Origin of the sequence: Blautia sp. Sow4_E7, from assembly GCF_052116245.1 — a bacterium.
In the GTDB taxonomy this organism is placed as follows: Bacteria; Bacillota; Clostridia; order Lachnospirales; family Lachnospiraceae; genus Blautia_A.
In genome coordinates, this window is record NZ_JBQKLL010000005.1 from 1 (window position 1) to 57,671 (window position 57,671).

Consider the following 57,671-nt stretch of genomic DNA (forward strand, 5'->3'; position numbering starts at 1 on the left):
AAGAAGGTAGATGCTGCCACAGTTGCCTGTGCATTAGTACATCTTAAAGAATTATAGAAAAATGTCCGCCAGAAATTTAAATAAAAGTCTCTGGCGGACAGAAATTCCGTCTGATTCCGGGCAAAAAATACCGGATGGTTTTGGACAAAACCGGTTGTCAGTAACAGCCAATATCTTTCAAAATGCACAAAAAGTAAGGATCATGTAAAACTGATCACACGTCATGTATGGGAAGAATATATGGAAGTGGCAGAAGACATTCGGCACACGATCGGAAACAGACAGATCTACCAGTTAAGAAAAGAAACCATAGAGCGGATCTTCGGTACAGCGAAAGAACAGCATGGATTTCGATATACGCAATATGTAGGAAAGGCACGGATGGAGATGAAAGCCGGGCTTACCTTTGCATGCATGAATCTGAAAAAACTGGCAAAGATTCTGGAAAAACGAGGCTGGAACACAGCCAGATTTTTGTTGATTTTGAAAAAAATAAAAAGAAAAGAAGTTTTAAAAGAAAAATGGTGCTGGGCATAACACCCAACACCAAGTTTGTCTACAGTCTGAAATAGGATTGATCAGCGATAAGAACTGATTAATCCTATTTTTTATTTCTACATAGGCAGACAAGAGCCAGCCCCTCAAACTCGCCCCTCACACCATACCCTCAAACTTGCCCCTCAAGTTTGCCCCTCAATCTAAACCCTCAAAAAGACAGCCCCTCAAAAACTTTGATTACCCAAATTGAATTCTGGTCTCTTTTTTTATATCTTCAAATCTGTAACAGATATGAAAATTAAAATATGCTCATAGAAGGGAGAATTGGAACCAGAGCAGGTTCAGAAAATTCTGGAAGAGAACAAGGCTTCTATCCAGGTTGAAGCTAAAACTGGACGTGAGGGCGTTGATCTGGCGTTTGCAATTGCTGAGTTGGGAGAAGAAATTGGGTTTACGCAAGGATTCAAGTGTGCCTTTCAGCTTTTCATGGAATGTACAAGGAGATAGATTCAAATAATACAAGGTATATAGTGTAAGTAATATCGCTATGTAGGGCTCTTTAGCGATAGAACAAGTGAAGAATCCTAAAATTTGCAGAATGAAATTGATTAGGAAGTTGAAAATATAGACAATGATTGATATAATTTTTATATAAAAGAGGAGGTGCGTACTATGTTTGCTATGCAGGAAGCTATCAGACCATCAGCGGATTTACGAAATCATTATAATGAAATATCAAAACAGTGCCGAGAGGGAAAAGAAGCAGTTATTATAACTGTAAATGGAAGAGGCGATACTGTGTCCTTGTCCTATGAAGAGTATAAGAACATGAAATCAAGAATAGAATTGCTTGAAGTCCTTGTTGAAGCAGAAGATGATGTAAAGAATGGTCGTGTTGCGCCGATCAGTGAAACTTTTGATGATTTACGCGCTATGCTGCAGGAGGGCTGAGTTTGAAATACAATATTGTTCGTACTGATACCGCGGATGCTGGTTTGCGAAAGATTGTACTATATATTGCGCAGAATTTCGGCAATGATGTGGCATTGAAAAAGTTAGACGAGATAGAAGAGCGTATACGACAGCTGGGAGAAAATCCAGATCTTGGAATTGATCCAAGATACTTGGTATTAAAGCGTCAGGGTTATAAGGTGTTGATTCTTGAAAAAGACCTTGTATTTTATAAAGTAAATGAAGCCCGAAAGGAAGTTATTATATATGCTGTTGTAGACCAGAGGCAGGATTATTTGAACATTATTCGAGGATTGTAAGGGGGATAAGTATATGGATTATAAAAAACTATCAAATGATAATAAATTTCATAAATGGCTTGCTTACTTGCCACAGGAAGCTTAAATTGCTAGATATGGAAAGAATCAGTTATTTATTATAACATCAGCGTGGAAGATTATAGATGTGTATAATGCTTTTGTCGATGCAAAGCGGTCATTTCGTTCAGCGGGATATGCAGACTATGGAGATTTATGTGGAGATGATGAAACGAGTAGGAATTATACGAAATGTCATTTTTTAATGTCTGCAATTATGGAATATAACACATGTTTGGACTTATGCTATCAAGTGATATGGGCATACATATATCCGACTCCCTTAGAATATTTTCGAGAGGAAAGTTATAAGGCATTATTGAAGAAATGTGATATTTTAAATTGACCTATAATTGACCTAAGATTGACCTATCACGTTTTAAAACCGCCGAAAATGCAGTAAAAATCAGTAAGAAAAATATGGAGAAAATCACCTGTCAGAGCCGCGAAAAAAGAATTTTAGAAAAATTTTAAAGTCCCGCAAAGCCAGTAAATACGCGGCTTCCGGAAATTTCATAATACGAAAAAAGCACCTCATCTGAGGTGCTCCACTTAGCAGGGCTACAAGGATTCGAACCTTGAAATGACGGAGTCAGAGTCCGTTGCCTTACCATTTGGCGATAGCCCTATATGTCTTAGCAAGTTGTTTTCTCGCTTGCGACATGTTGTATTATATATCAACACCTATAGAAAAGTCAACCCCCTTTTTTCAAATTTTTTAAAAAAATTTATTCAATTCGCGCAAAGCCTTGATTTTACGGGAAAAAATTAAGATTTAGGTTCGCTTTTCCCTGTGCATTGTAAAGAAAATATGATATAATCCCACCATAAATATAAATCCGCCTGCCTGGCAGGCCTCATTAATAAGGAGAATAAACATGAGAGCAAATAACCTGACTCTGCTCACGGATCTCTATGAACTTACCATGATGCAGGGGTATTTTAAGAACCCAACTGACCAGACTGTCGTATTCGACATGTTTTACCGTGATAACCCATGCGGGGGCGGTTTTGCAATCTGTGCCGGACTGGAGCAGGTCATTGAATATATTGAGAATCTGAGATTTACAGACGCAGACATTGAATATCTGCGCGGACTTTCCATTTTTGAAGAAGATTTCCTGGAATATCTTCGTTCCTTCCACTTTACCGGTGATATTTATGCCATCCCGGAAGGAACAGTTATTTTCCCAAGAGAGCCAATGGTGAAAGTAGTAGCACCGATCATGGAGGCTCAGCTTGTGGAGACTGCGATTTTGAATATTATGAACCATCAGAGCCTGATCGCAACCAAGGCTGCCCGTGTCTGCTATGCAGCTAAGGGTGACGGAATCATGGAATTTGGCCTTCGCCGTGCCCAGGGACCGGATGCTGGAATTTTCGGTGCCCGTGCTGCTGTGATCGGCGGATGTATTGGAACTTCCTGCGTGCTTACTGGACAGATGTTTGATGTGCCAGTACTTGGAACCCACGCACATTCCTGGATCATGAGCTTCCCGGATGAGTACACCGCATTTAAGACCTACGCAAGAATGTATCCAGACGCCTGCATTCTTCTGGTAGACACCTACGACGTGCTGAAATCCGGCGTTCCGAACGCAATCCGTGTATTTGAGGAAATGCGTGAGGAAGGCATTGAACTGAAAAAATATGGTATCCGTATCGACAGCGGTGACCTTGCTTACCTTTCCAAAGAGGCGTACAAGATGTTATCTGCAGCTGGTTTTGACGATGCGACCATTTCCGCGTCCAGTGACCTTGATGAGTATCTGATCGAGAGCCTGAAAGCACAGGATGCCAAGATCAATTCCTGGGGCGTTGGAACACGTCTGATCACATCCAACGATAACCCGGCATTTGGCGGCGTGTATAAGCTGGCAGCAGTAAAGGATCAGCAGACAGGTGAGTTCATTCCGAAGATCAAGCTTTCCGAGAACACAGCCAAGGTAACGAACCCTGGAAACAAGACCGTATATCGTATTTACAGCAAGTCCACAGGCAAGATTAAAGCGGATCTGATCTGTCTTGCAGATGAGAAACTGAACCCGGATGAGACGATGGTAGTATTTGACCCGGTTGACACCTGGAAGAAGACCAAGATCCTGGGTGGTACCTATGAAGTTCGAGAGCTTCTGGTTCCGGTTATTACAGAGGGAAAACGTGTTTATACCTCTCCATCTGTTATGGAGCTTCGTGCAATCTGCCAGCAGGAGCAGGGCACTCTCTGGGATGAGTCCAGACGATTCTCCAATCCGCAGAAGGTTTACGTGGATCTTTCCCCGAAGCTTTATCAGGTGAAGAAAGAGCTGATCGAGGAGATGAGCCGTAAGGATCTGGAGTTTGAGGAAGAATAAATTAGTAAGAACAACAAAATATAAATAAAACGGCTTACCCTCTAGCGTTTTGTTAGAGGGTAGTGCTGTTTTAGGAGAAAATTATGAACTACGTTTTTGAACTTGCGAAAAAAGAGGAAATTCCCGAGATTTTCTCTCTATTGGCTATCAGAACACAGATGATGCGGTAAGAAACGGCAATGACGCAATGCTTGCAAGAATATTCTGTACACTACCGTAAACAGCGGCAACTACACCGTCCCGGATCCAGACGCAGGCAAAATGTCCAACATGACAAATTTGTTCCTGGAGATCGACATTACAAGTGGTATTGTACTGGTGGCTGTGATGGCAATCGTGCTGGTAAGATTCTTTAAGAAGAGAAAGAAGAATGTGGCTGAAGAGGCGTAATTAAATAAGAGTCAGATATGAACAGATGATAAAGTGACAAGGGCTCCGCCTGATGTGAAAATATCACATTAGGTAGGAGCCTTTTGGTGTTAAAAATTTCGAAATTGCTGTTGTATTGGAAGAATTCTCCTTATCGAACGCATTTGTGTTTACTTTCCTTCTAGTCTAAAGCTGTCATTAAGTTCGTTATCGTTTAAGAAATAATCCATACCCAGAGGAATATCATGGTTACAAACGTGTGCATATTCCACTGCGAAAATCCCGTACGGATATTCCCTCTCTTTTTTTGAATAGCCTATAGAAGTAATTTTCATCTGGAATACCAACTATCGCTCCAATTTTGTTCGCGGGAAGATCGGTTTCTCTCAGAAGCATTTTAGCATTGGTCAGTCGGAGCTGGATGATGTATTCATTCGGTGAAAACCCGACATATTTTTGAAAAAGCCTGCAAAGATGATACTTGCTTATATTTGAAAACTCTGCCATAAAATCTAAGGTCAGAGGCTGCATATAGTGTCGGTCTATATATGAAAGCAGATAGCGCAAGTTTCGGGAAGATTCTTTATCTGCTCCATATAATTATCGGAATGAAGGAGAATCATCATTAATATATGATCCAGTTGATGAGATATCTGGATCTCTCTGTATGGTAGTACAGATTCATGAAGGCTGAGAAGTTTTTCTAATTCTGCATGAAAGGTTTCGGGTGCAATATGAAAATCATATTTTCTGGCAGAAATATACTGTGAATAGATGTATGCGGCAGGCTTCCCCGAAAAATGTATTTCAACAGGCTTCCACGGTCCGGCTACAGAGCGGTATTCGTGAGGTTCCCGGCAATCAATTAGAAAACCGTCCCCTGCGTTTGAAATATAGGTTTGTCCTTTGTATTTCAGTTCTCCTGTACCTGCATAGGTGTATTTTAGCAGATAGGATTCCATGTCTGATCGTTTCGTAAAATATCTCTTTAATTCATAATACGTAAAACTCTGTATAAAACTTAAATTATTGCGTGCATATTCGGACAGTGGCCTGTTGGGAGTAGTCCAGCTCACGCCCTCTAAATGATAGGATGCATTAGCAATATAGGAATTTAGTGCTCGCATTTCAAGGCCTGATTCAGAAGTTTTTGATTCGTTCAGAAAGTTTTCGAGAAGCTGGAGTGGAAATTCTGTTTTGGGAAGTTGGAATTTTTCAAACATGAAATTTAAGATCTTAAAAGTTACTGTTCACAGGTAATATTCCGAGAGGTGTTTTTTGTGAGCAAAGCTCACAGAAAATCCGAGAATAGCGGCGCGAAATCATGCAGAGCATGATTTCTGTGCATCGTGAAGCGTGTTGCTGTGAATGGAATGAACAGTAACTCTTGAAAGAAAAGGAGGGTGAGTATGTTACAAGTTGTGGATTTAAGATGCGAGCAACTGAAAAATCCGGTGGGAATCAGAAGCCAGAAGCCTGAATTTTCATGGAAGCTTAAATCTGACAGGAAAAACATCATGCAGAAAAAGTATCAGATTACAGTTTATCAGGGAGGAAAGGTCTTCTGGCAAAGCGGTATCATATCATCTGCCTGTTCAGTTGGTATTGGGTATTCTGGTCAGAAACTATCTCCATTGACGAAATACGAGTGGAAGATAGAGGTATGGGATAATCAGGGCGATTGTGCCGCCGGCAGTGCAGCGTTTGTTACGTCAAGGTATTCATTGCCATGGAAAGCTTCGTGGGTGGAGCCTGAACAGCATGCAACTTTCGCAAAGGACGAAGATGGTTGCGTGAAAAGCGCAATGGGAATCCGGTCGGAGACGCGGGGGATTGATGATTACGCAGGATTCCAGCCGGTGCAGTATCTTAGGATACCGTTCATTTTGAGAAAGAAAGCGTATCGGATCCTTATTTGTGCTACATCACATGGAGTCTATGAACTGAAAATAAATGGCATAGCGCCGGATAACCGGAAGTATGCGCCAGAATTGGGGATGCCTGCCAATATGGTGATAGAACCGCTTTTCTGTTAGAGGGAAAGATTGAATATGAGGATGGTACGGAAGAATACATTCTTTCGGATCGAGCAATGTCTTCCACGGGGCCACTTCTGGTGTCAGATCTTTTTGTAGGGGAAAAATACGATGCACGAAAGGGATTGAAGGGGTGGGAACTATCGGGATTTGATGACAGCTCGTGGAAACGGGTGAGACGGAAGGATTACGGATATTCCAATCTCTTTGCTCAAATAGGTGAACCAGTGCGGGAAGTCAGTGTGTTTGAACCGTCGCGGATAAAAATATCCTCGGACGGGGATGTCATAATTGATGTCGGGCAGAATCTTGCAGGCTATCTTTCTTTTCAGGTGGAAGCGACGGAAGGCGAGGTCATACGGCTTGAGTACACAGAAGTTCTTGACGAGAATGGTCGTTTCTGCCGGAACATCATGGGGGCAAACAAGGATCAAACAGATGTATATATCGCGAAAAACGGAAGGCAGAGTTATTGTTCTTCTTTTACATACCACGGTTTCAGGTACGTGCGCCTGAGTGGATGGCCTGGGATTCCAGAGGTAGAGGATTTTAAAGTTCATGTTGTCGCAACAGACATGGAAAATACAGGTATTTTTATCACATCTAATGAAAAGCTTAACCGTCTTCAGCAGAATATCCGATGGAGCCAGATTTCCAATACGGTTTCTATCACGACAGACTGCCCACAGCGGGAAAAAGCAGGATGGACAGGAGATGTGATTGTATCTGCCCCATGGACGCTGTACCAGGCGTTTGCGAATAAGAGCATTCTGGAAGAAAATTACAAGGCAATGAAACACTGGATGAAGTATGTACAGTATTGCGCTGAAAATGAGTTCCCAGAAGAGTACGAAACATTTGATGAAGACAGAAAAAAACGCCAGAAGTATCTATGGAATACAGGATTCCATTATGGAGACTGGCTAGTCCCGAGTAGCGTGCTTAATACGGACAATGATATGGCGATGATCAATTCTGCGTACCGGACAAAAGGGATTGTCGCGCCTGCTTACTATGCATGTTTTATAATTGTAAGGGCGAAGAAACCATGACGGAAAAAATTGGCATGGCAGTTTCAAAGGACATGCGGCATTGGGAAAGGCTGGGGGAAACCCCTGTGATTGATAATTCGGATCTTCCAGGTAATTTTATTTCGGGAGATCCGCAGATATACCGGATGGGAAATTTATGGGTTATGAATTACTTTATTGCGTCAGTCTTGAACAGTGAGTATACAGAATTTACCGCATACGATACCTTTGCAGTTTCTAAAGATTTGATTAATTGGAGAAAATGGAATAAAACACCTTTGGTCAAACCCTCAGAGGAATGGGATGATATGTTTGCTCATAAGCCCTTTGTGATTAAAGAAGCTGGAATTGTCTATCATTTTTACTGCGCATGCAATCAAAAGGGCGAACGTTTTATTGCACTTGCAACATCAAAGGATCTAAGTTAATTTGGGAATGATTTGAAAGGCACCTTTTGGGATGGATTTCGGACTGTAGAAAAAGTGGTTTTAAGAGAACAGCTCTTAAGACCACTTTTTTGCTTAAAGCGTAATTATTGGAAAATGAGGTATTATTTTCGATTGACAGTCATATAATAATAGAATAAAATACTTGTACAAGATAATGTACAAAATGTTGTTCAACTATGAAAGGCTGGTGAAATTATGTTGGCAGTAAATTATTCTACAATTAGAAATAATTTTAAAGACTATTGTGATCAGGCGACAGATAACCATGAAACAGTTATTGTCACCCGTAAAGGGGAGAAGAATGTTGTACTTATGAGCCTGGAAAAATACAACCAGCTTGAAAAAGCTGCACGAAATGCAGAGTATCTTGCCATGGTTGATAGAGGCATTGCACAATTATCAGCAGGAAAAGGACAGGAACATGAATTGATCGAGGTGGATGAATGAAAAAATTATGGGCTGACAGAGCATGGGATGATTATCTTTACTGGCAAACACAAGATAAAAAGACTTTGAAGCGCATAAATGAATTAATTAACTCCATTGAGAGAGAAGGACTGTCTGAGGGAATTGGGAAACCAGAGCCTTTGCGTCATAGAAAGGCATGGAGCAGACGGATTGATGACATGAATAGACTGGTTTACAACATAGATGAAAATGGTTTTCTGTGGATTATTGCCTGTAGGGGGCATTATGAAGAGTGAAAAAATGGAGGCGTGGCGGATATGAAAATAAGTGGCGTATCATTTTGGAATGGTACGCTGCTTTTTTATGTTGAAATTAGCCGAAAAAGTGCACAAAAAAACATAGTGTTTGGGTGGGAAAAATGGTAAACTGTAGAAAAGAAATTTTTTACAGGAGGAACGTATGAGAAAGAAGAAATCCATTGGCCTCTCGGTGGGGATTTGTCTTCTGCTTCTGGGGTTATTCTGCAATCTAAATGTTTTTGCAGCAGTAACGGAAGGGAAAGCAGGGGAGACACTTACCGGAGAATATGCAGTTATTGTAAATACGGATTCTGAAGCGGCACACAATACCGGAACGCTGGTATTTGATGATGGGGCTGATGGAGTTGCGCCGTATGTGGCGGGGGCAAGCGCGGATGGCTTGAGCGGAGTGGGCTCAAGTTCGCTGAGCGGTGTAAATACCGACGCCAGCGCGTCTGCCCAGAGCCTGGCATCTGCAAACTCTGGCAGATCCGCATATTTAGTACAGTCAGGCAGCGGCAACTCCGCAATCGCCTTGCAGTCAGCTGCCACCTACACTATCGGTCAGGAAAAATACATGGGTTCCACCTATTCCCAGAAGACCTATGTGTGCATCGGTGTAGGTGAGCATTGCTACATCTGGATGGAAAAGAATATGAAGTCCTCCTATGACAGTGCGGGAAAAACAGCGCTCATTGCAGCGGATATGGCAAGTGTTTACGATGGACAGCCCTACCGCATTCTGAACCAGCTGGCAGGCGGCGAAATCCCCTGTCTGGATAGTTCCGGCAAGCTTTCCATTCTTCTGGAAAGCCTGAGCAGCGCCAGCGGAATGTACATGTATGAGTCTGACGTGACAGCTATCCATATCAATATTCCGGCTGCAGCGTCCTATGTGACCGGCGAAATGTCCCGCAGAAATGGACTTTTGGTTCACGAAGGCCAGCATGCAGTTCTTGCGCTGAAGACTAATTTTTCCAATTCCGGAAAATATATGTGGCTGAATGAAGGTCTGGCGGTTACCGTAATGGATTACCTCTGGGGTGGTATAGACAGTAGTGGATGGTTAAGTGGAATTGCCGAGAGCACAGCAATCCGCGGCGGTTCCTCCCTGATCTATCAGACTTACCGGGATGACACCGCAAGAGACTACGGTCTGCCTTATCTGTTCGTTCGTTACGTGATCGACAGAATGGCAGGCGGCTATGATCCAATGACAGTGCTTCCCAAATTTTACCAGGTAAATGCTTCCGGCTTGAACAGCCAGGAATATCTGGAAAAAGTTACAGGTATATCGTTTAAAACCCTTCTCACTGATTTTTATACAGCAGTGGCAGCTGGGGAAAGTTCTGGGGTTTACAGCTTCTATGGAGACAGACTGGCTGCACAGAAAGCTGCAACTTACCCTGTTTTTGCAGGGGACAGCGGAACCAATTATTCTCTGGCGCCTACTGCGGCAATCGTAATAAAGCTGAAAGATGGCAAATTTACGGTCCCTTCTAATGGCGATTCCAACATTGTTTACCGCGTGATCGGAACCAGAAATCCATCTGTGGCGCCAGCCGGAGGAAACGGAACAGCGGAGGATCCTTACGAGATCGATTCCCTGGAGGATCTGAACATGATCTCAGATCATGCCGGGGCATATTATCGTCTTATCGCGGATATTCAGACTAATGGAAAAATAAATCTTTCTGTAAATTATTTCGGCGGTGTTTTAGACGGAAACGGACATACTATTAGTGGGTTGAAAAAGCCTCTCACAGTTCAAAATGCAGGAACCATTAAGAATCTGCGTATTGTAGCAGAATTTGATGACGACAGCCAGAATGCACAGGGTGTTTTTGCCCAGTATAATATAGGAAAAATCCAGGAATGTACAGTTTTCGGAACTGTGACTGGACATATGGGCGGCCAGGGACTTCAGGAATTTCCAAAATTCGGAGGTTTTGCAGGCGAGAACTCTGGCACTATCAGCGGATGCTCTTCCAAGCTGACCATCAATCTTGCCATGCCAGCAATGAAAAGCTGGGTAGGCGGCATTGCCGGTCTGAATAAAGGGGTTATTGAGAAATGTATCAGCAGTGGAAAGATAACTGTTATGCAGACCGATAGTGCCCAGCAGCCAGTGTATGTGGGGGGAATTGCAGGCGGAACGGAGCGGACGACGCTTGGAAACAGTAGCATAAGGGTTTGCGTTCATACAGGCACGCTGCAGGTGAAGGGAGAGAATACGGTGGTTGGCCAGATCTGCGGAGGGATGACCTCTGCAGTGGTCACAGACTGCTATGGAAAAGACTCCCAGGGAAAACTGATTGGCTCTGCCACAGCGACAGATTCGAATGGAAAGCTTTTAACGGAGGCTCAGCTGAAGGATTCTGCTTCTTATACGAACTGGAAGTTTGGAACTGAGTGGAAGATTTCAGAAGAGGGAATTCCGTCCAGAATGGAAGCGGCAGATATTACTTCCATTTCTGCAGCTTTATACAGTTATTCTTATTGTATTGGAGAGCGCCCGTATAGCTGGGGCATGGTCTATGTGAATGGTCAGTCGGGCGGAATTGATATTACAGATGACATGATCAGCGGTTTTGACAATACCACAGCAGGTACCAAGACCATTTATATTACATATAAGGGAAAAACCACCAGCTGTTCCATAACGATCACAGAACCGGACAGCAGCAAGATATCCAGGGTTCAGATTTCCAGAGTGCCGAAAACTAGTTATATGGAAGGGGAGTTGTTTGATCCGTCAGGAATGAGCCTGTATGTTACCTATTCCACATATATGGGAGCTTGGGTTTACAGTGATTTCACTTATGATAAAACAGGGCCGCTGACAACAGAGGATACAGTGGTAACTTTTGATTATCATGGGTTCAAAGTGCAGCAGAAAATTACGGTTACAGCTAAGAAACCAAGCAAGCTTACGGTTTTCACAGCGCCGAATAAGATTGATTACAGTGTGGGTGATATGCTAGACCTGACAGGGCTGAAATTCCGGCTGACATACAGCAATGGAAGCCAGTCACCAGTATTTACAGCGGCTCAGCTGGATGCTTATGGTGTAAAAATAGCTCTTGGAAATAATGGAAAAGTGACACCGGTCACAGCTGGAAAAGTGCTCACTGCTGACGATAACGGACAGACACTTTTATTCTATGCAACGGATAATCTGCCTGGAACTTACGGGACTGTGACGGCTGTTTCGGAGATAATCACCGTGAATACACCGCTTAGCATTTCGGGAGTGGAGCTGTGTCTGACTGCTGGAAAAGCAGAGATGCAGTATATTGATTCAGGAGTGATTGAGGGCGGAAGCGGCCAGTATACCACTACTGTGATCAGTGAAGATTTACCGGAAGGCCTGGAGCGGACACATATGCCGGGATTGTCCTACACATTTTCCTATAGTGGCGTGGTGACGGCACCGACAGGTACGTATGTGTGCAGGTATGAGGTGCAGGATGTGCAGACGAAAGCTGTTTTGCCGATAACGATTACCATCCGTGTGCAGGGTGCTAGTGAGGCGGCTTTTGCAAGCTTTAATCTGTATAAGCTGCAGAATCCGGTTCTGGAAAAGGATGTAATTGGTGAGATTGATAATGTGGCGAGAACGATCACACTCCGTATTCCGAAGGGAACGGATGTGAGCAGGCTGACGCCGAATATTGATTATGGCGCAGGGGCAGGCACCTCTTTGGACTGGGCATTTGCAAATGGAACCTCCCATGATTTTACCAATCCGGTGGAGTATGTGCTGATCGCGCCGGATGGGGTGACGAAGAAGACGTATACCGTTTCCGTGGTATTCTACGACGATAGCCAGGTTGAACCAGAGCCGACAGCGACACCAGCGCCAGTACCGACGAACACGCCAGTGCCGACGAGTACACCGGCACCGACTGCAACACCGATACCAACGAATACGCCAGTGCCAACGAGTACACCGGTACCGACTGCAACACCGATACCAACGAATACGCCAGTACCAACGAGTACACCGGTACCGACTGCGACGCCAACGTCGACACCAACGAACACGCCGGTGCTGACCGCGACACCAACGCCAACGAATACGCCAGTGCCGACCGCGACACCAACGCCGAGTCCGACGAATACGCCAGTACCGACTGCGACGCCAACACCGACGCCGACGAACACACCGGTGCCGACTGCAACACCAACGCCAACGAATACGCCGGTGCCGACCGCGACGCCGACGCCAGTACCGACGAATACGCCGGTGCCGACCGCGACGCCAACGCCGAAGCCAACTAGCACGCCAGTGCCAACTGCAACACCAACTCCTAAGCCAAAGCCGACCAGTACTCCGGTGCCGAAACCGACTAGTACTCCGGCACCGGCCGGGTATAAGGTGGGAACGACGGTGAAACAGCAGAAAACCAACGGCTACTATAAAGTAACCAGCGCACAGACGGTAGAGTATCTAAGGCCAGTAAACAAAAAGGCAGGTACTGTGGTGATCCCGGACAGCGTGAACTTAAATGGTGCAAACTACAAAGTAACCTCTGTCGGCACCAAGGCATTCAAAAACAACAAGTACCTTAAGAAGCTGACTATAGGAAACAACGTAGTCCAGATCAAGAACTACGCCTTCTACAAATGCACCAAGCTCAACACCGTAAAAATCGGCAAAGGAGTCCAGTATATTGGAAAGCAAAGCTTTTATGGATGCAAGAAAATAAGTACGATGCGAATTTACACCTCACGCCTGAAACAGAAAAACATTGGCTCCAACGCATTCAAAGGAACCCCATCCCGAATGAAGGTTTACACTCCGAGGAAGCTGGTAAAGAGCTACAAATCTATATTTATAAAACGGGGAATGAGCAAGAATATAGTAATGAAGAAGTTATAAAGCAAAAAGGCGGTGATACATTTAAAGTGCAGCATCGCCTTTTAAAGCTGTACACGATGAATTAAAATCTGTACTAGCGTAAGATTTTTTTGGTAAAATTCTCCAAAATTCGGAGTTAAAATCTATTAACTAATTAATTGACGAAAAAAGTTATATAACGTATACTGGAAGAGTAGTTGGTGTGTAGGTTATAAGAGGTAAAAAATGAAAAATGAAAATAAAAAATAAAAAAGGATTTACACTAGCAGAACTGCTGATCGTGGTTGCAATTATTGCAGTATTGGTTGCAGTAGCCATTCCTATTTTTACTAGTCAACTGGAAAAGGCACGACAGGCTGTGGACCTGCAGAATGCGAGAGCAATACAGTCTGCGTTGACCAATGCGTATAATACGGGGGAAATTGATTTAGGAAATTGTAAACATGGTGAGGGTGTATGGGTATTAATTTGTCGAGATGAATCATCTAAACCATATGGGTATAATAATGCTTGGAAGTTTACCTATAACAATACTCTATTCTGTGGAGCGGATGCTAATACTATTATTAAAGGACGCAAGGTTACAAAGGTATCGTATGAAAATGAGATAGAGCAGATATTGAAAGAATATGGTATAAATGTAGATTCATTAAAAATAAAAAGCAGTAAAGATTCAAATAGAACGAAAGGTTGGGACTGGATCGTAATACAGATGGTTAATAAGAACGGTATAGCGCAATCTTGTATGTTTAGTGGATTTGCTGGCATTTCATCGGCTTATAATAATGCATATGGTAAAGACAAGGATAATTTGAATAAGATAATTTCTGGTAATAGGTAATACTACATAGAAAATTGTACGATATTAAAAGAAGGGGGACTGCCAGCGCAGTCCCTTTTTTCTTGACATTTCCCGTCCCAATGTGCAAAATGAAATCAGCAAAATACATCCAATTTCAGGAGAATTCTCTGAATTGCTAAAGAGAGTGATAACGGTATGCGGTTAATAAAGCAAAAGTTATCTTAATGATGAAATAAATAGAAAGCTGTGAAAAAAATGAAACGAATCGATTTTGAAAACGGAACCGTAACAAGAAATATTTTTAGTGCCGCTATCCCCATGCTGGTAGCGCAGATCCTTAGTCTTTTGTACAACATTGTGGACCGGATCTACATCGCTAGAATCCCCAATGTGGGAACAACGGCCCTTGGCGCAGTAGGAATCTGCTTCCCGTTGATTATGATCATAACCGCATTTGCCAACCTGTTTGGAAGCGGCGGTGCCCCTCTTTTTTCCATAAACAGAGGTATGAAGGAGAACAAGAAAGCCCAGATGATCATGGATACTTCTTTCACCATGGTATGTGCAGGCGGCGCCCTTTTGATGATAATCGGACTTCTTTTTGCAAGACCTTTACTGGTACTGTTTGGTGCGTCTGAGGATGCTTTGGTCTATGCTTATCCCTACATGATGATCTACCTGATTGGAACTGTTCCATCTATGATCGCCACCGGGATGAACCCGTTTATCAACGCCCAGGGATATGCAACAACCGGCATGCTTTCCGTAGCAATCGGCGCAGTAGCCAATCTGATCCTGGATCCATTGTTTATTTTCGCGTTTGGGCTGGGAATAAAGGGGGCGGCAATTGCAACCGTAATTTCCCAGTGCTTATCCGCTTTATATGTGCTTCTTTTCCTGGAAAAAAGAGCAGAAATGAAAGCCCGTCTTCTGAAAAAAACAGAGTTGAAAAGCTGCGTAGAACACGCCAAAAACATCGTCAGTCTTGGCAGTGCGGGCTTCATTATGCAGCTGACAAACAGCCTTGTAACTATCTGCTGCAACAATGTTCTGGGGGTTACCGGAGGGGATGTTTACATATCTGTAATGACCATTGTGTCCAGTGTCCGTCAGATGGTCGAGACTCCAATTTACGCTATAAATGAGGGAACCTCCCCCATCCTCAGTTACAATTACGGAGCCAGAAGACCGAAGCTTGTGCGTAAGGCAATGGTCACTCTGGCAGTGATGATCCTGGTTTATACAGCAGTGATGTGGAGCGTGATCATCTTTATCCCGGACTACCTGATCGCTGTTTTCAGCTCTGATAAACTCCTGATAAAAGATGCCGTTCCAGCGCTGAAAACCTACTTCGCGGCCTTCATTTTCATGGACCTGCAATACATGGGACAGACCGTTTTCAAGTCCCTGAACAAGAAGAAACAGGCGATTTTCTTCTCCCTTTTGCGTAAGGTTTTCATTGTAGTTCCACTGACGTATCTGTTCCCATATGTGTTTCAAATGGGAACCCACGGCGTATTCCTGGCAGAGCCGGTGTCTAACGTGATCGGCGGAAGCTTATGCTTTGTTACAATGCTGCTGACAATATTGCCAGAACTGAAAAGGATGGAACAATAACAGCAACAAAAAAGCTGCAAATCCCACTTTTCAAATGGGAAAAACAATAGTAAAATAGAAGTTATAAACGGAACGTGAAGAAAGGGTATGTCTGGTGTTGGTGAAATGGTATCTGGGGGGAATCGTGAATTGGGCCAGACCTTGAGTGGAGAACGATGACGATAAAGGTGAAAGTTATGGAAACGGATTCGGTGACAGGAGCGCTGAACCGGACGGGATTTTTTCATAAGGTACGGGAGATTCTGGAGAGTGAACCGGAGCAGGATTTTGCCATTGCTTATTTCAATATTCAGAGATTTAAGACGGTGAATGACCTGTTCGGATATGAGTCTGGAGACGAACTTCTGAAGAGAGCGGCACAGATCCTTGCTGGATGCTTCCTGAATCCGCTGGCTGTGGGAAGGCTGGAAGCTGACCGCTTTGTGGCACTTACGAAGAAAGAGGATATGGATCTGGAGAGACTGCCGGAGCTTTTGCACAGGACCTATACCAAGGGGGAACTGAATCTGGACCTCTATGGAAAGTGCGGTGTTTATTTTATTCCGCGTCATACCAAGCTGAGCGTGTCTGAGATGTGCGACCGGGCCAAGATTGCCAAGTCCAATATTTCCAATCAGTTTGTGCAGCCTTACGCGGTTTTTAACGAGCAGATGCGGGTAGACTATGAGCAGAGGAGTATCGCCCTTTTTCATCTGGACGACGGGATCAAGAATGGGGAAATACAGGTCTACTATCAGCCAATCTATGATGCCTGGACAGGGGGAATCGCGTTGGCAGAGGCCTTGGCCAGATGGTTCAGCGGTGAGTTCGGAAGTATTTCTCCGGCGAAATTTATTCCTACTCTGGAGGAAAGCGGATATATCACCAAGCTGGATTATCATGTTTACCAGACTGTATACAATCTGATCGAGAAGCGCCGGAAAGAGGGCAAAAGGGTTGTAGACATTGGCGTGAACCTTTCCAGGATGGACTTGATGGACAAGCATATTATGGATACAATTCTGGAGGATGTGAAGAATTCGGATCTGCCCAGCGGAAGTATCAGCTATGAGCTTACAGAGTCCGCATATGCCGGTATGTCTGAGGATGGAAACAGCTTTCTGACCAAAATGCATGAAGAGGGGACCAAGCTTCTGGTGGATGATTTTGGAAGCGGGGTGTCTTCTTTTAGTACCATTCGTGATTTTGATTTTGATATTTTGAAGCTGGATATGGGCTTTGTCCAGAAAATAGGATTGAATAGAAAGAATAACAATATTATCATTTCGTTGATCGAGCTGGCGCACCGCCTGGATCTGAAGGTGATCGCCGAGGGCGTGGAGACGAAGGAACAGGCGGATTTCCTGAGAAATTATGGCTGTGATTATTTCCAGGGATACTATTTTGCCAAGCCAATGCCCCAGGAAGAGTTTGAGGCGTTGCTGGATAAACAAAGTTGATAAGGGAAAAAGAAACGAGCGGACTGTTTAGGCAATTATTGAATGGATGGAAAACTCGTTTTTTGTTTTTATAAGGCAGACATGAGGAGACAGAAGATGGTTAAAGTTGATTTAATTACAGGTTTTCTTGGTTCAGGCAAAACGACTTTTATAAAGAAATACGCTGCATGGCTGATGAGCCAGGGACAGAATATTGGAATCCTGGAGAACGATTTCGGGGCGGTGAATGTGGACATGATGTTGCTTCACGACCTGGAGGGCGAGAGCTGCGAGCTGGAAATGGTTTCCGGTGGATGTGATGCAGACTGCCACAGAAGACGTTTCAAGACCAAGCTGATCGCAATGGGAATGTGCGGATATGACCGGGTTCTTATTGAGCCATCGGGAATTTTTGATGTGGATGAGTTTTTCGATGCCCTTTACGAGGAGCCGCTGGATAAGTGGTATCAGATTGGAAATGTGATCACCATTCTGGACGCCAGACTGGAAGAGAAGCTGCAGCCGCAGGCGGAATATCTGCTGGCTTCGGAGGCCGCTGACGCAGGCTGTATTGTCCTTAGCAAGAGCCAGGAGGCTTCTGCGGAGGAGATCAAGGGTACTGTAGAACATCTGAACCGGGCATTGGAGAGTGTGAAGTGCAAACGCCGCTTTACAGAAAAAGAAGTGCTGAATAAGGACTGGGAGCAGTTTACAGACGAAGACTTCCAAAAGATTTTTAACAGCGGATATGTGATGGAAGACTTTGAGAAACAATGCTTCGATGAGAAAGAGGGCTTCCAGTCGCTGTATTTTATGGAGTTGAAAATTTCAGAGGCACAGCTGGAGCGTGCTGCCCATCAGATCCTGGATGATCCGGAGTGCGGGGATGTTTTCCGGATTAAAGGATTTGTGAAATTAGAAGACAGCGCTGCGGAGGCAGGAAACGGAACCCCGGGTGCGGACTCCGTTCCTGCAGTGGCTGCCGCTAATACCTGGCTGGAATTAAACGCCACCCGCAAAGAATTTTCCCTGAAGCCCATTTCCGTAGGCCAGGAAGTGGTGCTTGTGATCGGGGAAAATATGAACGAGGCGCGGATACGGGAGTATCTGGGCGCGGAATGATTTACGTGAGCAACGGGTAAAAGGAAAAACCTCTGGTCGAAGATTGCTCTCCGGTTCAGAGGCTTTTTATATGGTTATTTGTAATATTTCATGACGTCATCTCTAAATTTCTCAAAAAGAGGATAATTTGGTAAACGCCTGTTGCAGCGTCTCCCTTGGGAAGCAAGCCGCAAAATCCAGAATTCCCAATTTCTTGGTTAAAATATCTTTCATAACCTTCCAGGAAATGTCAAAAGTGAGACTGAAATTAAGGACAGTCCCTTCAAGAACAAAATCTGCCTTGGGATCAGCAGGAATATGAGAAGCTGAAATCAGTACTGAAGCAGGAAATTGCAGATATAGAGGCAAGTTTGCAGGATTGAGTAAGAAACGAAGGATAAAACAGCATATATGAAAACCTCTGGCTGGAAGAGATATGGCCTGATAATATACTGCTTCCAGACCAGAGGTTTTTGCTTTTTTAGATCACTTTCCGTCCCTGCACATACTTTCCAACCAGATTCCGGTCATCAGACAGGTAAACCAGGCGTTCCAGGCGGTCGCGGGTGGAGATTTCCTGGGGGTGGCGGATACCTGCGTCGTCCAGGATCATGGCGTCGAACTCATAGCCTTTTTCGAAGCTGCCTACTTTTCCGAAGAAGGAACCGCCGCCGATGGTTGCCATGTAGAAGGCTTCCTCCAGCGTAACCGGAGCCTGTGACTGGTCCATCAGGCGCCAGCGGAGCTTGGAAACCTGGATGGTGTCTGCGATAGCGCGGAACATGGAGAGGGAAAATCCTCCGGCAACGTCGGTGCCAAGTCCTACGTGAAGTCCCAGGTCAAGGTAGCGGCGGATGGGCGCGATTCCGGAAGCGATGTCTGTGTTGGATTCCGGACAGTGGGCGATGTAAACACCCTGGTCCTTGATCGTCTGGATCTCTTCGTCGGTGGAGTGGACGCAGTGAGCCATGATGGTAGGGCAGGCTCCCCCAAACAGCCCAAACATGTCATACGCATCCCCGTAAAACCTGCTAGTCGGGCAGAGCTCCTTCACCCATGCGATTTCCCCGAAATTCTCAGACAGGTGAGACTGAACTGGAATGTGGTATTCCCGCTGGATCTTTCCCAGCTCTGTCATCAGCTCGTCGGTACAGGATGGGGTAAAACGGGGCGTAAGAATGGGATATGTGTGATCGTAGCGCCCCTTGCTCTCTTCCAGCCACTGGCGTGTATCCTGTGCGGAAGCCTGTGCGCTTTCCTCCTGAAGCTCCGGGGCTCCATTGCGGTCCATATTTACCTTTCCAACCATAGTTGCCAGTCCGCTCTCTTCCAGCATGTCCATAAGGAGCTCCGTTGCCGGGCGGTGTAAGGTGGCGAAGATGCAGGCTCTGGTAGTGAAGCTGTGCTTCAGGTCATCTACAAAAATGGAGTATGCCTTTTTCGCGTAGTCCAGGTCTGCGTACCGGGCTTCCTGTGGGAAGGTAATGGTATTCAGCCAGTCAAGCAGCTCCAGGTCCATGCCGGTTCCGCGGTAAGCGTACTGGGGGGCGTGAAGATGCAGGTCGGTAAATCCTGGAATGATCAGACGGTCGCCCATGTCTTCTACAGGAATGCTCTTATATTCCTCTGGAAGCTGGGAAAAAACGCCGGCACAGAGGCCGTTTTCACAGACTACATAAGAATCTTTGTGGAAAACAAGCTCTTTCTGGTTCTTGCTGTAACAGATCGTACCCTTTAAAGCAAACAAATCTTTCTTCATATCAAACCATCCTTTCTGCGAGAGGTGAGAAGAAGCGTAAACCCGGGAAATTGGGGCAGAGAAAGTGCTGCCGGAAAAACCGGGGACAGATTTTCGGGGAATTCAGCAATAAAAAAACCACCCGAAAATGCTACACCTGCACACCTCGTCGTATGCAGCTTATAGACAACTATTAGGGTAGTTGGTAGAAACGTCCAACCGGATTATGGACATATATAAGCGTTTGCTGTTTTGTTTTTATGCCTTTATTGTACATGGTTTAAGGCGTGGAGGCAAGTAAAATCTTACAAAAATTTTCTACATTTTCATATCATTATTGACTGATTTGTTATATAATGAAGTAAAAATCGCGGTTCCCGTCGCGGAGACATTTTCGCGTTGCGCAAATGCAGGGAGTGAAGAAATCAGACGGTAAAAAGAAGTCCGCTTAGGGCGCAATTTACGCGGAGCGATGGAAATAAAAGTAAGCACGAAGGAGATTGACATAACATGAGTTACAGCTTTAAAGGCCGTGTAAGATACAGTGAAATAGGAGAAAATGGCTGCCTGACTTTGCCTGGGATCCAGGATTATTATCAGGATTGCTGCACCTTCCAGTCTGAGGAAATCGGGCAGGGAATGGAAGTGCTGGAAGCGCGTCAGAGAGCCTGGGTGCTGTCCGCCTGGCAGATTGTAGTGAACCGATACCCGAAGATGGGCGAGACCATTGTGGCAACCACTGCCCCATATGGATTTAAGGGCTTTCTGGGAATGCGTAATTTTACCCTGACCACAGAAGCTGGCGGGCTTTTGTCCTATGCCAATAGTATCTGGACAAATATTGACACCAAGACCGGCCTTCCGGCAAGACTCACAGACGAAGATACCAGAGGGTATGTACTGGATGAAAAGCTGGATATGGATTACGCACCCCGCAAGATCGCATTGCCAGTGGGAATGCATGCAGAAGAACCTTTTGCTATCCAGAAGCACCATCTGGACACCCATCATCATGTCAATAATTGTCAGTATATCCGTATGGCAGCAGATTATCTGCCGGAGGGATTTGTGATCTGCCAGATGAGGGCGGAATATAAGAAGCAGGCACTGCTGGGAGATGTTTTTTATCCGGCGGTGAAACAGGAAGAAGGGAAGGTTACAGTGGCGCTTTCTACGGAAGGCGGCGAGCCTTACGCAATTGTAGAGTTTGCGGCTGCGTACAGATTGCAGAAATGATTTTTCAAACAGGCTCTGGCGTTGTATATGGAAGAAAGTTTTTTAGAAAGGTGGTTTACATAAATGAAAATTGGAATTCTTGGAGCTGGTGGTATTGCAGTTCAGATGGCGAAAACGGTAGCTGGAATGAAGGATGTGGAGAATTATGCGGTGGCAGCCAGAAGCCTGGAACGGGCACAGGCTTTTGCCCAGAAGCATGGCATTTCCAAGGCTTATGGTTCTTATGAGGAAATGCTGGCAGACCCGCAGGTGGATCTGGTTTACATTGCAACCCCTCATTCCCATCATTACCTTCATGCAAAGATGTGCCTGGAGGCTGGGAAAAATGTGCTCTGTGAGAAGGCTTTTACGGTAAATGCAGATCAGGCGAGAAAGCTTTTTGCCCTGGCAAAAGAGAAAAACCTTCTGATCACAGAGGCAATCTGGACCAGATATATGCCGTCGCGGAAGATGATAGGCGATATCATTGAAAGCGGTGTGATAGGCGAAGTAACTTCCGTTACTGCCAATCTGAATTATACCATCAGCGAGGTGGAGCGTATCCGCAAGCCGGAGCTGGCAGGTGGCGCACTGTTGGACGTAGGCGTTTATACCATTAATTTTGCCAGCATGGTCCTTGGGGACAAGTTAAAGGATGTGCAGGCAACTGCTATTTTCCGTGATGGTGTGGATATTCTGGATACCATTGCCATGGTTTTCGAGGAAGAGCGGATGGCGACTTTGCAGTGCGGAGCCAGTGAGGTTTCTGACAGAGTGGGAAGCATTTTTGGAACAAAAGGGTATATTCAGGTATTGAATATCAATAATCCGGAGAAGATTACCGTATTCGATCATGAACATAAAGAAGTGGCATCTTACCTGCCGCCAGCGCAGATCACTGGTTATGAGTACGAGGTGGAGGCTTGCGCAAGAGCCATTGCAGCAGGTGAAAAAGAGTGCCCGGAAATGCCTCATGATGAGACAGTGCGGGTGATGGAGATCATGGACGGGATTCGGAAATCCTGGGGGTATGAGATTCCGTTGTATGAGTGATGCGTTGGCCGCCGCGGGCAGCACAAGCCTTGTTTGCAGATGCATTTGAAGCGGGAGCGGTGATGCCCGCGGCTTGCAACTGTATTTGGAGATGATTGGGATGCTGTGGGCGTGCGGACAATAGAAAAATAAATAAGATACAAGTGGAAATACATCCATACAAGTGATATATTGTACTTAATAGTTGCTGTGAAGGTCGTGAGCAGTAGCGTTTAATAGAATGTTCAGGCGGCAGGGCGGTTTCGTCCGCAGGTGCCTGGGCGCGGAATTGATATTTTATATGCATAAAGGAGAAAACAACCATGCTTGAGAAATTAAAAGAAGAAGTTTACAAAGCAAATATGGACCTGCCGAAATACGGTCTGGTTACTTTTACCTGGGGAAATGTAAGCGGAATCGACCGTGAGAAGGGGCTTTTCGTTATCAAACCAAGCGGCGTAGAGTACGATAAGCTGACACCAGAAGATATGGTAGTTGTTGACCTGGAGGGCAACAAAGTAGAGGGAAAATACAACCCTTCCTCTGATACACCTACCCATGTAGTTCTGTACAATTCTTTCCCGAAGATCGGCGGAATCGTACATACCCATTCTTCCTGGGCTACCAGCTGGGCGCAGGCCGGACGTGCAATCCCTTGCTATGGAACCACTCATGCAGATTATATCTATGGTGAAGTTCCCTGTGTCCGAAACCTGAACAAAAGCGAGATCGAGGATGCTTATGAGAAAAATACCGGTATCCTGATCGCGGATTATTTCAAGAAGAGAGATTATGAGGCAGTTCCGGCAGTTCTTTGCAAGAACCATGGTCCTTTCACCTGGGGTAAGGATGCTCATGAAGCAGTACATAATGCAGTAGTTCTGGAAGAGGTTGCGAAGATGGCTTCCCGCTGCGAGCTGATCAACCCGAATGTGAAACCTGCTCCGCAGGAGCTTCAGGATAAGCATTACTATAGAAAACATGGTGCAAATGCTTATTATGGACAGGGAACTATTGAATAAGAAAAAGGGGGCTGCCTTATGGCAGCCCTGGTTTATTTATAATATTCAATTTCTACTGGTTTCACACCTGTAAGTTCCACACTTCTTTCATCGGGCTGACTACAGCCAACAAAAATCTGGAAATGAGTTCCGTCTTCTTTTCGTATTCCATTTTCATCTACAACGGTAAATGCCCTGGAAGAAATAGTAAGACTAATAGTCTGGGTTTCGCCTGCATTTAGAAAAACAGGAGTAAATGCTACAAGTTCTGGATTCCTTACTGCAAGTGGAGAATCGGTATTTTTAATATATATCTGGATCACATCGCGAGTGGCGGTGTGTCCCTGGTTTGTGACTGTGGCTTGAACTGTAACTGATGGCTCGTCATTCGTGCTGACAGCCGCATCCGTTACCGTGACCTTTCCATAAGTCAACCCATATCCAAAGGGGAACTGTGCCTTATTTTCCATATAGCGGTAAGTGCGTCCCTTCATGGCATAATCGGTGAATTCCGGAAGCTCTTCCAAGGTCTCGTAGAAGGTTACTGGCAATTTACCGGACGGGGAAACGTCGCCGAATAAAATCCTGGCAGCTGCTTTTCCGCCCTGGGCGCCTGGATACCAGAGAACCATCACTGCGTCGAAATGCTCAGCAGCATAAGAAAGATCGATATCACTTCCTGCCATGAGACACAGGATCACTGGTTTGCCGGATTCCGCCATGGCTTCCATCAGATCCAGCTGAACCTGAGGCAGCTGCAAAGTCTCCTTATCGCCGGAAGCGTAGCTGTTTCCAGTATCTCCCTCTTCGCCCTCCAGAGTCTCATCAAGTCCCACGCACAGGATCACCACATCACTGTTTGCTGCAACGATCTTCGCCTCAGCAAGCCGGTCCTGGGTAAAAGCAAGGTGCTCAGTGCGGTCGCGGAAAAGATCGCAGCCAACAGAACTAAGGACGCGCACCTCGTTTCCAAGATAATCCTGAAGCCCCTCCTGGATGGTGCAGTAGCGGGAAGCGGTGCCGTGGTAGTTTCCAACCAGAGCCGCCCGGCTGTCTGCGTTTGGTCCTACAATTCCAACTGTTTTGATCTTATCCTTTTGCAAAGGAAGGATTCCGTTGTTTTTCAGAAGTACGAAGCTCTCCTCGGCAGCTTTCTGGGAAAGTGCCAGATGAGCTGGGGATTCCACCTCTGAGTAAGGAATCTTGTCATATTCGGTTTCTTCAAACAATCCCAGCATATATCTGGTGGTAAAAAGGCGGATGGCGGATTCTGTGATGGTATCCTCGGTGATCAGCCCTTTTTCATAAGCTTTCAAAATATGAAGATATGTGTTTCCACAGTTGAGATCACAGCCGTTGTTCAGTGCAAGGGCAGCGGATTCGGCTGGTGTGCTGGTTACCATATGGTGTTCGTGGAAATCTTTGATAGCCCAGCAGTCGGAAACGAAATATCCCTGGAAGCCCCAGTCGCCGCGGAGCTTTTTCTGAAGTGTGGGACTTCCGCAGCAGGGTTCGCCGTTGGTACGGTTGTAGGCACCCATGAAGCCTTCTACATTTGCCTCTTTGGTCAAAGCTTCAAATGCAGGAAGATAAGTTTCCTCCATATCCTTTGGGGAAGCAATGGCGTCAAATTCATGGCGGATCGCCTCTGGTCCGGAGTGAACTGCGAAATGCTTGGCGCAGGCAGCGGCCTTCATAGTCTCGCCGTCGCCCTGGAGTCCTTTTACAAAAGAAACTCCCAACTCTTTGGTAAGGTAAGGATCTTCGCCGTAAGTTTCATGGCCGCGGCCCCAGCGTGGATCACGGAAAATATTTACATTGGGAGACCAAAATGTGAGCCCTTTGTAGATGTCACGGTCTTCTTCTTTGGAATAAGCGTTATATTTAGCGCGGCCTTCTGTGGCTACTGTATCTGCAATTTTTCCAAGAAGTTCGGTGTCAAAGGTAGCGCCAAGTCCGATGGCCTGTGGAAAAACAGTAGCCTGTCCGGCGCGGGCAACTCCGTGGAGCGCCTCATTCCACCAGTTGTAGGCGGGGATTCCCAGACGCTTGATCGCAGGTGCGTCATAGCGCAGCTGGCTTGCTTTTTCTTCTAAAGTCATTTTGCTGACCAGTTCGGTCGCTTTTTTTCGAGCCTCTTCTCTATTCATAGTGTGTCTCCTCCATATCAGCCCTTAACTGCACCTGTGGTAAGACCTTCCACGATCTGGTTACTGAACAGGGAGTAAACAACGACTGTAGGTGCGATTGCGATAATGATCGCGGCAAACATCTGCACATAGTTGGTTGCGTAAGGTCCAACGAAGTAGGTCAGGGTAACGGGCAGTGTCTTTTTCATAGGATCGGAAATAAATACCATGGCAAGAAGCAGCTCGTTCCAGTTGTTGATGAAGGTCATCAGACCGGATACGAAGAAGCCGGTTCTGCAAAGCGGAAGTGCGATCCGGAAAAAGCATCCATAAATTCCGCAGCCGTCAATGGCAGCAGCCTCGAACATTTCTCCTGGCATGGAGCGGAAAAATCCGGTAAGCAGGAAAATGGTCATGGGCAGGGAGAATGTGATATAAGGAATCATCAATCCGCCCTGGGAGTTGGTAAGACCAAGCTTTGCAAATCTTACAAACAGAGGAATCAGAACACAATGTACCGGAACCATCATTCCGATAAGGAAAAAGGTGTGCATGAATTCTGATAATTTCCAGCGCATTCTGGCAATGGCAAAAGCTGCCATAGCGCCGAAGAAAAGGCTGACGATCAGGGTAGCGCCGCAGACAATGACGGAGTTTGCAAGAGCTGTGCCAAGTTTTCCCATCTGCCATGCCTGCTGATAGTTTTCAAAATGGAATACCTCTGGCAGGGAAAATGGTGCTGACATAACACCAGCGTTATCTTTCAGGGATACAGATAACATCCACAGAAGTGGAGCCAGATAAACAACTGCCAGGATCACTAGCAGGATATAAACTACTACGATCACCGGTTTCACCGGCTTTTTCGGAGCTTTTACTTTTACGTTGCTCATTTTCCCACCTCCTTATGACTCGTAAGTTTCTACTTTGATGATTTTCTTTACCAGAAGGGTTACCAGCAGGCAGAGCACCAGTAAAACTACGGAAATGGCACTGGCATAGCCGTACTTGAAGTAGTTAAAGCCTTCTGCGTAAAGTTCAGTTGCAAGGACTTCTGTTCTGTGGTTCGGACCACCCTGAGTCATGTTGTAAACCAGGTCGAAGAACTTCAGGGAACCGATACAGTTCAGGGAAAGGGATGTGATCATCATTGGTTTGATCAGCGGAAGGGTAATGTAGCGGAATGCTTTTACCTTTGACGCACCATCTATATAGGAAGCTTCATAGATATCACGGGAAATTCCGGTGATCTGTGCCATATAAAGCATCATGTTCTGACCAAGGTACTGCCATAAGGCTACAAAAGCGATAACCCACATAGGAAGTACAATAAATCCGGTAGAGTCCATTAACCACAGCGGACCTTCTATTCCGAATTTGGCAAGCAGGTTGTTGATACCAATTCTCGGATTGAAAAGGAAGGACCAGAGAAGTCCAAGTGCTGCGGAGGAAAGTACGCATGGAAGATAATAAATGTTCTTGAAAATGTTGCGGCCTTTCGGGATGTTGGTCAGCATAACAGCAAGTAAAAGACCGAAGATCTGCTGTGTAACTGCTGAAAAGATCATGAAAAAGATGGAGTTTTTCAGGGCAATACGGAATGTGGCGTCACCGAAAAACAGTTTCTTATAGTTTTTTAATCCCACAAATTTAGGGGGTGTAAGTGCTGCGTAATCGCAGAGTGAGTAGTAAACCATCTGTACTGTCGGGATGATCAGGACCAGAAGAAACATGATCAGCGCCGGGGCGATAAATACGAAAATGGCTTTTTTGTCGCGCAGAATTTTATCCATAATATCTCCTTCCGTCGAATGTCTGGTGAGACGAGCCAGCTTAAAAATCTCTGGCGTGTGTCAGTCTTTAGGTAAAAAACTGCCGCGGAACATGCCTTAGTCCGTTCCGCGGCAGCCATGTGCCTGGGGTTATAACTTATTTTTTATAAGGGAGGATTTATTCCCAAACGTTCTCTTCATAGAATGTCTGTACGGTCTGGAATGCTTCTTCAGGTGTCTGGTTTCCAAGGAAGATGTCAACCATTGCGTTATCGAAGCAGTCACCAGCTTCTACAGATGCAAGGGACTCATTGTAGAATCCGAATGTACCAGTTGCCTTTGCCATGACATCCTGAACGTATTTCAGCTGTGCAGGAGCTTTGTCGTAGTCGATTTCAAGGTCTTTGATGATAGGGAACTTGCCGCCGATTTCTGCTGTGTATTTCTGAGCTGTCTCGTCTGTGAACATTTTCATAAGAGCAATAACTGCGTCCTGATGCTCTGTTGTGGAGCTCATAAGAAGGTTATCAGTCTTAACGATCATACGGTTCGGGTCATTTGCACCGTCGATTCCAGGGAACTGGAATACACCACATTTGGACTCGAAATCTGGGTTGTTACCATTGATCTGTGCGATTGCCCAGGAACCCTGAACCAGCATAGCTGCCTCGCCGTTATAGAAAGCTGCTGTAGCCTGGTCGTTGGAATCTCCGGCTGCTGTAGCCTGGAAGTACTGGGACAGTTCTTTTAATTTGTTACCTGCTTCGATGCAGTTCTCATCGGTCCAGTTAGCAGTGTGGTCTGCGATTGCTGCAAGGTCAACGCCCTGACGGTCACACAGATAACCGGCGATCATGGATAAGCACCATGCTGTACCAGCGGAGCAGGAGATTGGTGTGTAGCCGGCATCCTGAAGCTTCTGGCATGCAGCGATCAGTTCATCGTATGTGGTAGGAACTTCAACGCCAGCGCTCTCGAACATCTCTGTGTTGTAGTAAACACAAGCTGCTGCGAAGTTGGTAGGAACTGCCATGATCTTTCCGTCATAGGTCATTCTCTCGAAGATACCATCTGTAAAGGATGCGTACCAATCAGCTTCCTGGTTTTCAAGAATATCTGTAAGATCTGCTGCTGCGCCTGCATTTACATATACGTCCATGTTCGGACCAGGGTTACAGATGTAAACGTCCGGTGTCTGTCCGGCTGCGATCAGCGCATTCAGCTTGCCATCGTACTCTTCCAGGTTGGTGGTGATCGGAGTTACGTGATATTTTCCATCGTACTCTTCGTTGAAACGATCAATGACTTCTTTGTAACCTTTGGAAATAAGATCTTCCGTAGCTTCCAGGTCATCCCAGAACATCCATGTGATTTCTTCAACATCATCAGCATAAACCGGTACAGATGTAACCAGTGTTCCAGCTGCCATTGCTGCAGCCATTAATATTGAAAGTGCTCGTTTCTTGTTCATATTGTGAACCTCCTTTTAAAATTTTGTTGTCTCGTATTTGGTAATTCTTACTATAGCAGAGTTTAGAGATGTTTACTTTCTAATTCTTGTTCTTTAGCTCCTAATTATTGCTATTTAAAATTGTACGAAAACATGTACATGTTAAAATATATAATTTGAAATACAAATAATTATGCAAAATATACAATGAAATAGAAGGGTAGTTTCGAATCAAAATGAAAATATGACGGAGTATTGCTGAAAAAATAAATGTTTGCTATAATATATACATATCAAAAAACACAATTTTTGAGAGTTAAAACGACATATTTCGAAACACAACAAGAGGTGATCGCATGATACATAAACTCAGTGGTATTTACGAAACAGTGGATTTTCGGGAGGATGAACAGATTTGTCTCTATTATAATAATGAATATGAGAACTATCCGCCGCACTGGCATACTTCTTTTGAAGTTTTGATGCCCATCGTGAATGGTTATAGAGCACTGTGCGGTGGAAAGGATTATTATTTGCGGGAAGGAGATATTCTGCTGATCGGTCCCTGTATGATTCATGAGCTTTTTGCACCGGAACAGGGGGAGCGGATTATTTTTCAGCCTTGTCTCAGCCATATTTCCACAAAAGAGCTGAATCTGTTAACGATGATCATTAATCCGGTGACTCTGATCACGCCGGAGGGTTATCCTCAGATTTATGACCGGGTGAAAACACTTATGCTGGAAATCAAGGAAGAATATTTTGGCGGTGCACCTTATCAGGAAACAATCATTATGTCGAAATTTCTGGAGATTCTCGCCTGTGTGGGGAGAGGGCATGTGACTGCGCATACTGCCGGACAGCAGGAAACAGGTGTAAACAGCCGGCAGAAGGAGTATGTGGAGAAATTTATTCTGATCACGGATTATATTAATAATCATTTTACAGAGGATCTGAGTCTGGAAGGGGTGGCGGCCCAGGCGGGTTTCAGTAAATTTCATTTTTCCCGTTTGTTTAAGCAGTATACAGATTCTACCTTTTACAAGTATCTGAATCAGAAGAGGATTGAATTTGCCAAAACTCTTCTTCAGGATCCGGGCGTGAGTGTTACGGAAGTTGCATTTAAGTCAGGGTTTTCCAGCCTTTCGGCATTTCTTCGGATGTTTAAGCTGATGAATAACTGTACGCCTACAGAATTTCGGGAAATGTATAATCCGACAAAGCCGGTGGGGTGGGAGAGTATGAAGGATTGAGAAAATGATAAGGGAAATTCAGCTTGCTTTTTGAATCCTTTGTATTTAGAATAGAAGTGAAATAATCGAGGGCTGAGACAGATTGAGAATATTTGCTGGATGTTTATAACGGGAGGTTACATCAATGATACATGAAAAAATAGAAATCCAATTAAAAGACTCTGAGTTCACAGCAAACTTATTTACCTATTTTCTGGATAATTCTCCGGAGATAGATCCAGAGAGAAGGAGACCAGTTGTATTGATCTGTCCGGGTGGCGGATACGCAATGACATCGGACAGAGAGGCTGAAGCACTGGCTGTTAAGTTTATGGCAATGGGGTATCATGCAGCAATCCTTCGCTACAGCGTTGCATCGGCGCGTTTCCCGGAGGCACTTCTGCAGCTGGCCACAGCAGTTGCAATGCTCCGTGAGAATGCAGATAAATGGAATATTGATACTGAGAAAATTGTTGTTCAAGGCTCCTCTGCCGGTGGACATCTGGCAGCAAGCCTTGGTGTTTTCTGGAACAAACCGTTTGTGGCGGAAGCCCTGGGAATGGACGCTGAGAAATTTCGCCCTAATGGACTTATGCTCAGTTATCCGGTAATTACTTCTGGAGAAAAAGCGCATCAGGGTTCCTTTGAGTGTGTTCTTGGAGAAGACTATGCAGATGAAGAGAAGCGCAGATTTCTGTCACTGGAATTCAATGTAACCAAAGATACTCCACCGACATTCATGTGGCACACTGCCCCGGACGACACCGTTCCGGTAGAAAATTCCCTGCTGTTCTTCCAGGCACTTCATGCGCTGGACATTCCGGCAGAATTACATATCTATCCTGTAGGAGGTCATGGCCTGGGCCTTGCAACTGCTGAAACAGCCTGCCCCAATGGCTACGGCATTCAGGCAGAATGTGAAACCTGGGTACAGCTTGCCGGGGATTGGATGAAACATTTATTTGAAGCGAAAGAAATAATGAAAGCGCCGTGGGAATAAGGCGGTACAGACGAGAGGGAGTGCAGAAATGTATTCCCTTTTTTATCTTAAATATATAGAAGGTGAGAATAATGTTAACAAGAGAAAATCAGCAGGCAATTTGAAGATTTCAAATGTGAAACTCGAAACTGTTTTGAGAATATTGAAGCTAATCTTACCAACGAGAAAGCCAGCGCCTTGAGACGCTGGCCTGGTAACAAGGGCTTATAGCCCTAGAGCAAACCGCCCGTTGGACGGGCGGTCCTGATTCTATAATTCACTCAATATCCAGTTCCGGCGGCTCATCCATAGTGTCGGAAACATATTTCCCGTTCTTCTTACGCTGCCGGACGCATTCAGTAAGCAGATACTCGATCTGGCCGTTGACGGAGCGGAAATCATCCTCCGCCCAGGCGGCAATCTGATCATAAAGCTTTGCAGAAAGCCTGAGCGGAATCTGTTTCTTTGGCCTGGTGTCTGCCATTAGTACAGACTGCCGGAATTAACCACCGGCTGGGCATCGTGATTGCCACACAGTACAACGAGAAGATTAGAAACCATGGCCGCTTTCCGCTCCTCGTCAAGCTCAACCACATTATTCTCATTTAACCGTTCCAGTGCCATTTCAACCATGCCAACAGCACCATCTACGATCATCTTTCTCGCATCAATAATAGCAGAAGCCTGCTGTCTCTGCAGCATAACAGCTGCAATTTCAGGAGCATAAGCCAGATAGGTGATGCGTGCCTCAATAATCTCAAGACCAGCCTCCGCAACCTTCTGCTGAATCTCATCCCGGATACGTACGGCTACAATTTCGCTGGAACCACGCAGGCTGCCCTCATCTGCAACGCCATCCCCTGTTGTATCCACATTCGGAGCCACATCATAAGGATAAATTCTTACAATATTACGAAGGGCACTGTCACACTGCAGGGAAAGATATTCCTTATAGTTATCAACATTAAAAACAGCCTTTGCAGTATCTGTCACACGCCACATAACCGCAATTCCAATTTCTACAGGATTACCCAGACAGTCATTGATCTTCTGACGGTTATTATTCAGCGTCATGATTTTCAGGGAAATCTTCTTACTTACATAAGAGCTATTGGAAGATCCACCAGTGCCTGCCGCAGCTAATGTCAAAACTGATTTGGCAGTATTACCGCCATCCACATCGCCGCTCTGATTTAATTTCGTCTTAGCTGCCGGATTCACTGCTGTACAAAAAGGATTTACCCAATAAAAGCCATCATCCTTCAGTGTGCCCACATAATTACCGAACAAAGTAAGCACCAGGGCCTCCTGGGGTTTCAGTACCTTTAATCCAAGAAATGGAATCCATCCCAAAGATAACCAGATGAATCCGACTGCAGCCATTGGAATACAGTAAAAGATGGAACCGATTACAGCAAGTGCTGTTGCTGCCGCATACAACAAAATGAAGAGAATCATCATTGCCATACCATTCTTCTTACTGCTTAAAACTTTTTCCTGCATAATAAACCTCCTGACTGGTATATGCATTGCTTTACCATAAAGATATGTATGAACTGGTTGATGTATAAATGATATCATTTTAATATCAAAATGTCAATACTGAAGAATCTTTGATGTGTAGAGGAAAATGCTGCGCAAGCCAGGCTCCTATAATACTCCGGAGCATCGTCAGAAAATTCTTGATGCGGCCCGCGAGTCCATCATCCTTCTGAAAAACGAAAAGAACCAGCTCCCTCTTTCCTAGGAAAAGACCAAAAAGGTTCTTGTGATCGGCGACAACGCCAACCGTATTCAGTCCTATGGCGGCATTGCACCGGAAATTCTGGAAAAACAGAATGCATACCGCGCCGGGGCTGTGAAAAAGGCAGCAGAAGGCGGCTACGACACCGTAATCTTCGTAGGCGGACAGAATCACTTTCAGGATCTGGAGGGACATGACCGCCCGGATATGAAACTATGACACCAGACAGGTACCGGTCCTTTTCCCATTTGGTTACGGGCTCTCTTACACTGAATTTGTGTACAGCAATTTGCGTGTGGAAGGCTGATTTAGGTTACTGTTCACTCCGTGACCAGTAACCGCTCCACGATGCACAGAAATCATGCATTCGCATGATTTCGCGCCGCAATTCTCGGGTTTTCTGTGAACTTTGTTCACAAAAAACATCTCGCGGAATATTACCAGTGAACAGTAACGATTTAGGTTACTGTATTAAATTTTCTGTTCTTCCCCTCTTGACTTCTCCCATAAACAAGAGTAATATGAACTACAACGCAATGGCGCGTTAGTGTGATAACGCCGCCATTGCTTTATTTTTACCTCAAAACGAGGAAACACGCTGGAAAAAGCCGGCTGTGATGTGATTAATGAGTTTAACAAAGAGGAGGAAAGAAACATGAAAAAGAGCTATTTATGGAGAAAAATGACAAGTGGTCTTATGGCAGCTGCTGTTACGGTAACCGCAATGCCGGGACTTGGACTTACAATGGTACAGGCAGAAGAGAAAAAAACATTAAAGGTAGCAATGGAGTGCAGCTATGCACCATACAACTGGACACAGCCAGATGATTCCAATGGAGCAGTTCCTATTTCCGGAAGCTCTGATTACGCATATGGCTACGACGTTATGATGGCAAAGAAAATCTGCGACGAGCTGGGCTACGATCTGGAAATCGTGAAACTGGACTGGGATTCCCTGGTACCGGCTGTACAGTCTGGAAAGGTTGACTGTGTTATCGCAGGTCAGTCCATTACCTCCGAGCGCCAGCAGATGGTAGACTTCACAGAGCCATACTACTATGCATCCATCGTCACCCTGGTAAAAAGTGACGGAGACTATGCAGACGCTGCAAGTGTAGCAGACTTAAAAGGCGTAACCTGTACATCCCAGCAGAATACCATCTGGTATGATTCCTGCCTGCCACAGATCGAAGACGCAAACATCCTTCCGGCACAGGAAAGTGCACCGGCTATGCTGGTTGCCCTGGAGTCCGGGAAATGTGATGCCGTTGTAACAGATATGCCTACTGGAATGGCAGCCTGCGTAGCTTACCCGGATTTTAAGCTCCTTGATTTCTCTGGCACAGACGGCGCCTTCGAAGTATCTGACGAAGACATCAATATTGGTATTTCCGTACAGAAAGGCAACACCGAGCTTCTGGATGCCCTGAACGGCGTACTGGACAAAATGACAGAAGATGATTACACCGCAATGATGGACGAGGCAATTTCTGTACAGCCACTTTCTGAGTAAAGGAGATAAAAACTATGCTTCCTGAAACCTTCTGGGGCCGGATCCAGTATCTGCTCCAGCAATACGGTTCCTCCTTTTTATCAGGAGCCGGAAATACAATGATCATAGCCATTGTAGGCACCTTTTTAGGGTGCCTTATTGGCTTTATAGTTGGAATTATCCAAACAATTCCTGTAGACAAAAGAGATTCCACTGTCAAAAAGACACTGGTTGGAATTCTCAAATTTATTATGGCATGTTACGTGGAGTTTTTCCGCGGCACACCTATGATGGTACAGGCCATGTTCATCTATTATGGAAGTGCTTACCTGTTCAACATTAACATGTCTATGTGGTTCGCCGCATTCTTTGTAGTTTCTATCAACACCGGAGCCTACATGGCAGAAACTGTCCGCGGCGGAATCCTTTCTGTTGACGAAGGCCAGACCGAGGCAGCCAAAGCCATTGGAATGACTCACGTACAGACTATGATAAGCGTCATTCTTCCCCAGGCTCTGCGCAACATTATGCCTCAGATCGGCAACAACCTGATCATCAACATCAAAGATACCTGCGTCCTTTCCATCATTGGAATCGTAGAACTTTTCTACACCACAAAAGGCGTTGCCGGAGCTTACTACACCTATTTCGAAGCCTTCACCATCGCTATGGTAATGTACTTCATCCTTACCTTTGCATGCTCCAGACTGCTCCGTCTGCTGGAACACAAGATGGAAGGCCCGCAGAACTACGACCTTGCCACAACGGATACACTGGCTCACACAAGTGGTCTGTATTCCTACCCTAAGAAAAAGGAGGAGAAATGATCATGAGTGAAAAAATCCTTGAAGTGAACCACCTGGGAAAAGCATTCGGCAGCAACCAGATCCTGAGAGACATTGATTTTTCCGTAAGCCCGGGTGATGTAACCTGCATTATCGGCCCCTCCGGATCCGGTAAATCCACCCTGCTCCGTTGTCTGAACATGCTGGAAACTCCGTCCTCCGGAGAAATCAGTTACCACGGAACCGACATTACCAGCAAGAACGTAAACGTTCCGGAATACCGTTCCAAAGTAGGTATGGTGTTCCAGAATTTTAACCTTTTCAATAACATGACAGCTCTGAAAAACTGCACCATCGGCCAGGTCAAGGTTTTGAAAAAGAGCAAAGAAGAGGCTGAGAAAAAAGCCCTGTATTATCTGGAAAAAGTAGGAATGGCGCCATACATTAACGCCAAACCAAAACAGCTTTCCGGAGGCCAGAAACAGCGTGTGGCAATCGCAAGAGCCCTTGCCATGGAACCGGAAATCCTGCTTTTCGACGAGCCAACCTCCGCACTGGATCCCCAGATGGTAGGAGAGGTGCTGGAGGTTATGCGCGACCTTGCACACGAAGGCCTGACCATGATCATCGTCACCCATGAGATGGCATTTGCCCGTGACGTTTCCAAGCGCGTCATTTTCATGGCAAACGGCGTCATTGTAGAAGACAGAACGCCGAAGGAACTGTTTGAAAACCCGCAGGATCCTCTGACAAGGGATTTCTTAAGCCGGTTTAGAAATGCGTAAAATAAAATGCAGAAAATCACAAAAAAGGATTTTCTGCATTTTTTATCTTTACTTCAATAAGTTGATGTTCACAGTGGTGGGGAATGTGTGCTATACTGGATAAATAGAACTTGTTTACAATATATTTGAAATTCGGTATTTAACCATAGAGCCTGCCCGCAAAATTATTTCCGCAATCTGTGTGCCCCACTTTGCGGTATTTTTTCACCTGAATTCGGTTGCCGCAGCACGTTGCACCGCCTTCATCCAGGTAAAATCTCCCACAAATTGAGAAGCACATCTTGCAAAAAAGAGTTTTGGTGGGACACGCTCTTGCAGAATTAAGGAGAATCCATGATCGAAATAGGAAAAAAACAGAAGCTTATTGTGGTAAAGACCGTAGATTTCGGTGTTTACCTTGCAGCGGATAAAAATGCAGGACAGGAAGACAGAGTGCTTCTTCCTGCCAAACAGGTTCCGGAAGGAACCAGAGAAGGCGACACGCTGGACGTATTTATTTATAAAGATTCCAAAGACCGCCTGATCGCCACTACCAGAGAACCCCTTCTCCAGGTAGGCCAGACCGCAGTCCTGAAGGTCCTTCAGGTAACCAGGATTGGCGCATTCCTTGACTGGGGACTTGAGAAAGACCTGCTTCTTCCATACCATGAGCAGACCAGCCACGTGCGGGAAGGCCAGGAATGTCTGGTAGCCCTTTACGTGGATAAGAGCAGCCGCCTCTGTGCTACCATGAAGGTATACCACTACCTTTCCACCAGAACGCCATACGTAGCAGGCGATTCCGTAAAAGGCCGCGTCTATGAGATCAGTGACCGCTTCGGCGTATTTGTAGCCGTTGATGACAAATATTCTGCCCTTATTCCTGCCAGGGAAGCCAATGGCAAATACCGCCCAGGCGAAGTCCTTGACCTCCGGGTTTCCGAGGTGAAAGAAGATGGCAAGATGAACGTCACCGACCGCCAGAAAGCCTACATCCAGATTAATGAAGATGCCGAGAGCGTCCTCAGCGTAATCGAAGAATTCGCCGGCGTCCTCCCCTTCGACGACAAGGCCTCTCCAGAGGTCATCAAACGCGAATTCGGTCTCAGCAAAAATGCGTTTAAACGTGCAGTTGGACATCTTCTCAAAGAAGGCAAGATCGAAATTAAGGACAGACGCATTTATAAAAAATAATTAAACCTGACACCCACTTATTGGAAAATAATAAAACCAGCATACCATATTGGAACCCTAAAATATGGTATGCCGTTTTTTTTCTAAAAATACGAACGGGTGTTTACCAGAAATGCTGTATGTGTTAAACTGTTAGTTGATTATAAATATTATTGTTTTGCTATTTTGCGAAGAAGGAGACCTCACAATGGCATTTACCCACCTCCACGTCCACACGGAATATTCCCTCCTGGACGGTTCCAATAAAATCACAGAATACGTTGCCCGTGTAAAGGAGCTTGGGATGGACAGCGCCGCCATCACAGACCACGGCGTCATGTACGGCGTCATCGACTTTTACCGGGCAGCAAGAACAGCCGGAATCAACCCCATCCTCGGCTGCGAGGTATACGTAGCCCCTGGCTCCCGCTTCGACCGCGAGATCGGCAGCGGCGACGACCGCTACTACCATCTGGTACTCCTGGCAGAGAACAACCAGGGCTACCAGAACCTTATGAAAATCGTATCCAAAAGCTTCAAAGAAGGCTTTTACTATAAACCCCGAGTAGACCTGGACCTTCTCCGCGAATACCATGAAGGCCTGATCGCCCTGAGTGCCTGCCTGGCAGGAGAAGTAGCCCGCTTCCTCACCCGGGGCATGTACCCCGACGCCAAGAAAGCCGCCCTCCGCTACCAGGAAATCTTCGGCAAGGGCAACTTTTTCCTGGAGCTCCAGGACCACGGGATCCCGGAACAGCAGAACGTAAACCAGCAGCTTCTCCGCATGCACCAGGAGACCGGAATCGACCTGGTAGCCACCAACGACATTCACTACACCTATAAAGAAGACGCTGACCCTCACGACATCCTTCTCTGCCTCCAGACAGGCAAGAAGCTCTCCGACACAGACCGTATGCGCTACGAAGGCGGCCAGTACTACGTGAAATCCGAACGGGAAATGGCAGCCCTTTTCCCATATGCATTGGAAGCCCTGGAGAACACCCACAAGATCGCCCAGCGCTGCCACGTAGAAATCGAATTCGGCGTAACCAAGCTGCCTAGATTCGATGTCCCAGAGGGTTACACTTCCTGGGAATACCTGAACAAGCTTTGCTTCGAAGGCCTGGAACGCCTGTACGATCCGGTCACCCCAGAACTTCGGGAGCGCCTGGAATATGAGCTGAACACCATCAAAAATATGGGTTACGTTGACTACTTCCTCATTGTATGGGACTTCATCCACTACGCCCGCAAAAACGGCATTGAAGTAGGTCCCGGACGAGGCTCCGCGGCCGGAAGTATTGTAGCCTACACTCTGGGAATCACCCTGCTTGACCCTATTAAATACGACCTCCTGTTTGAGCGTTTCCTGAATCCGGAACGAGTTTCCATGCCCGATATTGACGTGGACTTTGGCTTCGAGCGCAGACAGGAAGTAATCGACTACGTTGTGCGCAAATACGGCAAAGACTGCGTGGTCCAGATCGTTACCTTCGGTACCCTGGCAGCCCGTGGTGTTATCCGTGACGTAGGCCGTGTCCTTGACATGCCCTACGCCCAGGTGGACTCTATTGCGAAAATGGTTCCTGCCAAGATTCCCAATGTAAAAGTTGTCACTATCGACAAGGCCATGGAAGTAAACCCGGAGCTGAAGAAAGCATATGACGAGCAGCCGGATGTCCATCACCTGATCGACATGGCAAAACGTCTGGAAGGTCTTCCAAGACATACCTCCATGCATGCCGCTGGTGTAGTGATCAGCCAGAAGGATGTTTCCGAATACGTGCCTCTTTCCAGAGCCCAGGACGGAACCATCGTCACCCAGTTCGTCATGACCACGTTGGAAGAGCTTGGACTTCTGAAAATGGATTTCCTTGGTCTTCGAACCCTGACTGTTATCAACAACGCAGTAAAAAATGTAAAGAAAAACTATGGCATATCCCTTGATATGCAGAAAATAGACTACAACGACCAGAAGGTACTGGATTCCCTTGGAACCGGACGTACCGACGGTGTTTTCCAGCTGGAGAGCGGCGGAATGAAGGGCTTCATGAAAGAGCTGAAGCCTCACAGCCTTGAGGACGTGATCGCCGGAATTTCCCTGTACCGCCCAGGCCCCATGGATTTCATCCCCCAGTACATCCGGGGCAAGAACCGCCCGGACACCATCCACTATGATTGCCCACAGCTGGAGCCCATCCTGAAGGCAACCCATGGCTGTATCGTGTATCAGGAGCAGGTTATGCAGATCGTACAGAGCCTTGCTGGATTCACCCTGGGACGAAGCGACCTTCTCCGCCGGGCTATGTCCAAGAAGAAGCTTAGCGTCATGGAGAAAGAACGCCAGGCCTTCGTTTACGGAAATGAAGCGGAAGGGGTTCCAGGTTGTATTAAGAATGGAATTGATGAAAAGATCGCAAATAAGATCTACGATGAAATGATCGATTTTGCACAGTATGCTTTTAATAAATCCCATGCTGCTGCATACGCTTATGTTACCTACCAGACCGCTTTCCTGAAATACTATTATCCGGTAGAATACATGGCCGCCCTGATGACCTCTGTTATTGATAAGCCGGCCAAGGTTGCCGAGTATATTCAGGTCTGCCGTCAGATGAACATCCCTATTCTGCCGCCGGATATCAATAAAGGAGAGTACGGCTTTTCCGTATCAGGAGGCTCCATCCTCTATGCCCTTTCCGCCATTAAGAGTGTAGGACGTCCGGTTATCGAGGCAATCGTGGCAGAGCGAAGGGAACACGGCGAATATCTTTCCATGAAGAACTTTATCGAGCGGAATATTGAAGCTGTGAACAAGCGCGCCATTGAGAACTTTATCAAGGCAGGCGCCCTGGATTGCCTGGAAGGAAATCGCCACCAGAAAATGATCGTTTTTGGTCAGATCGTGGACGACATTTCCCGTAATAAGAAGCAGTCCATGGCCGGACAGCTGAGCCTTTTTGACATTGCCAGCGAGGAGGATAAGAAAGAATTCGAGATCCGTATGCCCAACCTGGAAGAATACGACAAGGAGACCATTCTGGCCTATGAAAAAGAGGTTCTTGGCATTTATCTGAGCGGACATCCCCTTGACCGTTACCGCAGTATCATGGAGAAAATGATCTCTGCCAGAACTATTGATTTCCAGCCTTCAGATGAAGATGACCATGAAGGCGGTGAGCCGGATGAGTCCAAGGTAAGGGATAATCAGAAGGTTATCGTTGGCGGTATGATCACGGAGAAAAATGTAAAATATACCAAGAACAATAAAGTCATGGCGTTCCTCACCCTGGAGGATCTGCTTGGAACTGTAGAGGTTATGGTTTTTCCAAGAGATTACGAGAAGTGGCAGAACATGATAAACGAAGATGCCCGTGTATTTATCCAGGGCCGTGTATCCGCTGAGGACGACAAGGCCAGCAAGCTGATCCTGGAAAAAGTCCGTCCTTTTTCCGATATTCCAAGAGAACTCTGGATCCAGTTTGAGAGCAAGGACGACTACAGCCAGAAGGAAAAAGGACTGCTGGAAGATCTTCGGAAATCCCAGGGAACTGACAGTGTTGTGGTCTACCTGAAGGACGTAAAAGCCATGAAAAAACTGTCCGCAGCATACCATGTGAACCTGCAGGATGACTGGCTTTGCCAGATGATGAAAAAATATGGTGAGAACAATGTTAAAGTAGTGGAAAAAGTCTTGAAAAACCTTTAAAAATGCTATAAACTAATACTGAATATGTGTATAGAAAAACGAGGGCGTTTCCACTAAACGGAGACACAGCTCCCGACGATTCATAAGATGGAGGAGATTATTATGGCAGAAAACAAAGTTAAGACCATTGGTGTCCTGACCAGTGGCGGTGACGCTCCTGGAATGAATGCTGCAATCCGTGCAGTTGTTAGACGTGGACTTTCCAGCGGACTTAAAGTAAAAGGTATTCAGAAAGGTTATAACGGCCTTTTAAATGAAGAGATCATCGACATGACAGCAAGAGATGTATCCGACACCATCGAGCGTGGTGGTACAATTCTTTACACTGCAAGATGTGCTGAGTTCCGTACACCGGAAGGACAGCAGCGTGGTGCAGAGATCTGCCGCAAGCATGGTATTGACGGACTTGTTGTAATCGGTGGAGACGGTTCCTTTGCCGGAGCCCAGAAGCTTGCCAACCTTGGAATCAATACAATCGGTATTCCAGGAACCATCGACCTTGACATTGCATGTACCGAGTACACCATCGGTTTTGATACCGCTGTTAACACAGCTATGGAAGCAATCGATAAGGTTCGTGATACTTCTACTTCCCATGAGAGATGCAGTATCATCGAGGTTATGGGACGTGGTGCCGGCTGGCTTGCACTGTGGTGCGGTATCGCCAACGGAGCTGAGGACGTTCTGATCCCTGAGAAATATGACTATGATGAGCAGAAGCTGATCAATAACATTATTGAGAGCCGTAAGATGGGTAAGAAACACCACATCATCATCAATGCAGAGGGTATCGGTCATTCACAGGCTATGGCAACCCGTATTGAGGCTGCTACAGGAATCGAGACACGTGCTACTATCCTTGGTCACATGCAGCGTGGTGGAAGCCCGACATGTAAAGACCGTGTATATGCATCCATGATGGGTGCTATGGCAGTAGACCTTCTTCTGGAAGGCAAGAAGAGCCGTGTTGTTGGATACCGCCATGGTGATTTCGTTGATTTCGATATCAATGAAGCTCTTGCAATGGAGAAGAGCGTAACTCCATATATGTGGGAAGTTTGCGAGTCCCTTTCTCATAACTATAAGAAATAATAGCAATAAAACGGTTCACTTTGTTTTAGCCGTGTGTCCCGGGGATTATCCCGGTGCGCCGGCGGCAGGTGGACCGTAATTATAAAAGAGTTATTGATTACTGAATTCTCCACAAAAGTGCATTTTGTGATGCCTTCAGTGAATAATAACATAAAGGATGCTTATGTTCATTCAAAACCTGCAATATAAATTGCACAAACTGAATACGGCACAGATTATTACCCTTAGCTTCGCTGGGGTAATTTTTGTAGGAGGACTAATTTTATGGCTGCCCTTCTGTACCGCAGCAGGCCAGACCACTTCGTTCTCAGATGCCATGTTTACAGCCACTACCTGCGTATGCGTAACCGGGCTTGTGACGGTGACTACGGCCACCCACTGGAGTCTGATCGGTAAGCTGGTGATCCTTCTGCTGATACAGATTGGCGGAATTGGCCTGATCGCTCTTGCCAGCATTATTTTTATTTCCCTGAATAAAAAGATCAGTCTGAGAAACCGCCGGATGATCCAAGAGTCCTACAATCTGGAGCAGATGTCCGGTCTGGTAACAGTGGTGAGAAAAGTGGTTCTCTGCGTATTTGCGGCAGAAGGAATCGGAGCGATCGGCTACGCCTTCTGCTTTGTTCCAAGATTTGGACTGGTAAAGGGGCTGGCGCAGGCTGTTTTCACAGCGATTTCAGCCTTCTGCAATGCGGGGATCGACCTTCTTGGAGAGAACAGTCTGGCAGATTATGTAACCAATCCTTTGCTGAATATTACCACTATTGGGCTGATCATTGCTTCCGGACTTGGCTTCACCGTATGGTGGGATCTTGGGAAAAAGATAAAAATGGTTTTTCAAAAGAAGCTTTCTCCTGGCAGATTTTTCAGGACGCTTCGTCTGCAGAGCAAGATCGTGTTGACCACAACCGGGATTTTACTGGCAGGAGGAACTGTTCTGATTCTCCTTTTTGAGTATCATAATCCGGACACTTTGGGAAAACTGTCCTTTGGACAGAAACTGATGGCTGCGGTATTTCAGTCTGTGACCACAAGAACAGCCGGATTTTTTACAATTGATCAGGGCGCGCTGACCAGCGGAAGTGTAATGAGTTGTCTGTTTCTTATGCTGGTGGGAGGTTCTCCTATGGGAACTGCCGGCGGAGTGAAGACGACCACACTTGCGGTGCTTGTACTTTGTATCATCACCAACCTTCGGGGAAAAAAGGATGTAGAGGTTTACGGAAGAAAGATCCGCAGCAGTTATATCCGTTCCGCGCAGGTTGTGGTGGGAATGGCGTTTGGTGTGCTGTTTGTCTCCGTTATGGGGATTTTTGCAGTTATGCCGGAGGCTTCATTTGTGGATGTGCTGTATGAGCTTACTTCTGCAGTTGGAACGGTAGGTCTTTCCAGAGGACTGACTTCCGTTATGAATACACCTGCCAAGTGGATCGTTATTTTTACCATGTATCTTGGAAGAATTGGTCCGCTGACACTGTGCGCAGCAGTTGTTTCACGTGCGCAGAAGCGTACCAAGGATGTGCATCTGGCGGAAGAGAATATTATGATAGGATAAGAAATGTTGTCTGTGGGCGACATTATCCCGCATGAAAGTCCGTTGCTTTCATAGCAGATTTTAAAGGAGATTACAATGAGCGGAAAATCCTTTGCAGTTATCGGACTGGGGCAGTTTGGAATGACCCTGGCAAAAGAACTTGCGAATGCAGATTATGATGTTTTGGCAATTGATGATAAAGACGAGAATATTCAGGAAATTGCAGATATTGTCACTTATGCAGTGCGGGCTGATGTGCGCGAGCCTGGAATCCTGAAATCCCTGGGCGTGCAGAATGTGGATGTTGCAATTATTGCAGTTGCAGAGAATATGGAAGCCAGTATCACAGCGACCATGCAGGTGAAGGATCTGGGAGTTCCGCTTGTTCTGGCAAAGGCTATGAATTCACTTCATGGCCGGATCCTGGAGAAGATTGGTGCTGATCAGGTGATCTATCCGGAGCGTTCCATGGGTGTCCGCGTTGCACGTAATTTTACAGCCAGCGGATTTGAGGACGTGTTTGAGCTGTCTGCAGATTTCAGCATGGCGGAGTTTCGGATTCCGGCAGACTGGGCTGGAAAAAGCCTTTCCGAGACCAGAGCCCGTGAGAAATACCATATCAATGTGGTTGCGGTGAAACAGGGCGATTCAGTGAATGTAAATCTGGATCCCTCTGAAAAGCTGGAAGCGGGATGTATTCTGGTGGCAGTTGGCAGGAATGAGGATTTAAACAAATTCCGGAAACCGCTGTAGCATGGAGGATAATTTATGATAACCAGTGCAAATAATACACAGGTAAAAAATATCATACAGTTAAATCAGAAAGCCAAGGCCCGCAGAGAACAGGGCCTGTTTGTGGCTGAGGGACGGAAGATGTTCGGGGAAGCTCCCAGGGACTGGATCTCCAAGGTTTATGTAACCGAGTCATTAACTGAGGATGAGTCTTTGATGACACAGGTCATGGCACTTCCAGAAGAAAAAAGAGAAATCGTGGCAGACAATGTTTTCCGCCAGATGTGCGACACCAAAACCCCACAGGGAATCCTTACGGTGCTGAAGAAACCAGTATGGACTGTGGAAGACATTTTGAAAGGAGACGCACCTCTGGTAATGGTTCTGGAGGATCTTCAGGATCCTGGAAATGCAGGAACGATTTTCAGAACTGGGGAAGGTGCTGGTGTTTCCGGTATTTTCCTTACCAAAACCTGCGTAGATATCACAAATCCCAAGGTGATCCGTTCCACAATGGGATCTATTTACAGAATGCCTTTCCTATATGTGGAGGATGTGGTATCATTAAAAGCAGAACTGGAGCAAAGAGGTATCCGTACCTTTGCAGCTCACCTGAAAGGAAAGAATTCCTATGATCAGGAGGATTATCAGGGCGGCACAGCGTTCCTTATCGGAAATGAAGGAAACGGCCTGACAGAAGCGGCGGCAGAAGCTGCCGACTGTCTGATCCGGATCCCGATGTGCGGCAAGGTAGAATCCCTGAATGCAGCCATGGCTGCTGGAATTCTCATGTATGAGGCTGCAAGGCAGAGACGGTAGGAAAAAGGGGGAGTCTTATGGAACCTATTATATGGCTGGGAATACTGGCTGTGCTTCTGGTTATTGAAGGGCTTACCACGGCACTCACCACCATCTGGTTTGCCGGAGGCGCGCTTGTTGCCGCTATAGTAGCTGGTGTTGGGATGGGAATCGTGCCGCAGCTTCTTCTGTTTTTCTGTGTTTCACTTGTGCTGCTCCTTTTCACAAGGCCAGCGGCTTTGAAGCTTATGAATAAGGGCACAGAGAAAACAAATGTGGAAGGTCTTCTGGGGAAAAGCGCTGTTGTGATCCAGCAGATCGACAATCTGGCCCAGACTGGCCAGGTGCGTATTAACGACATTGAATGGATGGCCCGGACATCCGAAGACAGCGTAACAATTCCGGTGGGGACTGTAGTGGTGATCGAGGCAGTTCATGGCGTTCGGCTTATTGTGCGTCCACAGTAACGGTTTTGATTCTGCGCAATGTTAATTAAAAATTGTAGCTATTCGGTTTCGATAGGATTACTGAATGGTTATAATAAATTACTGCATAAAAATTTAGCAGTAAAATCAAATAAAAATAGGAGGTACAAATATGGGAAGTATCTTAGTTTTACTGATCGTTATCATTCTGGTGCTGTGGATTCTGGCATCCTGCATCCGCATCGTACCCCAGGCATATGCGATCGTACTTGAGCGTTTAGGCGCTTATCAGGCAACATGGGGAACCGGCGTACACTTCAAACTTCCGTTTGTAGAGCGCGTGGCAAGAAAGGTTAATCTGAAAGAGCAGGTTGTAGATTTCCCACCACAGCCGGTTATCACAAAAGATAACGTAACCATGCAGATCGACACAGTCGTATTTTTCCAGATCACAGATCCGAAGCTTTATGCATACGGTGTTGAGAATCCGATCATGGCTATCGAGAATCTTTCCGCAACTACTCTGCGTAACATCATCGGTGATATGGAGCTGGATGAGACATTGACTTCCCGTGAGGTGATCAACACCAAGATGCGTGCCTCCCTTGATGTGGCAACAGATCCATGGGGAATCAAGGTAAACCGTGTAGAGCTTAAGAACATCATTCCTCCGGCTGCTATCCAGGAAGCTATGGAGAAGCAGATGAAGGCAGAGCGTGAGAGACGTGAGGCCATCCTGATCGCAGAAGGTGAGAAGAAATCCACCATTCTTGTTGCTGAGGGTAAAAAAGAGTCTGCAATTCTTGATGCAGAGGCTGAGAAACAGGCCGCAATTCTTCGTGCAGAGGCTCAGAAAGAGCGTATGATCAAAGAGGCAGAAGGTCAGGCAGAGGCAGTTCTCAAGGTTCAGAAGGCGAATGCAGAAGGTCTTCGCATGATCAAAGAGGCAGGCGCTGACAATGCAGTTCTTACCCTGAAGAGCTTCGAGGCTCTTGCAAAAGTGGCAGACGGCAAGTCTACCAAGATCATCATCCCATCCGAGATCCAGAACCTGGCAGGACTGGCAGCTTCTTTGAAGGAAGTTGTTGTGGATGAGAAGGATAAGAAAGAAGAGTAACGTTCTCGGAACGAAGGAATTACTGAGATGAAAGCTGAACATGGCCGGTCTGGAAAGTGAAAGATTGGAAGACTTGTACCACTGGCTAATGGAAAGCATAAAGTAGAGAAAAATGGTGCCAGGTACTTTGCCTGGCACCAGGAAGATAGAGGAGAATTATTATGAACTTAAAAGGCAGAAATTTTTTGACACTGAAAGACTTTACACCAGAGGAAATTCTGCATCTTCTTGATTTATCCGCTGAGTTAAAAGCAAAGAAAAAAGCAGGCGAGCTTACCGAGTATTACAAGGGCAAAAATATCGCTCTGATCTTCGAGAAGACCAGCACAAGAACACGTTGTTCCTTCGAAGTTGCTGCACATGATCTTGGAATGGGAAGCACATACCTGGATCCGACTGGTTCCCAGATTGGTAAGAAAGAGAGCATTGCGGATACAGCAAGAGTTCTTGGAAGAATGTATGATGGTATTGAGTATCGTGGATTTGGCCAGGAGATCGTAGAAGACCTTGCAAAATACGCAGGTGTTCCGGTTTGGAACGGTCTGACAAACGAGTATCATCCAACCCAGATGCTAGCAGATATGCTTACCATCCGTGAGCATTTCGGATATCTGAAAGGAATTAAGCTGGTATACATGGGCGACGCCCGTTACAACATGGGTAACTCCCTGATGGTAGCCTGCTCCAAGCTTGGCATGCATTTCGTAGCCTGCACCAGCAAGAAATATTTCCCAAATGATGAGTTAGTTGCACAGTGTAAAGAGTACGCAGCCCAGTCCGGCGCAACCATCACTCTTACAGAGGATGTAGAAGCTGGAACTAAGGACGCAGACGTTATTTACACAGATGTATGGGTATCCATGGGCGAGCCGGATGCAGTATGGGAAGAGAGAATCCATGATCTGACACCATATAAGGTAACATCTGCAGTTATGAAGAATGCAGGGGAGAAAGCTATTTTCCTTCACTGCCTGCCAGCATTTCACGATCTTAAGACAAAGATCGGCAAAGAGATGGGCGAGCGCTTCAACCTGACTGACATGGAAGTAACAGACGAAGTATTCGAGTCCCCGGCTTCCAAGGTATTTGACGAGGCTGAGAACCGTATGCATACAATCAAGGCAGTTATGGTTGCTACATTAGGAGAGCCTGAGAATAAATGATTTGGCTATAGAAAGGGTATCTGAAAAATGATTTCAGAGAAAGAATTACGTGAAGGAGCTGCAGCTGGCAGCGTCTATAACGAGAACACAATTGCAGATCAGATACATACAAAATGGGCGGGCAAAACCGTCCATTTTGCAAGAGAAATGGATTCTACCAATTTATGGATCAAGCGTCTGGCGAAAGAAAGCGCTCCTGAGGGAACTCTTGCTCTGGCAGAGTTTCAGTCGGCAGGCAGAGGCCGTCTTGGCCGTTCCTGGGAGGTGCCAGAGGGTACGTCGGTTATGATGAGCATTCTTCTCAGACCGAAATTTGAGCCTCAGTATGCGCCAACCCTTACGCTTGTAATGGGCATGGCAGTGGCAAAGGCCGTAAAGAATCTTGGCTTTGACGTAAGTATTAAATGGCCAAACGATGTGGTGGTTTCCCACAAGAAAATATGCGGAATCCTTACCGAAATGGGTGTCCGCGATGGAAAAATCGACTATGCGGTTATCGGAGTGGGAATTAATGTAAATATCAAAGGGTTTCCAGAGGAGATGGCAGATAAGGCGACCTCTCTTTATCTGGAGGCAGGCAGGGAATTTGACAGAAGTCAGATCCCGGGGCTTGTAATGGAAGCTTTTGAGGGATATTACGAGAAATTTGCAGCAACCTGTGATCTTAGCGGGCTGAAGGATGAATATGAGAGCATCCTTGCCAATTACAATCAGCCGGTGCGTGTGCTGGCGAAAGAGCCTTATGAGGGCATTGCCAGAGGCATTACAGATGGCGGCGAGCTTCTTGTGGAAAAAGAGGATGGAACGGTCACAGCCGTCAGCGCTGGTGAGGTTTCGGTGCGCGGTTTGTATAGTTATGTGTAAAAATAGAAAGGTGGGACTTAATTGTATCAGGAGAATGTAGTACTTTGCGGTGCAAGTGCCTATGAGCAGAAATACTATTTTAATAAAGACTTTGATTCTCTGCCAGATCATGTAAAGAAGGAACTGCAGATCATGTGCGTTCTTTTCACAGAAGAGATTGGCGGAATTTTCACATTGGAATTTGATGATCACGGAAATCTGCAATTTAAAACGGAAGCTACAGAGGCTGACGGATTTTATGATGATATCGGTGGCGCGCTGAAGATCAAGCAGCTGCGTGTGGAGAAAGAAGAACTTCTGGAATCTCTGGAAATGTATTACCGTGTGTTTTTCCTTGGGGAAGATGTGGATAAAGAGAAGACAGAAGAGTAAGCTGTGTGGATAAGCTGATAAACAGGGAAAACAGCAGCTCATCAGATGTGACATTTGAGTGACTATTCGCGGAGCGAGTAATTGTGAAGGGATTGAATAGTTACACATCAAATATGAAAGTAATTAAGGTGATATGAGTAGTAATTTAGATTCTAAGTTGAGATATGAAGTTCCAAAGGAAATGAAGTGGAAAATCGGAAATGTAGAAATTTCAAACCGGTTTGTCCTGGCGCCTATGGCCGGAGTTACTGACCTTGCTTTTCGCAGGCTTTGCAAGGAGCAGGGCGCTGGACTTCTCTGTATGGAGATGATCAGTGCCAAGGCTATTTCCTATAAAAACAAGAATACCAGAGCTTTGATGGAAATCGATCCGGTGGAACATCCTATTTCCATGCAGCTCTTTGGCAGCGAGCCAGAGCTGATGGCAGAGGTGGCGAAAGAGATTGAAGAAGAGCCTTTTGATATTCTGGACATTAATATGGGATGTCCGGTGCCGAAGGTGGTAAATAATGGGGAGGGTTCCGCACTTCTCAAGAATCCGGATCTGATCGTGGAGATCGTGAAATGCGTTTCTTCTGCCATTCAGAAGCCGCTGACAGTGAAAGTCCGTATTGGCTTTGAGAATGAGCCGGTGGATATTGTAGAGATTGCAAAGCGTGTGGAGGATGCCGGGGCAGCAGCCATTGCAGTTCATGGCCGGACTCGGCAGCAGTATTATTCCGGGACAGCAGACTGGGAGACCATTGCCAGGATTAAAGGAGCGGTTTCCATTCCGGTGATTGGAAATGGGGATGTGGATTCCCCGAAAAAGGCAGAGGCGCTTTTCCGGCAGACCGGATGTGATGCGGTGATGATCGGGCGTGCTGTGGAAGGAAATCCATGGATTTTCCGGGAGATGAATCACTATTTTGCAACAGGGGAAGAGCTGGCAAGACCTTCTCTGGCAGAGGTGAAAGCGATGATCCTGAAGCATGCGCGGGCTCAGATTGAAATGAAGGGTGAATTCATCGGAATCCGGGAGATGCGCAAGCATGTGGCATGGTATACAGCAGGGATGCCGCATAGCGCAGGGCTTCGCAGGGAGTCTAATAATATTGAGAGCTATGCGGACCTGGAGAGGTTGTTGGAGAGATTATAGTGTTCGAGGGACGCGGATCTGCATGGCGTATTCCACGCGGACCGTCGTAATGCAGCGCTGAACTGTCAATTGCTGCTAATCCTCCAGGAAGATACCACACAGAAACGCTGTGTGTAGTGACGAAGAGATAATAAAGAGGTAAAAAAGTCAGGAGGTTTGGGCTGGGAAGGCTGGAACTTGCTGACTTTTTCCATGATTGAGAGGTAAAGGTTATGGATGAATTGCTAAAATGTACAGACGTGCAGGAAGCTTTACAATTTCTGCGGGAGGATGACGAAAGAACCTTACGTGAGCACCTGGAAATGTGTCAGATTCCGGCGCCTTCTTATGAAGAAGGGGAGAAAGCAGAATATGTCCGGAAGAAGATGGTAGATGCCGGGCTTTCAGATGTGCATATTGATGAGGTGGGAAATGTGCTGGGAACCTGGAAAGGGACTGGAAATGGACCGCGGATTATGATTGCGGGACATACGGATACCGTTTTTCCAAGGGAGACAGATCTTACTTTGAAGAAAGAAGGAGAACGCTACAGCTGTCCGGGAATCGGGGACGACACAAGGGCGGTAGCAGAGCTGCTCAGCTTGGCAAGAGCACTGAATGCCACAGGAATTCGCGGTGAGGGAGATATTATTTTCTGTGCGAATGTGTGCGAAGAAGGTCTTGGCGACTTGAGGGGAATTAAGCATGCGTTTAAAGACATGTCCAAGACTACTGTTTCCCAAAAGACAGAAGCCATGGAAAATGTTCAGATTTCCGGGAAGACAGAAGCTATAAAGAGCCGTACATTTGCAAATGAATTAGAAAATCATTATGACGGTTTTATCTCCATCGACGATAAAAACACCTCCGGAATCATCTATCAGGCAGTCGGCAGCGAACGTTACCTGGTGACCTTCCACGGAACTGGCGGTCACAGCTTCACGGGCTTCGGAATCCCCAATCCGATTCATGCAATGGGCAGAGCCATTGCGAAAATCAGTGATTTCCAGACACCCAAGAACCCGAAAACCACCTTCAGCGTAGGCGTAATAAACGGCGGCACTTCCGTAAATGTAATTGCGGCAGAATGCTCTATGCTGGTGGACATGCGTTCTGTGGATGCTGGCGAGCTTGAAAAATTGTCTGCAAAATTTCACCAGGCTATAGAAAATGCCGTGCAGGAGGAAAATGCCCGTTGGGAGGACAAAGACAACCGCATCACTGTCACCTTCGAACAAAAAGGCAAGCGTCCGGCCGGAACCCAGGACAAGTCCTGTCAGATCGTCCAGGCTGCCATTGCAGCAAACCAGGCACTTGGCATGGAAACTCTATACATCGGTGCCGCCAGCACCGACGCCAATATCCCCATCAGTCTGGGAATCCCCGCCATTACCGTAGGCTGGGGCGGCAAAGGCGGCGGAGAGCACACCATCCACGAATGGTATGAACACACAGAATCTTGGAAGGGTCCCCAGAGAGATCTGCTTTTGCTTCTTGCGTTATCCGGATATGAAGAATATAAGAAACATCAGTTGCCGCATATTAAAGTTAAATAATTGATAATTTGCAACAGTAAAAAGGAGACCATAACTGGATTAATAAGTTATAGTCTCCTTTTGGCAATGATGTTAATTCTCTTTTTTTAATTCCCGTTTCTTTTTCAAGATTACATAAACCAAAATCGAAGCAAACAACACAAACAAAATCGAGCAGGAAAGCAGATAATTCAAAGAAGCTCCCATAATGCCCCACTGGTTTACCATAGCCCGGGCAGCGGCGATTGTGATGATCGCGGTGATCGAATAAACCGGAAGCATACATTTTCCCCAGCGGATGGCAATGAGGATGTTGTAGATCATGTAAACTTCAGCACCAATTCCGCCGCCGGTGAGCAGTACGATAAACTGCATTTTATATGGAGAAAGATCCACGCCGTAGATAATCTCCAGTAAAGTACGTCCAATGAGATGACCGCCCACTACGATTCCTGCGCAGCAGACCAGAATAATGGCAATGATCCGAAGAACATACATAACGAACCTTTTCAGATTATTTTCCCACCATAATTCTGCAATCGTGGTGATGGTTGGCTTAAATACAAATTCGCACATCAGGGTGATGACGAAGGACGGCATAAACAGAATGCTGTAATAGGTCTGGTATTCGTCAGTCATTACATTTGCCATGGCGTATTTCGGTACGTTGTAAAGGAGCAGGGAAAGAAAGGTACCAATAAACATTGGGGTACAGATTTTCAGCAGCTCCAAAACATGGCTCAGCTTTTTAGAATTTTGCGCCGCCGTGGCAGGCTGACGGCTGGATTTGCGGTTATCCGGGTGAATGTTGGAAGCTGTACTTTCACAGTTAGCTGCGGATCCAGCCGCATCCCCATATTTCCGCGCAAACCAGGAATTTACCCCCAGGCACAAAATCAAAGAAGTAACCGCTGTGGCAACGCAGGTCAGATACAGGTTCTTTGTCACCAGGAGAATCCCTGTAAAAAATACTGCAGAATAAACATTTCGGATGGCTAGGGCCTTTCCCATCTGCTCCACATGATAATTCTGCTGCAGATTTCCGTGGAAAACATCCTCCACCGCGTCGATCATTTTCATCATAATTACAAAAGTACTGATGATAATGTATTCCCCAGTAAAGCTGTAAGCACTGTAAATAATGCCAAACAGCATCATCAAGGAGCAGGTGATCACTCTGGACAGCTTATATTCAGAAAAAGAATATTTGCGGTTCAGGTCAGTGGCCTGGTAAGTACGGACTCCGTAGCGTCCCACCTGAAGCAAAAGCTGGGCTGTGGCATAACTAAGGGAGAAAAATCCCGCCAGCTGTGCGCCGCAGATACGTGTTACAACAAGAAGATACAGAAAGGAAGAACCTGAATAACAGGTACTTCCGATCATGTTCCATAAAAAAGCCTTTTTTACATTTTTTTCTTTATTCATTTAAAATCCCTTTTACTATTGAAACCTAGTTGGTGCATTGCAAGCAAACGTTGTCCTGTAAATCCTATTTTTTTACAAAAACAGCCTTATACATTTTTCCTGCAATACTATACAGACCAGTCTTCTGCAAAATCGGGTTCACCTTGCGGATGATCCTGGTAAGTGTGGACCCCTTCATATATTTGCGGAGCAGCGCTTCTTTCCCCTCAAGATCTGCCGCAGCATTGTACTCTGTCCAGAATGCCTCCTGATTTCCAGGAGCTTTGGTAGAATATTCCAGATGGGGCTGCCATCCGGCTGCCTTGGAAACCGGCTGGTATACAGCGTTTTCACGGATCTGGGTGAAAAGCTTCTGGCCTTTTTCCGTATTGACCAGAACCTCATTAACGCCTCCGTTTACATCAAATTTGATGCCTGCACTGTCCACATTCCAGAAATCACCCAGGGTAAAATCTGCCGGGCGTTTGTAGCTGGTAAAGTGGCAGTGGAAGCAGGACTGACGCACTGGGAAAAGGCTGAGGAAAATTTTATTAAAGGAAAACTCCTCCAGTACAGGCAGCAGATTTCCCCTGGAAACAGAAACATCCATCACCTGTTTTTTCCAGGAGACACGCTTGCTCCGCATGTTAATGGAAGTGATCCGGGCATCGGAATCCATGTATCTGGTTTTCAGGATTTCCAGGTAATCCTTCCATACGGCAGGACTTGGAACGCCGTGGCAAATATTGTCACAGGTATAGAGACTGCTGGTATCGGCATGCTTCATCTCCAGGAAACGGGTAACACCTGCAATCTGGCAGGGGGTTCCGGTGAGAAGCACAGTGAGACCGTCTTTCAGATCGCTGCAGATAGACTGGTAAATCTGGGCAGGATCACTTTGAACATATTTGGAAGTCCGGAAGGAAGCGGCTTTCTCCGCAGAATCAGCGCGCATATGACGGACTTCAAATCCCTCATCAAAAGCGACACCATAAATAACGCCTCCCTGTGCAAGTGTCCAGTCTGCAAGCATAGAAAACATACCGCCGGAGGAGCTTTCACTGACCACGTTCTTCTGATGATTCTGAAGTGCATAAATATCCGGAACTGCGTCAACACTGGTATAATTCTCCTGAAGGGGACAGACCCTGGTACAAAGGTTACAATGAACGCATAAATCCTGATCAATTTCAGGATAAAGGAAACCACATTCGTCTGCCTTCATGGTAATGGCAGATTTGGGGCAGGTAAAGCTGCAGGCCATACAGCCGCAGCAGTCCTGTTTTTTCTGATTGGGTGTAAGCATAATAAAAACCTCCGGGTTATTTGTCTCCTACCATCTGGCGCAGCTGCTCCATGGAGTGCTCACGGAAACGGGCAATCTGTTCGTTGGCATAAGTAAAATCAATTTCTTCGGTAAGCTTCTCATAAGAAACATCATCCATGGTCCTGCCGGTAAGATTTACCATGTTAAGGAGCTGCTGGACACGGCGGTTCATGTGATGGCCGTTTACCTTGGCGAAGAATTTCCGGTTAAAAATAAGGGAAAATACAACGCCGTGGAAGGAGTCGGAAATAACATATTCCGCATTTTTGAAAAGTCCCATCCACTCGGCTGGGCCGATAGCAATCCTGCAGGCACACTTCAGAAGCCCTACCAGTGGGAACGGGATGTAAACAATGCGGTAGCCTGTCTTATCGTGAAGACGGCGGGCAAAGTCAACGATCTCTTTGTTGATTCCAAGCTGGTAAACCAGAATGTATTTATCCTTATATTTCGGTTCTACAAGAAGCTTATCCCATTCCTCAGCGGTGAGAAGAAGGGTAGGATCGCATACAACTTCCGGACGTTTCTCAGTCAGGTTCTCTACAATATCAGCGCCGTAATCTTCGCGGACCAGGACTTCATCGAAATCGGACAGAAGCTCTTTATATTTCTGCTGGTATTCTTCTGGCGGAAGGTTCTCGCCGATACTTGCGGCGTAGCTGCATTTCTTTTTCCCCTCTTTTACGAAATCAAGGAAATAAGTGGTGTCAAAATTGGTCAGCTTGTAGTCCCAGATCTGGTCGCTGCCGGCAATGTAGATGTCATATTTGCCTGCAACCGGCTGCATTTTGCCCTGGGTGACCGGCTGACTGTAACGCATGTGCTTACGGAATTTGTTGCATTTGAAACGGCGCGGAATGTAGCAGATATGTCCGATTGCACCGTAAATGTAATTGAAAAGTCCTTTCTTTTTCAAATTCACAAGACGGAAAGGATTACTGATATAATCGCAGCGGTAATCAATGATCTCTGGCTGGGTGCCGATCTGGCGCAGCTTTTTCTGAAGCGCGTAGCTCTGCAGGATGGCGCCGTAGTTATCGTAATTATGGAAGGTGATCACACCTACTCGTTTTTTGCTCATAAAGTCCTCCTAAATAATATAAGGTAGATATAATATAACATATAAGCGAAAAAATAAACAGCTTTTACAGGTGGACTTTTCATTTAAAAATATTGCACCTTTTCTGAAATTTGATATCTGTTTTTTACACCAAAACAATGATAAACTTCAATCATCAAATAAATCAGACGGCCGTAACAAAGAAGATCAATAAGGTATATGGAGGAAAAAGGTATGAAACGTAAAATCGTAGCAGCTGGAATGGCAGCACTTATGGCATTATCCGCAACAATCTCATTTGGAGGAACCGTAGTAAAAGCAGATGATCAGGTTACTTTGAAAGTATTTTCCAACCTGCCAGACCGTAAGAACGGACAGGGACTTGTAGAGCAGATGATCATTGATGAGTACATGGAAGAGAATCCGAACGTAAACATTGAGGTTGAGGCTCTTGATGAGGAAGCATACAAAACAAAATTTAAAGCCTATTCTATGGAAGGTATGTCAGATGTAGTCAGCATCTGGGGCCAGCCGGCATTCCTGGATGAAGTACTTGATGCAGGTGTTCTCGCAGAACTGAATCAGGATGATTACGCAGATTACGGATTTATTTCCGGATCTCTTGATGGCTTCATGAAAGATGGAAAGCTTTACGGACTTCCAAGAAACACAGATGTGGCTGGTTTCTACTATAACCAGAAGATTTTCGAGGACAACGGATGGGAAATTCCAACTACATATGATGAACTCCTTACCCTGGCTGGTGAGATCAAGGACAAAGGCATTGTTCCGCTGGCAATGGACGGTGGAGATGGATGGCCGCTGGCAGTTTATCTGTCCGATATCCTTTTCAAACTTACAGGCTCTGACTATTCAAGTGTTGTAAGCAATGCCATTTCCACAGGCGATTTCTCTGATGAGAATCTGAAAAAAGCAACCGAACTTCTGAAAGAAAGTGCAGACGCAGGATTATTCCAGAATGGTTACGATTCCCAGGATTACGGAACTGCAATGAACCTGTTTACAAATGGCCAGGCTGCAATGTTCTACATGGGAAGCTGGGAAGCATCCATGGCATTGAATGAGGATATTCCGGAAGAAGTGAGAACCAACATCCGTGTATTCACAATGCCAGTGATCGACGGCGGAAAAGGAACTGCAACTGACATCGCAGCATGGAACGGCGGCGGATACGCAGTATCTGCTGATTCCGAAGTAAAAGACGAAGCGATCAAATTCCTGAACTACATGTATCAGCCAGACAAGCTTTCCAAATATGGATGGGAAAATGGTGTTGGAATGTCCGCACAGGATCAGTCTGCTTATATGACCGGCGATGAGACAGAGCTTCAGATGCAGTTTGTAGACGCTGTAAACAATGCCACAAGTGTTTCCGGTACACCGATCAATGACTGCGGTCCATCTGCATTCAAGACAAGCATTGAGAGCGAGATCCAGAGCGTATCCAACGGAAGCGTTGACGTAGACGAATTCCTTGAGACAATCGGCGCAGCCTGCAACTAATTCAGCAGGTTTGGCTAAAAAAGCATGAATGATGTGACCGCCGGATGTTTCATCTGGCGGTCAATTTTATATCAGCTGGCAAATGTAAGATGACGGGCATTCCTGGCATCTTGGTAAATTAAGGAGCAGAATATGAAAAAATTATACAGTAATAAGCTTGTGATCTTCAGCCTGGTGCTGCCCGGCGTCCTGTTATTCCTTTTTGCGATCCTTGCTCCGATCTGCCTCAGTGTTTACTACGGCTTCACAGATTACTCCGGAATGGGTTCCTTTAATTTCGTAGGCTGGGAAAATTATAAGACACTGATCCATGACAAGGCCTTCTGGATGTCCATGAGAAACTCCCTGTTTCTCGCAATTGGATTTATCTGCATCCAGCATCCTCTGGCCATGATCACAGCAGCGATCCTGGATAAGCTTGGGGGAAAAGGAGAGGGATTTTTCCGCTGTGTATACTTTATTCCCAATGTAATTTCCGTAGCAGTTATCGCATATCTTTGGAAATTTATCTACAACCCTGACTTTGGTCTTTTAAATAACATTATCAAAGCCTTCGGTGGAAAAGGAGATATCAACTGGTTCAGCGCAGACAATGCCATCTGGTCAGTCCTGATCGTTCTCATCTGGCATGGCTTTGGATGGGGAATGTTGATCTACTACACGGGAATCAAGAACATTGATCCGGTGCTTTATGAGGCTGCAGCCATTGACGGGGCAGACCAGAAAACCACTTTTCTGAAGATCACCCTGCCGCTTATGAAGCCTGTGATCCAGGTAAACGTAACAATGGCTGTGATCTCCGCCCTGAAACAGATGGA

At 46.0% G+C, this 57,671-nt stretch carries 51 protein-coding genes, 1 tRNA gene, 1 pseudogene and 1 riboswitch (1 of these 54 running past the window's edge); of the genes and pseudogenes, 39 read left to right on the plus strand and 14 right to left on the minus strand.

Going from position 1 to position 57,671, the window contains the following annotated elements:
* Positions 1-171: 171 nt before the first annotated feature.
* The 4 genes and pseudogenes from ACTQ50_RS04565 to ACTQ50_RS04580 all read left to right on the plus strand — a co-directional run.
* Positions 172-537 (plus strand): annotated as a pseudogene (locus ACTQ50_RS04565) (transposase); the annotation flags it as partial.
* Between the two features lie 285 nt (positions 538-822).
* A complete protein-coding gene (locus ACTQ50_RS04570) occupies positions 823-1,005 on the plus strand; it encodes a hypothetical protein (RefSeq protein ID WP_441483167.1) in 183 nt (60 codons plus the stop codon).
* Positions 1,006-1,170: 165 nt separating this feature from the next.
* Complete coding sequence (locus ACTQ50_RS04575) at positions 1,171-1,449, plus strand: type II toxin-antitoxin system Phd/YefM family antitoxin (protein ID WP_441483168.1); 279 nt, start codon at positions 1,171-1,173, stop codon at positions 1,447-1,449.
* 2 nt (positions 1,450-1,451) lie between these two features.
* The gene (locus ACTQ50_RS04580; RefSeq protein WP_441483169.1) at positions 1,452-1,769 is read left to right on the plus strand and encodes a type II toxin-antitoxin system RelE/ParE family toxin; all 318 of its coding nucleotides are present in this window, start codon (positions 1,452-1,454) and stop codon (positions 1,767-1,769) included.
* Between the two features lie 613 nt (positions 1,770-2,382).
* On the opposite strand, the gene ACTQ50_RS04585 is transcribed toward ACTQ50_RS04580, so the two are convergent.
* Positions 2,383-2,454: transfer RNA gene (locus tag ACTQ50_RS04585), tRNA-Gln, on the minus strand.
* Between the two features lie 250 nt (positions 2,455-2,704).
* Here ACTQ50_RS04585 and ACTQ50_RS04590 point away from each other — a divergent pair.
* On the plus strand, positions 2,705-4,180 hold the full coding sequence (locus tag ACTQ50_RS04590) for a nicotinate phosphoribosyltransferase (RefSeq protein WP_441483170.1): 1,476 nt from the start codon (positions 2,705-2,707) through the stop codon (positions 4,178-4,180).
* Positions 4,181-4,798: 618 nt separating this feature from the next.
* On the opposite strand, the gene ACTQ50_RS04595 is transcribed toward ACTQ50_RS04590, so the two are convergent.
* Both ACTQ50_RS04595 and ACTQ50_RS04600 read right to left on the minus strand, forming a co-directional pair.
* A complete protein-coding gene (locus tag ACTQ50_RS04595) occupies positions 4,799-5,080 on the minus strand; it encodes a helix-turn-helix transcriptional regulator (protein WP_441483171.1) in 282 nt (93 codons plus the stop codon).
* Between the two features lie 11 nt (positions 5,081-5,091).
* A complete protein-coding gene (locus tag ACTQ50_RS04600) occupies positions 5,092-5,772 on the minus strand; it encodes an AraC family ligand binding domain-containing protein (protein WP_441483172.1) in 681 nt (226 codons plus the stop codon).
* 186 nt (positions 5,773-5,958) lie between these two features.
* On the opposite strand from ACTQ50_RS04600, the gene ACTQ50_RS04605 reads away from it, so the two are divergent.
* The 10 genes from ACTQ50_RS04605 (at position 5,959) to ACTQ50_RS04650 (ending at position 18,595) form a co-directional block, all read left to right on the plus strand.
* Positions 5,959-6,585 carry a hypothetical protein gene (locus ACTQ50_RS04605; protein WP_441483173.1) on the plus strand — a complete coding sequence of 209 codons (627 nt, stop codon included), beginning with the start codon at positions 5,959-5,961 and terminating at the stop codon, positions 6,583-6,585.
* A gap of 8 nt (positions 6,586-6,593) precedes the next feature.
* Positions 6,594-7,637 carry a family 78 glycoside hydrolase catalytic domain gene (locus tag ACTQ50_RS04610; RefSeq protein WP_441483258.1) on the plus strand — a complete coding sequence of 348 codons (1,044 nt, stop codon included), beginning with the start codon at positions 6,594-6,596 and terminating at the stop codon, positions 7,635-7,637.
* Positions 7,634-8,044, plus strand: coding sequence for a hypothetical protein (locus ACTQ50_RS04615; protein ID WP_441483174.1), 411 nt, complete (start codon positions 7,634-7,636; stop codon positions 8,042-8,044). Before ACTQ50_RS04610 ends, ACTQ50_RS04615 begins: the two co-directional genes overlap by 4 nt.
* Positions 8,045-8,260: 216 nt before the next feature.
* A complete protein-coding gene (locus ACTQ50_RS04620) occupies positions 8,261-8,512 on the plus strand; it encodes a type II toxin-antitoxin system Phd/YefM family antitoxin (RefSeq protein ID WP_295306869.1) in 252 nt (83 codons plus the stop codon).
* Positions 8,509-8,769 (plus strand): Txe/YoeB family addiction module toxin, encoded by a 261-nt coding sequence (locus tag ACTQ50_RS04625; protein WP_441483175.1) that lies wholly within the window; start codon positions 8,509-8,511, stop codon positions 8,767-8,769. The genes ACTQ50_RS04620 and ACTQ50_RS04625 overlap by 4 nt, the downstream gene beginning before the upstream one ends.
* A 163-nt stretch (positions 8,770-8,932) precedes the next feature.
* Positions 8,933-13,657, plus strand: coding sequence for a leucine-rich repeat protein (locus tag ACTQ50_RS04630; RefSeq protein ID WP_441483176.1), 4,725 nt, complete (start codon positions 8,933-8,935; stop codon positions 13,655-13,657).
* A 211-nt stretch (positions 13,658-13,868) separates the two neighbouring features.
* Positions 13,869-14,477: a type II secretion system protein gene (locus ACTQ50_RS04635; protein ID WP_441483177.1), complete on the plus strand. Its 609-nt coding sequence runs from the start codon at positions 13,869-13,871 to the stop codon at positions 14,475-14,477.
* Positions 14,478-14,693: 216 nt separating this feature from the next.
* Complete coding sequence (locus ACTQ50_RS04640) at positions 14,694-16,055, plus strand: MATE family efflux transporter (protein WP_441483178.1); 1,362 nt, start codon at positions 14,694-14,696, stop codon at positions 16,053-16,055.
* Positions 16,056-16,231: 176 nt separating this feature from the next.
* A complete protein-coding gene (locus ACTQ50_RS04645) occupies positions 16,232-17,494 on the plus strand; it encodes a putative bifunctional diguanylate cyclase/phosphodiesterase (RefSeq protein WP_441483179.1) in 1,263 nt (420 codons plus the stop codon).
* A gap of 96 nt (positions 17,495-17,590) precedes the next feature.
* Positions 17,591-18,595, plus strand: coding sequence for a GTP-binding protein (locus ACTQ50_RS04650; RefSeq protein ID WP_441483180.1), 1,005 nt, complete (start codon positions 17,591-17,593; stop codon positions 18,593-18,595).
* A gap of 460 nt (positions 18,596-19,055) precedes the next feature.
* Here the strand turns inward: ACTQ50_RS04650 and ACTQ50_RS04655 are convergent, their stop codons facing one another.
* Positions 19,056-20,333, minus strand: a complete 1,278-nt coding sequence (locus ACTQ50_RS04655) for an amidohydrolase family protein (RefSeq protein WP_441483181.1) — start codon at positions 20,331-20,333, stop codon at positions 19,056-19,058.
* Between the two features lie 142 nt (positions 20,334-20,475).
* Positions 20,476-20,572, minus strand: a riboswitch (purine riboswitch).
* Between the two features lie 250 nt (positions 20,573-20,822).
* Between ACTQ50_RS04655 and ACTQ50_RS04660 the strand changes: the two genes are divergently transcribed.
* The 3 genes from ACTQ50_RS04660 (at position 20,823) to ACTQ50_RS04670 (ending at position 23,581) form a co-directional block, all read left to right on the plus strand.
* Positions 20,823-21,548 carry an acyl-[acyl-carrier-protein] thioesterase gene (locus ACTQ50_RS04660; RefSeq protein ID WP_441483182.1) on the plus strand — a complete coding sequence of 242 codons (726 nt, stop codon included), beginning with the start codon at positions 20,823-20,825 and terminating at the stop codon, positions 21,546-21,548.
* Between the two features lie 63 nt (positions 21,549-21,611).
* Entirely contained in the window at positions 21,612-22,580 is a 969-nt protein-coding gene (locus ACTQ50_RS04665; protein WP_441483183.1) for a Gfo/Idh/MocA family protein, read from the plus strand.
* 302 nt (positions 22,581-22,882) lie between these two features.
* Entirely contained in the window at positions 22,883-23,581 is a 699-nt protein-coding gene (locus tag ACTQ50_RS04670; RefSeq protein WP_226822883.1) for an L-ribulose-5-phosphate 4-epimerase, read from the plus strand.
* A 32-nt stretch (positions 23,582-23,613) separates the two neighbouring features.
* Here the strand turns inward: ACTQ50_RS04670 and ACTQ50_RS04675 are convergent, their stop codons facing one another.
* The 4 genes from ACTQ50_RS04675 to ACTQ50_RS04690 all read right to left on the minus strand — a co-directional run bounded on the left by ACTQ50_RS04675 (position 23,614) and on the right by ACTQ50_RS04690 (position 28,932).
* Entirely contained in the window at positions 23,614-25,710 is a 2,097-nt protein-coding gene (locus ACTQ50_RS04675; protein WP_441483184.1) for a glycoside hydrolase family 3 C-terminal domain-containing protein, read from the minus strand.
* A gap of 17 nt (positions 25,711-25,727) precedes the next feature.
* The gene (locus ACTQ50_RS04680; RefSeq protein ID WP_441483185.1) at positions 25,728-26,582 is read right to left on the minus strand and encodes a carbohydrate ABC transporter permease; all 855 of its coding nucleotides are present in this window, start codon (positions 26,580-26,582) and stop codon (positions 25,728-25,730) included.
* A gap of 12 nt (positions 26,583-26,594) precedes the next feature.
* A complete protein-coding gene (locus tag ACTQ50_RS04685; protein WP_226822258.1) occupies positions 26,595-27,482 on the minus strand; it encodes a carbohydrate ABC transporter permease in 888 nt (295 codons plus the stop codon).
* A gap of 157 nt (positions 27,483-27,639) precedes the next feature.
* Entirely contained in the window at positions 27,640-28,932 is a 1,293-nt protein-coding gene (locus tag ACTQ50_RS04690; RefSeq protein WP_226822257.1) for an ABC transporter substrate-binding protein, read from the minus strand.
* A gap of 335 nt (positions 28,933-29,267) precedes the next feature.
* Between ACTQ50_RS04690 and ACTQ50_RS04695 the strand changes: the two genes are divergently transcribed.
* Together ACTQ50_RS04695 and ACTQ50_RS04700 are read left to right on the plus strand one after the other, a co-directional pair.
* Positions 29,268-30,164: a helix-turn-helix domain-containing protein gene (locus ACTQ50_RS04695; protein ID WP_226822255.1), complete on the plus strand. Its 897-nt coding sequence runs from the start codon at positions 29,268-29,270 to the stop codon at positions 30,162-30,164.
* Positions 30,165-30,288: 124 nt separating this feature from the next.
* A complete protein-coding gene (locus tag ACTQ50_RS04700; RefSeq protein WP_441483186.1) occupies positions 30,289-31,143 on the plus strand; it encodes an alpha/beta hydrolase in 855 nt (284 codons plus the stop codon).
* A gap of 256 nt (positions 31,144-31,399) precedes the next feature.
* Here the strand turns inward: ACTQ50_RS04700 and ACTQ50_RS04705 are convergent, their stop codons facing one another.
* Both ACTQ50_RS04705 and ACTQ50_RS04710 read right to left on the minus strand, forming a co-directional pair.
* Entirely contained in the window at positions 31,400-31,606 is a 207-nt protein-coding gene (locus ACTQ50_RS04705; RefSeq protein ID WP_026649632.1) for a TA system antitoxin ParD family protein, read from the minus strand.
* A complete protein-coding gene (locus tag ACTQ50_RS04710; RefSeq protein ID WP_441483187.1) occupies positions 31,606-32,625 on the minus strand; it encodes an SPFH domain-containing protein in 1,020 nt (339 codons plus the stop codon). Before ACTQ50_RS04710 ends, ACTQ50_RS04705 begins: the two co-directional genes overlap by 1 nt.
* A gap of 265 nt (positions 32,626-32,890) precedes the next feature.
* Between ACTQ50_RS04710 and ACTQ50_RS04715 the strand changes: the two genes are divergently transcribed.
* The 4 genes from ACTQ50_RS04715 (at position 32,891) to ACTQ50_RS04730 (ending at position 35,928) form a co-directional block, all read left to right on the plus strand.
* On the plus strand, positions 32,891-33,085 hold the full coding sequence (locus tag ACTQ50_RS04715) for a hypothetical protein (RefSeq protein WP_441483188.1): 195 nt from the start codon (positions 32,891-32,893) through the stop codon (positions 33,083-33,085).
* 505 nt (positions 33,086-33,590) lie between these two features.
* Entirely contained in the window at positions 33,591-34,379 is a 789-nt protein-coding gene (locus ACTQ50_RS04720; protein WP_441483259.1) for a transporter substrate-binding domain-containing protein, read from the plus strand.
* 14 nt (positions 34,380-34,393) lie between these two features.
* Positions 34,394-35,185, plus strand: coding sequence for an amino acid ABC transporter permease (locus tag ACTQ50_RS04725; protein WP_441483189.1), 792 nt, complete (start codon positions 34,394-34,396; stop codon positions 35,183-35,185).
* Between the two features lie 2 nt (positions 35,186-35,187).
* Positions 35,188-35,928: an amino acid ABC transporter ATP-binding protein gene (locus ACTQ50_RS04730; protein WP_441483190.1), complete on the plus strand. Its 741-nt coding sequence runs from the start codon at positions 35,188-35,190 to the stop codon at positions 35,926-35,928.
* A gap of 139 nt (positions 35,929-36,067) precedes the next feature.
* Here the strand turns inward: ACTQ50_RS04730 and ACTQ50_RS04735 are convergent, their stop codons facing one another.
* Positions 36,068-36,259: a DUF6783 domain-containing protein gene (locus ACTQ50_RS04735; protein WP_441483260.1), complete on the minus strand. Its 192-nt coding sequence runs from the start codon at positions 36,257-36,259 to the stop codon at positions 36,068-36,070.
* A 2-nt stretch (positions 36,260-36,261) separates the two neighbouring features.
* Between ACTQ50_RS04735 and ACTQ50_RS04740 the strand changes: the two genes are divergently transcribed.
* From ACTQ50_RS04740 to ACTQ50_RS04800, 13 genes are all read left to right on the plus strand, one after another.
* Positions 36,262-37,101 carry a CvfB family protein gene (locus tag ACTQ50_RS04740; protein ID WP_441483191.1) on the plus strand — a complete coding sequence of 280 codons (840 nt, stop codon included), beginning with the start codon at positions 36,262-36,264 and terminating at the stop codon, positions 37,099-37,101.
* A 187-nt stretch (positions 37,102-37,288) separates the two neighbouring features.
* Entirely contained in the window at positions 37,289-40,789 is a 3,501-nt protein-coding gene (locus tag ACTQ50_RS04745; RefSeq protein ID WP_441483192.1) for a DNA polymerase III subunit alpha, read from the plus strand.
* Between the two features lie 102 nt (positions 40,790-40,891).
* Complete coding sequence (gene pfkA / locus ACTQ50_RS04750; protein ID WP_226822218.1) at positions 40,892-41,881, plus strand: 6-phosphofructokinase; 990 nt, start codon at positions 40,892-40,894, stop codon at positions 41,879-41,881.
* A gap of 163 nt (positions 41,882-42,044) precedes the next feature.
* Entirely contained in the window at positions 42,045-43,436 is a 1,392-nt protein-coding gene (locus ACTQ50_RS04755; RefSeq protein WP_441483193.1) for a TrkH family potassium uptake protein, read from the plus strand.
* Positions 43,437-43,511: 75 nt separating this feature from the next.
* Positions 43,512-44,168: a potassium channel family protein gene (locus tag ACTQ50_RS04760; RefSeq protein WP_441483194.1), complete on the plus strand. Its 657-nt coding sequence runs from the start codon at positions 43,512-43,514 to the stop codon at positions 44,166-44,168.
* A gap of 15 nt (positions 44,169-44,183) precedes the next feature.
* The gene (locus ACTQ50_RS04765; RefSeq protein ID WP_441483195.1) at positions 44,184-44,966 is read left to right on the plus strand and encodes a TrmH family RNA methyltransferase; all 783 of its coding nucleotides are present in this window, start codon (positions 44,184-44,186) and stop codon (positions 44,964-44,966) included.
* Between the two features lie 17 nt (positions 44,967-44,983).
* Positions 44,984-45,412: an NfeD family protein gene (locus tag ACTQ50_RS04770; protein WP_441483196.1), complete on the plus strand. Its 429-nt coding sequence runs from the start codon at positions 44,984-44,986 to the stop codon at positions 45,410-45,412.
* A gap of 130 nt (positions 45,413-45,542) precedes the next feature.
* The gene (locus tag ACTQ50_RS04775; protein WP_226822208.1) at positions 45,543-46,487 is read left to right on the plus strand and encodes an SPFH domain-containing protein; all 945 of its coding nucleotides are present in this window, start codon (positions 45,543-45,545) and stop codon (positions 46,485-46,487) included.
* Between the two features lie 161 nt (positions 46,488-46,648).
* The gene (gene argF, locus ACTQ50_RS04780; protein WP_441483197.1) at positions 46,649-47,650 is read left to right on the plus strand and encodes an ornithine carbamoyltransferase; all 1,002 of its coding nucleotides are present in this window, start codon (positions 46,649-46,651) and stop codon (positions 47,648-47,650) included.
* 27 nt (positions 47,651-47,677) lie between these two features.
* A complete protein-coding gene (locus ACTQ50_RS04785) occupies positions 47,678-48,514 on the plus strand; it encodes a biotin--[acetyl-CoA-carboxylase] ligase (protein WP_441483198.1) in 837 nt (278 codons plus the stop codon).
* A 21-nt stretch (positions 48,515-48,535) separates the two neighbouring features.
* Positions 48,536-48,886, plus strand: a complete 351-nt coding sequence (locus ACTQ50_RS04790) for a DUF6145 family protein (protein WP_295310040.1) — start codon at positions 48,536-48,538, stop codon at positions 48,884-48,886.
* A 181-nt stretch (positions 48,887-49,067) separates the two neighbouring features.
* Positions 49,068-50,024 carry a tRNA dihydrouridine synthase DusB gene (dusB, locus tag ACTQ50_RS04795; protein ID WP_441483261.1) on the plus strand — a complete coding sequence of 319 codons (957 nt, stop codon included), beginning with the start codon at positions 49,068-49,070 and terminating at the stop codon, positions 50,022-50,024.
* A gap of 212 nt (positions 50,025-50,236) precedes the next feature.
* On the plus strand, positions 50,237-51,559 hold the full coding sequence (locus tag ACTQ50_RS04800) for a M20/M25/M40 family metallo-hydrolase (protein WP_441483199.1): 1,323 nt from the start codon (positions 50,237-50,239) through the stop codon (positions 51,557-51,559).
* Positions 51,560-51,631: 72 nt separating this feature from the next.
* Here ACTQ50_RS04800 and ACTQ50_RS04805 read toward each other — a convergent pair whose 3' ends face one another.
* The 3 genes from ACTQ50_RS04805 to ACTQ50_RS04815 all read right to left on the minus strand — a co-directional run bounded on the left by ACTQ50_RS04805 (position 51,632) and on the right by ACTQ50_RS04815 (position 55,350).
* Positions 51,632-52,963, minus strand: a complete 1,332-nt coding sequence (locus tag ACTQ50_RS04805) for a lipopolysaccharide biosynthesis protein (protein WP_441483200.1) — start codon at positions 52,961-52,963, stop codon at positions 51,632-51,634.
* A 64-nt stretch (positions 52,964-53,027) separates the two neighbouring features.
* The gene (locus ACTQ50_RS04810; protein WP_441483201.1) at positions 53,028-54,248 is read right to left on the minus strand and encodes a Coenzyme F420 hydrogenase/dehydrogenase, beta subunit C-terminal domain; all 1,221 of its coding nucleotides are present in this window, start codon (positions 54,246-54,248) and stop codon (positions 53,028-53,030) included.
* Between the two features lie 16 nt (positions 54,249-54,264).
* Positions 54,265-55,350, minus strand: a complete 1,086-nt coding sequence (locus ACTQ50_RS04815) for a polysaccharide pyruvyl transferase family protein (protein ID WP_441483202.1) — start codon at positions 55,348-55,350, stop codon at positions 54,265-54,267.
* A gap of 213 nt (positions 55,351-55,563) precedes the next feature.
* Here ACTQ50_RS04815 and ACTQ50_RS04820 point away from each other — a divergent pair, with 213 nt between their 5' ends.
* On the plus strand, positions 55,564-56,853 hold the full coding sequence (locus ACTQ50_RS04820) for an ABC transporter substrate-binding protein (protein WP_441483203.1): 1,290 nt from the start codon (positions 55,564-55,566) through the stop codon (positions 56,851-56,853).
* A gap of 132 nt (positions 56,854-56,985) precedes the next feature.
* A protein-coding gene (locus ACTQ50_RS04825; protein ID WP_441483204.1) for a carbohydrate ABC transporter permease crosses the window boundary here: on the plus strand, positions 56,986-57,671 show its 5' portion. It continues 217 nt past the right edge of the window; only the first 686 of its 903 coding nucleotides appear in the window; the start codon lies at positions 56,986-56,988; the stop codon falls past the right edge of the window.

Excerpts from the sequence above, each read along its gene's own strand:
- ACTQ50_RS04575 (WP_441483168.1), top strand. The coding sequence starts at position 1,171 with ATGTTTGCTATGCAGGAAGCTATCAGACCATCAGCGGATTTACGAAAT.
- ACTQ50_RS04700 (WP_441483186.1), top strand. The coding sequence starts at position 30,289 with ATGATACATGAAAAAATAGAAATCCAATTAAAAGACTCTGAGTTCACA.
- ACTQ50_RS04785 (WP_441483198.1), top strand. The coding sequence starts at position 47,678 with ATGATTTCAGAGAAAGAATTACGTGAAGGAGCTGCAGCTGGCAGCGTC.
- ACTQ50_RS04710 (WP_441483187.1), bottom strand. The coding sequence starts at position 32,625 with ATGCAGGAAAAAGTTTTAAGCAGTAAGAAGAATGGTATGGCAATGATG.
- ACTQ50_RS04685 (WP_226822258.1), bottom strand. The coding sequence starts at position 27,482 with ATGGATAAAATTCTGCGCGACAAAAAAGCCATTTTCGTATTTATCGCC.
- ACTQ50_RS04670 (WP_226822883.1), top strand. The coding sequence starts at position 22,883 with ATGCTTGAGAAATTAAAAGAAGAAGTTTACAAAGCAAATATGGACCTG.
- ACTQ50_RS04690 (WP_226822257.1), bottom strand. The coding sequence starts at position 28,932 with ATGAACAAGAAACGAGCACTTTCAATATTAATGGCTGCAGCAATGGCA.
- ACTQ50_RS04625 (WP_441483175.1), top strand. The coding sequence starts at position 8,509 with ATGAAAAAATTATGGGCTGACAGAGCATGGGATGATTATCTTTACTGG.
- ACTQ50_RS04705 (WP_026649632.1), bottom strand. The coding sequence starts at position 31,606 with ATGGCAGACACCAGGCCAAAGAAACAGATTCCGCTCAGGCTTTCTGCA.
- ACTQ50_RS04650 (WP_441483180.1), top strand. The coding sequence starts at position 17,591 with ATGGTTAAAGTTGATTTAATTACAGGTTTTCTTGGTTCAGGCAAAACG.
- ACTQ50_RS04635 (WP_441483177.1), top strand. The coding sequence starts at position 13,869 with ATGAAAATAAAAAATAAAAAAGGATTTACACTAGCAGAACTGCTGATC.
- pfkA (WP_226822218.1), top strand. The coding sequence starts at position 40,892 with ATGGCAGAAAACAAAGTTAAGACCATTGGTGTCCTGACCAGTGGCGGT.
- ACTQ50_RS04645 (WP_441483179.1), top strand. The coding sequence starts at position 16,232 with ATGGAAACGGATTCGGTGACAGGAGCGCTGAACCGGACGGGATTTTTT.
- ACTQ50_RS04775 (WP_226822208.1), top strand. The coding sequence starts at position 45,543 with ATGGGAAGTATCTTAGTTTTACTGATCGTTATCATTCTGGTGCTGTGG.
- ACTQ50_RS04770 (WP_441483196.1), top strand. The coding sequence starts at position 44,984 with ATGGAACCTATTATATGGCTGGGAATACTGGCTGTGCTTCTGGTTATT.
- ACTQ50_RS04640 (WP_441483178.1), top strand. The coding sequence starts at position 14,694 with ATGAAACGAATCGATTTTGAAAACGGAACCGTAACAAGAAATATTTTT.
- ACTQ50_RS04655 (WP_441483181.1), bottom strand. The coding sequence starts at position 20,333 with ATGAAGAAAGATTTGTTTGCTTTAAAGGGTACGATCTGTTACAGCAAG.
- ACTQ50_RS04760 (WP_441483194.1), top strand. The coding sequence starts at position 43,512 with ATGAGCGGAAAATCCTTTGCAGTTATCGGACTGGGGCAGTTTGGAATG.
- ACTQ50_RS04805 (WP_441483200.1), bottom strand. The coding sequence starts at position 52,963 with ATGAATAAAGAAAAAAATGTAAAAAAGGCTTTTTTATGGAACATGATC.
- ACTQ50_RS04600 (WP_441483172.1), bottom strand. The coding sequence starts at position 5,772 with ATGTTTGAAAAATTCCAACTTCCCAAAACAGAATTTCCACTCCAGCTT.
- ACTQ50_RS04615 (WP_441483174.1), top strand. The coding sequence starts at position 7,634 with ATGACGGAAAAAATTGGCATGGCAGTTTCAAAGGACATGCGGCATTGG.
- ACTQ50_RS04595 (WP_441483171.1), bottom strand. The coding sequence starts at position 5,080 with ATGCAGCCTCTGACCTTAGATTTTATGGCAGAGTTTTCAAATATAAGC.
- ACTQ50_RS04745 (WP_441483192.1), top strand. The coding sequence starts at position 37,289 with ATGGCATTTACCCACCTCCACGTCCACACGGAATATTCCCTCCTGGAC.
- ACTQ50_RS04730 (WP_441483190.1), top strand. The coding sequence starts at position 35,188 with ATGAGTGAAAAAATCCTTGAAGTGAACCACCTGGGAAAAGCATTCGGC.
- ACTQ50_RS04660 (WP_441483182.1), top strand. The coding sequence starts at position 20,823 with ATGAGTTACAGCTTTAAAGGCCGTGTAAGATACAGTGAAATAGGAGAA.
- ACTQ50_RS04820 (WP_441483203.1), top strand. The coding sequence starts at position 55,564 with ATGAAACGTAAAATCGTAGCAGCTGGAATGGCAGCACTTATGGCATTA.
- ACTQ50_RS04810 (WP_441483201.1), bottom strand. The coding sequence starts at position 54,248 with ATGCTTACACCCAATCAGAAAAAACAGGACTGCTGCGGCTGTATGGCC.
- ACTQ50_RS04665 (WP_441483183.1), top strand. The coding sequence starts at position 21,612 with ATGAAAATTGGAATTCTTGGAGCTGGTGGTATTGCAGTTCAGATGGCG.
- ACTQ50_RS04605 (WP_441483173.1), top strand. The coding sequence starts at position 5,959 with ATGTTACAAGTTGTGGATTTAAGATGCGAGCAACTGAAAAATCCGGTG.
- ACTQ50_RS04620 (WP_295306869.1), top strand. The coding sequence starts at position 8,261 with ATGTTGGCAGTAAATTATTCTACAATTAGAAATAATTTTAAAGACTAT.
- ACTQ50_RS04765 (WP_441483195.1), top strand. The coding sequence starts at position 44,184 with ATGATAACCAGTGCAAATAATACACAGGTAAAAAATATCATACAGTTA.
- ACTQ50_RS04755 (WP_441483193.1), top strand. The coding sequence starts at position 42,045 with ATGTTCATTCAAAACCTGCAATATAAATTGCACAAACTGAATACGGCA.
- ACTQ50_RS04695 (WP_226822255.1), top strand. The coding sequence starts at position 29,268 with ATGATACATAAACTCAGTGGTATTTACGAAACAGTGGATTTTCGGGAG.
- ACTQ50_RS04740 (WP_441483191.1), top strand. The coding sequence starts at position 36,262 with ATGATCGAAATAGGAAAAAAACAGAAGCTTATTGTGGTAAAGACCGTA.
- ACTQ50_RS04800 (WP_441483199.1), top strand. The coding sequence starts at position 50,237 with ATGGATGAATTGCTAAAATGTACAGACGTGCAGGAAGCTTTACAATTT.
- ACTQ50_RS04590 (WP_441483170.1), top strand. The coding sequence starts at position 2,705 with ATGAGAGCAAATAACCTGACTCTGCTCACGGATCTCTATGAACTTACC.
- ACTQ50_RS04815 (WP_441483202.1), bottom strand. The coding sequence starts at position 55,350 with ATGAGCAAAAAACGAGTAGGTGTGATCACCTTCCATAATTACGATAAC.
- ACTQ50_RS04720 (WP_441483259.1), top strand. The coding sequence starts at position 33,591 with ATGCCGGGACTTGGACTTACAATGGTACAGGCAGAAGAGAAAAAAACA.
- ACTQ50_RS04725 (WP_441483189.1), top strand. The coding sequence starts at position 34,394 with ATGCTTCCTGAAACCTTCTGGGGCCGGATCCAGTATCTGCTCCAGCAA.
- ACTQ50_RS04630 (WP_441483176.1), top strand. The coding sequence starts at position 8,933 with ATGAGAAAGAAGAAATCCATTGGCCTCTCGGTGGGGATTTGTCTTCTG.
- argF (WP_441483197.1), top strand. The coding sequence starts at position 46,649 with ATGAACTTAAAAGGCAGAAATTTTTTGACACTGAAAGACTTTACACCA.
- ACTQ50_RS04680 (WP_441483185.1), bottom strand. The coding sequence starts at position 26,582 with ATGAGCAACGTAAAAGTAAAAGCTCCGAAAAAGCCGGTGAAACCGGTG.
- dusB (WP_441483261.1), top strand. The coding sequence starts at position 49,068 with ATGAAGTGGAAAATCGGAAATGTAGAAATTTCAAACCGGTTTGTCCTG.
- ACTQ50_RS04675 (WP_441483184.1), bottom strand. The coding sequence starts at position 25,710 with ATGAATAGAGAAGAGGCTCGAAAAAAAGCGACCGAACTGGTCAGCAAA.